The organism is Acidaminococcus sp. HCP3S3_G9_1, from assembly GCF_052122455.1.
GTDB lineage: Bacteria > Bacillota > Negativicutes > Acidaminococcales > Acidaminococcaceae > Acidaminococcus.
On the sequence record NZ_JBQKCH010000008.1, the window covers coordinates 57672 to 112315 of the forward strand.

General features: G+C 56.6%; 48 protein-coding genes, 4 tRNA genes, 1 pseudogene and 1 other annotated feature (1 of these 54 only partly in view). Of the genes and pseudogenes, 45 read left to right on the plus strand and 8 right to left on the minus strand.

The genetic code is table 11. The annotated features are described in order from the left end of the window. From hgdA to ACTQY1_RS06450, 3 genes are all read left to right on the plus strand, one after another. On the plus strand, positions 1-246 hold the 3' end of the coding sequence (hgdA, locus tag ACTQY1_RS06440) for a (R)-2-hydroxyglutaryl-CoA dehydratase subunit alpha (protein ID WP_279127953.1). The gene continues 1188 nt to the left of window position 1, outside the view; the window shows 246 of its 1434 coding nt (coding positions 1189-1434); its start codon lies off the left edge, out of view; the stop codon is at positions 244-246. A gap of 2 nt (positions 247-248) precedes the next feature. After that, positions 249-1388: a (R)-2-hydroxyglutaryl-CoA dehydratase subunit beta gene (hgdB, locus tag ACTQY1_RS06445; RefSeq protein ID WP_303225178.1), complete on the plus strand. Its 1140-nt coding sequence runs from the start codon at positions 249-251 to the stop codon at positions 1386-1388. A gap of 81 nt (positions 1389-1469) precedes the next feature. After that, positions 1470-2804: an acetyl-CoA hydrolase/transferase family protein gene (locus ACTQY1_RS06450; RefSeq protein WP_441368911.1), complete on the plus strand. Its 1335-nt coding sequence runs from the start codon at positions 1470-1472 to the stop codon at positions 2802-2804. Positions 2805-2853: 49 nt separating this feature from the next. On the opposite strand, the gene ACTQY1_RS06455 is transcribed toward ACTQY1_RS06450, so the two are convergent. After that, the gene (locus ACTQY1_RS06455) at positions 2854-3777 is read right to left on the minus strand and encodes a LysR family transcriptional regulator (protein ID WP_441368910.1); all 924 of its coding nucleotides are present in this window, start codon (positions 3775-3777) and stop codon (positions 2854-2856) included. 159 nt (positions 3778-3936) lie between these two features. Between ACTQY1_RS06455 and ACTQY1_RS06460 the strand changes: the two genes are divergently transcribed. The 11 genes from ACTQY1_RS06460 (at position 3937) to ACTQY1_RS06510 (ending at position 15678) form a co-directional block, all read left to right on the plus strand. Next, on the plus strand, positions 3937-5346 hold the full coding sequence (locus tag ACTQY1_RS06460) for a YfcC family protein (protein ID WP_154487846.1): 1410 nt from the start codon (positions 3937-3939) through the stop codon (positions 5344-5346). An 86-nt stretch (positions 5347-5432) separates the two neighbouring features. Continuing rightward, the gene (locus ACTQY1_RS06465; RefSeq protein ID WP_154487845.1) at positions 5433-6623 is read left to right on the plus strand and encodes a M20 family metallopeptidase; all 1191 of its coding nucleotides are present in this window, start codon (positions 5433-5435) and stop codon (positions 6621-6623) included. A gap of 369 nt (positions 6624-6992) precedes the next feature. Next, entirely contained in the window at positions 6993-9119 is a 2127-nt protein-coding gene (nrdD, locus tag ACTQY1_RS06470; protein ID WP_154487844.1) for an anaerobic ribonucleoside-triphosphate reductase, read from the plus strand. 12 nt (positions 9120-9131) lie between these two features. Then, a complete protein-coding gene (gene nrdG, locus ACTQY1_RS06475) occupies positions 9132-9665 on the plus strand; it encodes an anaerobic ribonucleoside-triphosphate reductase activating protein (protein ID WP_012939145.1) in 534 nt (177 codons plus the stop codon). Between the two features lie 704 nt (positions 9666-10369). Further along, positions 10370-10810: a hypothetical protein gene (locus tag ACTQY1_RS06480; protein WP_441368909.1), complete on the plus strand. Its 441-nt coding sequence runs from the start codon at positions 10370-10372 to the stop codon at positions 10808-10810. Positions 10811-10876: 66 nt separating this feature from the next. Further along, positions 10877-11494, plus strand: coding sequence for a hypothetical protein (locus tag ACTQY1_RS06485; protein WP_279127945.1), 618 nt, complete (start codon positions 10877-10879; stop codon positions 11492-11494). A 52-nt stretch (positions 11495-11546) separates the two neighbouring features. Further along, on the plus strand, positions 11547-11957 hold the full coding sequence (locus ACTQY1_RS06490; protein WP_441368908.1) for a hypothetical protein: 411 nt from the start codon (positions 11547-11549) through the stop codon (positions 11955-11957). A 732-nt stretch (positions 11958-12689) separates the two neighbouring features. Next, a complete protein-coding gene (locus ACTQY1_RS06495) occupies positions 12690-13898 on the plus strand; it encodes a M20 metallopeptidase family protein (RefSeq protein WP_441368907.1) in 1209 nt (402 codons plus the stop codon). 13 nt (positions 13899-13911) lie between these two features. Beyond that, on the plus strand, positions 13912-14505 hold the full coding sequence (locus ACTQY1_RS06500) for an SGNH/GDSL hydrolase family protein (protein WP_279127942.1): 594 nt from the start codon (positions 13912-13914) through the stop codon (positions 14503-14505). Beyond that, positions 14502-14888: an acyl-CoA thioesterase gene (locus tag ACTQY1_RS06505; protein ID WP_302157921.1), complete on the plus strand. Its 387-nt coding sequence runs from the start codon at positions 14502-14504 to the stop codon at positions 14886-14888. The genes ACTQY1_RS06500 and ACTQY1_RS06505 overlap by 4 nt, the downstream gene beginning before the upstream one ends. Positions 14889-14925: 37 nt before the next feature. Then, entirely contained in the window at positions 14926-15678 is a 753-nt protein-coding gene (locus ACTQY1_RS06510) for an EFR1 family ferrodoxin (protein ID WP_441368906.1), read from the plus strand. 43 nt (positions 15679-15721) lie between these two features. On the opposite strand, the gene ACTQY1_RS06515 is transcribed toward ACTQY1_RS06510, so the two are convergent. The 3 genes from ACTQY1_RS06515 to ACTQY1_RS06525 form a co-directional block, all read right to left on the minus strand. After that, positions 15722-17203, minus strand: coding sequence for a sodium-dependent transporter (locus ACTQY1_RS06515; protein ID WP_441368905.1), 1482 nt, complete (start codon positions 17201-17203; stop codon positions 15722-15724). A 112-nt stretch (positions 17204-17315) separates the two neighbouring features. Continuing rightward, positions 17316-18788 carry a sodium-dependent transporter gene (locus ACTQY1_RS06520; RefSeq protein WP_441368904.1) on the minus strand — a complete coding sequence of 491 codons (1473 nt, stop codon included), beginning with the start codon at positions 18786-18788 and terminating at the stop codon, positions 17316-17318. Between the two features lie 168 nt (positions 18789-18956). Beyond that, entirely contained in the window at positions 18957-19364 is a 408-nt protein-coding gene (locus tag ACTQY1_RS06525) for a hypothetical protein (protein ID WP_288310372.1), read from the minus strand. 435 nt (positions 19365-19799) lie between these two features. On the opposite strand from ACTQY1_RS06525, the gene ACTQY1_RS06530 reads away from it, so the two are divergent. Beyond that, positions 19800-20594, plus strand: coding sequence for an HAD family hydrolase (locus ACTQY1_RS06530; RefSeq protein WP_441368902.1), 795 nt, complete (start codon positions 19800-19802; stop codon positions 20592-20594). Position 20595: 1 nt separating this feature from the next. Next, positions 20596-21504 carry a hypothetical protein gene (locus ACTQY1_RS06535; RefSeq protein WP_302574159.1) on the plus strand — a complete coding sequence of 303 codons (909 nt, stop codon included), beginning with the start codon at positions 20596-20598 and terminating at the stop codon, positions 21502-21504. A gap of 44 nt (positions 21505-21548) precedes the next feature. Here the strand turns inward: ACTQY1_RS06535 and cysK are convergent, their stop codons facing one another. Together cysK and cysE are read right to left on the minus strand one after the other, a co-directional pair. Next, on the minus strand, positions 21549-22490 hold the full coding sequence (cysK, locus tag ACTQY1_RS06540; protein ID WP_302574161.1) for a cysteine synthase A: 942 nt from the start codon (positions 22488-22490) through the stop codon (positions 21549-21551). 210 nt (positions 22491-22700) lie between these two features. Beyond that, positions 22701-23399, minus strand: a complete 699-nt coding sequence (gene cysE, locus ACTQY1_RS06545) for a serine O-acetyltransferase (protein ID WP_154487835.1) — start codon at positions 23397-23399, stop codon at positions 22701-22703. A gap of 42 nt (positions 23400-23441) precedes the next feature. Next, positions 23442-23659: a binding site (T-box leader), on the minus strand. A gap of 137 nt (positions 23660-23796) precedes the next feature. Here cysE and ACTQY1_RS06550 point away from each other — a divergent pair. From ACTQY1_RS06550 to glyS, 21 genes and pseudogenes are all read left to right on the plus strand, one after another. Beyond that, on the plus strand, positions 23797-24522 hold the full coding sequence (locus tag ACTQY1_RS06550; protein WP_022487654.1) for a L,D-transpeptidase: 726 nt from the start codon (positions 23797-23799) through the stop codon (positions 24520-24522). A 272-nt stretch (positions 24523-24794) separates the two neighbouring features. Next, positions 24795-25238 carry a Fur family transcriptional regulator gene (locus tag ACTQY1_RS06555; protein WP_154487834.1) on the plus strand — a complete coding sequence of 148 codons (444 nt, stop codon included), beginning with the start codon at positions 24795-24797 and terminating at the stop codon, positions 25236-25238. A 136-nt stretch (positions 25239-25374) separates the two neighbouring features. Then, the gene (locus ACTQY1_RS06560) at positions 25375-26160 is read left to right on the plus strand and encodes an MBL fold metallo-hydrolase (protein WP_302574165.1); all 786 of its coding nucleotides are present in this window, start codon (positions 25375-25377) and stop codon (positions 26158-26160) included. 14 nt (positions 26161-26174) lie between these two features. After that, positions 26175-27305 (plus strand): S1C family serine protease, encoded by a 1131-nt coding sequence (locus ACTQY1_RS06565; RefSeq protein WP_195839606.1) that lies wholly within the window; start codon positions 26175-26177, stop codon positions 27303-27305. After that, positions 27302-27784 carry a 23S rRNA (pseudouridine(1915)-N(3))-methyltransferase RlmH gene (gene rlmH, locus ACTQY1_RS06570; protein WP_022487650.1) on the plus strand — a complete coding sequence of 161 codons (483 nt, stop codon included), beginning with the start codon at positions 27302-27304 and terminating at the stop codon, positions 27782-27784. The genes ACTQY1_RS06565 and rlmH overlap by 4 nt, the downstream gene beginning before the upstream one ends. Before the next feature lie 116 nt (positions 27785-27900). After that, complete coding sequence (locus ACTQY1_RS06575) at positions 27901-29025, plus strand: DUF362 domain-containing protein (protein ID WP_022487649.1); 1125 nt, start codon at positions 27901-27903, stop codon at positions 29023-29025. 98 nt (positions 29026-29123) lie between these two features. Further along, positions 29124-29870, plus strand: coding sequence for a metallophosphoesterase (locus ACTQY1_RS06580; RefSeq protein ID WP_441373926.1), 747 nt, complete (start codon positions 29124-29126; stop codon positions 29868-29870). 172 nt (positions 29871-30042) lie between these two features. After that, positions 30043-30116 (plus strand) — tRNA-Gln (locus ACTQY1_RS06585). Positions 30117-30229: 113 nt separating this feature from the next. Further along, positions 30230-30303: transfer RNA gene (locus ACTQY1_RS06590), tRNA-Gln, on the plus strand. A 12-nt stretch (positions 30304-30315) separates the two neighbouring features. Continuing rightward, positions 30316-30390 (plus strand) — tRNA-Glu (locus tag ACTQY1_RS06595). Positions 30391-30508: 118 nt separating this feature from the next. Next, positions 30509-31474 (plus strand): FecCD family ABC transporter permease, encoded by a 966-nt coding sequence (locus tag ACTQY1_RS06600; protein ID WP_441368901.1) that lies wholly within the window; start codon positions 30509-30511, stop codon positions 31472-31474. Between the two features lie 38 nt (positions 31475-31512). Further along, positions 31513-32079: a flavin reductase family protein gene (locus tag ACTQY1_RS06605; RefSeq protein ID WP_022487645.1), complete on the plus strand. Its 567-nt coding sequence runs from the start codon at positions 31513-31515 to the stop codon at positions 32077-32079. Between the two features lie 186 nt (positions 32080-32265). Next, the gene (ppsA, locus tag ACTQY1_RS06610; protein ID WP_022487644.1) at positions 32266-34656 is read left to right on the plus strand and encodes a phosphoenolpyruvate synthase; all 2391 of its coding nucleotides are present in this window, start codon (positions 32266-32268) and stop codon (positions 34654-34656) included. A gap of 89 nt (positions 34657-34745) precedes the next feature. Further along, complete coding sequence (locus tag ACTQY1_RS06615) at positions 34746-35411, plus strand: helix-turn-helix transcriptional regulator (RefSeq protein ID WP_154487829.1); 666 nt, start codon at positions 34746-34748, stop codon at positions 35409-35411. Then, a complete protein-coding gene (locus tag ACTQY1_RS06620; protein WP_347567405.1) occupies positions 35404-36225 on the plus strand; it encodes a pyruvate, water dikinase regulatory protein in 822 nt (273 codons plus the stop codon). Before ACTQY1_RS06615 ends, ACTQY1_RS06620 begins: the two co-directional genes overlap by 8 nt. Positions 36226-36323: 98 nt before the next feature. Then, positions 36324-38135, plus strand: coding sequence for a DNA primase (gene dnaG, locus ACTQY1_RS06625; RefSeq protein WP_022487641.1), 1812 nt, complete (start codon positions 36324-36326; stop codon positions 38133-38135). A 51-nt stretch (positions 38136-38186) separates the two neighbouring features. Further along, a pseudogene (locus tag ACTQY1_RS06630) lies at positions 38187-38711 on the plus strand (RNA polymerase sigma factor region1.1 domain-containing protein); the annotation flags it as partial. 54 nt (positions 38712-38765) lie between these two features. After that, a complete protein-coding gene (rpoD, locus tag ACTQY1_RS06635) occupies positions 38766-39962 on the plus strand; it encodes an RNA polymerase sigma factor RpoD (RefSeq protein WP_441368918.1) in 1197 nt (398 codons plus the stop codon). 39 nt (positions 39963-40001) lie between these two features. Continuing rightward, a tRNA-Ile gene (locus ACTQY1_RS06640) sits at positions 40002-40076 on the plus strand. A gap of 221 nt (positions 40077-40297) precedes the next feature. Next, the gene (glyQ, locus tag ACTQY1_RS06645) at positions 40298-41170 is read left to right on the plus strand and encodes a glycine--tRNA ligase subunit alpha (protein ID WP_022487639.1); all 873 of its coding nucleotides are present in this window, start codon (positions 40298-40300) and stop codon (positions 41168-41170) included. Between the two features lie 5 nt (positions 41171-41175). After that, a complete protein-coding gene (gene glyS / locus ACTQY1_RS06650; protein WP_441368899.1) occupies positions 41176-43236 on the plus strand; it encodes a glycine--tRNA ligase subunit beta in 2061 nt (686 codons plus the stop codon). Between the two features lie 186 nt (positions 43237-43422). Here the strand turns inward: glyS and ACTQY1_RS06655 are convergent, their stop codons facing one another. Continuing rightward, positions 43423-44304, minus strand: coding sequence for a LysR family transcriptional regulator (locus ACTQY1_RS06655; RefSeq protein WP_441368898.1), 882 nt, complete (start codon positions 44302-44304; stop codon positions 43423-43425). Between the two features lie 156 nt (positions 44305-44460). On the opposite strand from ACTQY1_RS06655, the gene ACTQY1_RS06660 reads away from it, so the two are divergent. After that, on the plus strand, positions 44461-45531 hold the full coding sequence (locus tag ACTQY1_RS06660) for a tartrate dehydrogenase (protein WP_022487636.1): 1071 nt from the start codon (positions 44461-44463) through the stop codon (positions 45529-45531). A 33-nt stretch (positions 45532-45564) separates the two neighbouring features. On the opposite strand, the gene ACTQY1_RS06665 is transcribed toward ACTQY1_RS06660, so the two are convergent. Continuing rightward, positions 45565-46704, minus strand: a complete 1140-nt coding sequence (locus tag ACTQY1_RS06665) for a trans-sulfuration enzyme family protein (RefSeq protein WP_022487635.1) — start codon at positions 46702-46704, stop codon at positions 45565-45567. Positions 46705-46937: 233 nt separating this feature from the next. Here ACTQY1_RS06665 and gatC point away from each other — a divergent pair, with 233 nt between their 5' ends. From gatC to ACTQY1_RS06700, 7 genes are all read left to right on the plus strand, one after another. After that, complete coding sequence (gene gatC, locus ACTQY1_RS06670) at positions 46938-47225, plus strand: Asp-tRNA(Asn)/Glu-tRNA(Gln) amidotransferase subunit GatC (protein ID WP_022487634.1); 288 nt, start codon at positions 46938-46940, stop codon at positions 47223-47225. 14 nt (positions 47226-47239) lie between these two features. Further along, the gene (gene gatA, locus ACTQY1_RS06675) at positions 47240-48706 is read left to right on the plus strand and encodes an Asp-tRNA(Asn)/Glu-tRNA(Gln) amidotransferase subunit GatA (protein WP_441368897.1); all 1467 of its coding nucleotides are present in this window, start codon (positions 47240-47242) and stop codon (positions 48704-48706) included. After that, positions 48706-50154: an Asp-tRNA(Asn)/Glu-tRNA(Gln) amidotransferase subunit GatB gene (gene gatB, locus ACTQY1_RS06680; protein ID WP_022487632.1), complete on the plus strand. Its 1449-nt coding sequence runs from the start codon at positions 48706-48708 to the stop codon at positions 50152-50154. Before gatA ends, gatB begins: the two co-directional genes overlap by 1 nt. Before the next feature lie 167 nt (positions 50155-50321). Then, positions 50322-51632, plus strand: a complete 1311-nt coding sequence (locus ACTQY1_RS06685; protein WP_022487631.1) for an SGNH/GDSL hydrolase family protein — start codon at positions 50322-50324, stop codon at positions 51630-51632. A gap of 45 nt (positions 51633-51677) precedes the next feature. Continuing rightward, on the plus strand, positions 51678-52565 hold the full coding sequence (locus tag ACTQY1_RS06690; RefSeq protein WP_370833077.1) for an epoxyqueuosine reductase: 888 nt from the start codon (positions 51678-51680) through the stop codon (positions 52563-52565). Positions 52566-52581: 16 nt separating this feature from the next. Then, positions 52582-53790, plus strand: a complete 1209-nt coding sequence (locus ACTQY1_RS06695; RefSeq protein ID WP_022487629.1) for an HD domain-containing protein — start codon at positions 52582-52584, stop codon at positions 53788-53790. A 188-nt stretch (positions 53791-53978) separates the two neighbouring features. Beyond that, a partial coding sequence (locus tag ACTQY1_RS06700; protein ID WP_441373927.1) for a Glu/Leu/Phe/Val family dehydrogenase occupies positions 53979-54644 on the plus strand: 666 nt, incomplete at its 3' end.

The following is a 54644-nucleotide window of genomic DNA, read 5'->3' on the forward strand; positions in this document are numbered from 1 at the left end:
CGTGAAGGCCTGATCCGGGACAACAAGGTTGACGGCGTACTGGTTCACTTCAACCGGTCCTGCAAACCTTGGAGCGGTTACATGCCTGAAATGCAGCGTCGTTTCACCAAAGACATGGGTATCCCCACTGCTGGATTCGACGGTGACCAGGCTGACCCGAGAAACTTCAACGCGGCTCAGTACGAGACCCGTGTTCAAGGCTTGGTCGAAGCCATGGAAGCAAATGATGAAAAGAAGGGGAAATAACAATGGCTATCAGTGCACTTATTGAAGAGTTCCAAAAAGTATCTGCCAGCCCGAAGACCATGCTGGCCAAATATAAAGCCCAGGGCAAGAAAGCCATTGGCGTCCTGCCTTACTATGTTCCGGAAGAACTGGTCTATGCTGCTGGTATGGTTCCCATGGGTGTATGGGGCTGCAACGGCAAACAGGAAATCCGTTCCAAGGAATACTGTGCTTCCTTCTACTGCACCATTGCCCAACAGTCTCTGGAAATGCTGCTGGACGGGACCCTGGACGGTCTGTCCGGGATCATCACTCCGGTTCTCTGCGATACCCTGCGTCCCATGAGCCAGAACTTCAAAGTGGCCATGAAGGACAAGATGCCTGTTATTTTCCTGGCTCATCCCCAGGTCCGTCAGACTGCGGCCGGCAAGCAGTTCACCTATGATGCCTACAACGAAGTAAAAGGCCATCTGGAAGAAATCTGCGGCCATGAAATCACCAATGATGCCATCCTGGATGCCATCAAAGTGTACAACAAGAGCCGTGCTGCCCGCCGTGAATTCTGTAAACTGGCCAACGCACATCCTGATCTGATTCCGGCTTCCGTACGTGCCGCCATCCTCCGTGCTGCTTACTTCATGCTGAAGGATGAATACACTGCAAAGCTGGAAGAACTGAACAAGGAACTGGCTGCTGCTCCTGCCGGCAAATTCGACGGCCACAAAGTGGTTGTTTCCGGCATCATCTACAACATGCCCGGCATCCTGAAAGCCATGGACGACAACAAACTGGCCGTGGCTGCCGATGACTGCGCTTATGAAAGCCGCAGCTTCGCCGTGGACGCTCCGGAAGATCTGGACAATGGCCTCCAGGCTCTGGCCGTCCAGTTCGCCAAACAGAAGAACGACGTTCTGCTGTACGATCCGGACTTTGCCAAGAACGCCCGTGCTGAACATGTGTGCCAGCTGGTGAAAGACAGCGGCGCTGAAGGCGTTGTGGTGTTCATGATGCAGTTCTGCGATCCGGAAGAAATGGAATATCCTGATTTGAAGAAGGCTCTGGATGCTCACCACATTCCTCATGTGAAGATTGGTGTGGACCAGATGACCCGTGACTTTGGTCAGGCTCAGACCGCTCTGGAAGCTTTCGCAGAAAGCCTGTAAGAGAATTCTAAAAGAGGCTGTTGCTTAGGCAACAGCCTCTTTTTTTGGTATAATGGAGAAAAAACAAAGGAGAATCCATCCATGAGCCTTTCAGAGGAATACAATCGCAAACGGAAAAACAGTGCAGGGGAAGTGCTGGAGGAACTCCGGGACGGGGACTATGTGCTGTCCGCCCAGGCCATGGCGGAGCCGGTGACTTTGCTGGAAGCCATGCCCCTCTTGAAAAAACGGGGCCGGAAAGGCATCACCTACAACTCCTGTATGCCCGTGGCGGATCTGCCCTGGTACCATGATCCCTCCATGGCCGGAACCCTGGACCATGTGTCCTGGTTCTTCAGTGCCCCCACCCGGAAGGCCCATGCGGAAGGGCTGTGCAGCTTCCTTCCCGCCGGATCCACCAGCCTGGTCCGGAAGACTCTCCAGAGAGTGGCTGCCCGGAACCGGCGGCCGGTACTCCTGGCTACGGCTTCTCCCATGGATGCCCACGGGTATTTTTCCCTGTCCCTGTCCGCCCTGTTCGAACGGGACATCATCGACCGGGGAGCGGTGGTGCTCCTGGAAGTGAGCCCCCATTTTCCACGGACCTGGGGGGATACCCTGCTGCCCATTTCCCAGGTCACAGCCTTTGTGGAAACGGACCGGAAGCCTCCCGTATCTCCGGTGCCCGGTCTGGGGGACCTGGACCGGAAGATTGCCGCCCAGGTGGCGGAACTGATCCCGGACGGATCCACCCTCCAGCTGGGGGTGGGGCACATTCCCAGCGCTGTGGCAGAAGAACTGAAGGTCCGGCATCATCTGGGAATCCATTCCGGGCTGTTCAGTGACAGCCTGATGGACCTGATCCGGTGCGGAGCCGTGGACAACAGCCGGAAAGGGTTCCAGGAGGGAGTTTCCCTCTGCGCCTTTGCCAACGGGTCCCAGAAGCTCTATGACTTTCTGGACGGGAATCCGGGGGTGATATTCCGCAGAGGGACCTTTGCCAACGAACCCAGGATCATCGCCCGGAATCGGAACATGGTGTCCCTGAACACCGGGCTGGAAATCGACCTTACCGGGCAGATTGCCGCAGAATCCATGGGGTTCGCCCAGTTTTCCGCCACCGGGGCCCAGACGGAAACCATCCAGGGGGCCCAGCTGTCTCCCGGAGGGAAATCCATCCTGGCTCTTCGGTCCGTGTATGCTGCCCGGAATACAAAGGGGGAAAAGGTGCTGAAATCCAAAATCGTCCCCTGTTTCCGTCCTGGAACTGTGGTGTCCACCTCCCGGAACGACATCGACTATGTGGTCACCGAGTATGGAGTGGCCTGGCTGCGGGGAGCCTCGGTAAAGGAACGGGTGAAAGAACTGGTCAGCGTGGCCCATCCTGCCTTCCGGGAAAAACTCCTGGCAGCGGCAAAGGAGAAGGGGCTGGTGTAAAGGAGCTGACCGTTGACGGGGGTGTTGCTTATGCAGGCAACACCCCCTTTTACAATATCTCCTCCACGGTCTTTTGGATCAGGTTCACAAAGGCCAGGAGGTTTTTGCTTTTGGCTTTTTCTTTTTTGTAGCAGATGGTGAGCCAGGGGTACCGGGCCGGGTCCCCGGTACGGAAATACCGGACCGGTTTGGAGGTGTGGAAGGCCTGGGTGTAGGATTCCATACAGAAAGCGATGCCCATTCCTCCGGCAGCCAGGCGGACGGCTGTTTCAATGTTTTCGATTTCCCTGGTACGGGGAATTTTTCCCAGATCTGCCAGCAGTTTGTCTTCCTGGAGCCGGATCTGCTGGCTGTGGCTTTGGAGGAGGAACGTTTCTTCTTTCAGCAGTTCTCCAGGCAGATAGGGGAAACGGCTGTCGGGCAGGGGACGGGCCTTTTGGCAGAGAGGATGGTCCGCCGGCAATACCACCAGGAATCCTTCCTGCCGGAGCCTGCGGCAGACAAAATCGGGATTTGGAGCATCCTGGAAGCAAAGGATCAGATCGAACTGGTCCCGGGCCAGATCCTGGATCAGTTCCTGATAGTGCCTGTGCTGGAGCCGGAGTTCCACCTGGGGATGGCTTTTGTGGAACTGAGTCATTAAAGTGGGCATCAGCAGGGCCGAAAAAATCAGATAGGTACCGATCCGCAGCCGGTCTTTTCGGTTTTCCTGGAGGGCCTGGAGCCTTCCTTCCAGCTCCCGGTCCAGGGCCAGCATCTCCCGGGCGGCTGCCAGCACCAGTTCTCCGGCTTCGGTGGGCACCACCTGCTTGCTTTGGCGGGTGAACAGCGTCTGATGGAGCCGTTCTTCCAGCTTTTTCACAGCAATGCTCAGGGTAGGCTGGGTAATGTACAGTTTACGGGCAGCCGTATGGTAGCTGCCGGTTTCAGCCAGGGTACAGAGATACTGCAGCTGGCGGAGATTCAGGACCATGGCCGGACTCCTTTCAGCAGAGGGGTTTGAAAAAACGATTGAAAAAATTTATCACTTAATAAAATACCACAATTTGAATTTTCGCACAATGCCCCGTACAATACAGGTATCAGAACAACAACAGACCGGGCATTGCCCGGGGAAAGGGAAGTGACTGGTATGGCCAATGGGAAAACGGTGAAGAAGATGAAGGTGCCTCACACCTTTATCATTATTTTTGCCCTGATTGTAGCTGCGGTGATCCTGACCTGGATCATTCCCGCAGGGATGTATGATTTTGTGAAGAATGCCAGCGGGAAAAAGGTGGTGGATCCGGCTACCTTCCACTATGTGAAAAGTTCCGGGGTCAATCCTCTGAAGATTCCCCTGTACATTATCCAGGCTTTCAGCAAAAGGATCGACCTGGTGATGGTGATCCTTATGGCCGGGTCCGCCTTCCATGTGGTGACCAAAACCGGTTCCCTTCAGGCCATCCTGGCCCTGGGAGCCCGGAAGTTCTCTGACCGGCTGGATGTGTTCATCCCGGTGCTCACCCTGATTTTCGGGCTGATCTGCACCACCCAGGGAGCCAACACCTTCATTCCTTTTGCGCCGGTCATGGTGATGCTGGCCATGGCCATGGGGCTGGATTCTCTCACCGGGGCGGCCATTATGCTCCTGGGCGGGGCCATCGGGTTTTCCACCGGCACCCTGAACATGTACACCACGGTGGTGGCCCAGAACATTGCGGAACTGCCCCCTTATTCCGGGCTGGGATACCGGGCCTTCTGCTTTGTGGTCTATTATATCGTCACCAATATTTTCCTGATCCGGTATGCCAAAAAGGTGAAGGCCCGTCCGGAACTGAGCCCCATGTACGATCTGGATCAGGAGGCAAAGGCTTCCGGAGATGCCATGGATCTGGAAAAGACCGGCATCCTGGACCGGAACAAAGTACTGCCCCTGGTGCTCCTTGTCATTACTTTTGTGGTGATCATTTACGGAGCCATTGCCCTGAAATGGGGTATGAGCGAAATGTCCGCCCTGTTCCTGGTGTACGCGGTGGTGGCGGACCTGGTCAGCGGCGCCAGTGCCAATGAAATGTGCAAAGATCTCATCGACGGCAGCAAACAGATGCTGGGAGCCGCCTACATCATCGGCATGGCCACTGCCATCAGCACCATTATGAATGACGGGAAGATTACCTACACCATCGTCCACAGTCTGTCCTCCCTGCTGGAAGGGCTGCCGGCGGTGGTAATCGCACCGGGGATGGTCCTGGCCAACACCGTCATCAACATTTTCCTCACCAGCGGCAGCGGCCAGGCGGTGGCAGTGATGCCCATCCTGACCCCTCTGGCGGATGTGCTGGGGGTGACCCGGCAGACCACGGTGCTGGCCTTCAACTTCGGGGACGGATTCTGCAACTATGTGCTGCCCACCTCCACCGCCCTCATGGGGACCCTGAGTGTTACCAATATCCCTTATGACCGGTGGATGCGGTTCATGTGGAAACTGTTCCTGATCTGGCTGATTGTAGGCTGTATCCTGGCCTCTATCGCCCAGTTCATCCATCTGGGACCTATGTGATACTTTGAGTGAAGAGTGAAGAGTGAAGAGTGCAGAGTGGGTGACCGGAGAGAAAATCGGTCAGGGACCTGCGGAAGGAGAAAAAGATGCTGGATGAAATGATTGCCCGGGCCAATAACTGGGTGGACGGACATGCAAAAGAACTGACGGACATGGCAGATGCCATTTTTGACCATCCGGAAATCGGACCTCATGAGGTGTTTGCCAGCAAACTGCTGACGGACTGGCTGGAAGCCCACGGTTTTGCCGTGACCCGGGGCATCGGGGGCCTGGAGACCGCCTTCCGGGCTGTGTGGAAAAACGGAGAAGGGGGACCCAATCTGGGGCTCCTGTGCGAATACGACGCCCTGCCGGGCATGGGCCATGGCTGCGGCCATCAGATGCAGGGACCGGCGATCCTGGGGGCGGCAGAGGCCATCCGGCAGGCAGCCGGGGACAATCCTTTTACCCTGACGGTGTACGGGACTCCCGGAGAAGAAAACATCAGCGGCAAATACATTATGATCCGGAACGGCTGTACCTTTGAAGAGCTGGATGTGGCCCTGATGATGCACGGGGGGCCGGCCACCCAGACGGACATCAAATGCCTGGCCAATGCAGAATATGACCTGACCTACCATGGAAAAGCCGCCCATGCGGCCCTGAAACCGGAAGCGGGCCGGAGCAGTCTGGATGCCATGTGCCTGGCCTTCCACGGCATGGAATGTCTCCGGGAGCATGTGACTGACGATGTGCGGCTCCATTACAACATTACCGACGGAGGCGGCACCGCCGCCAATGTGGTGCCCAGTCTCACCAAAGCCCAGGTGATGGTACGGGCCAATACTGTAAAAGCGGTGAAGGAACTGATGGTCCGGCTGGAAAAGATCTTCCAGGGGGCGGCTCTGATGACGGAAACGGAAGTGGAGGCCAAAGTGGGAAAAATCCTGGATAACAAGATCCCCAACCTTCAGCTCAACGACATTCTGATGAAGCATGCCCGGGCACTTCAGGCCCCCAACTGTCAGCCTCCCCGGCAGCGCACCGGATCCACGGATTTTGCCAATGTAATGCACCGGGTCCCCGGGTCCTGCATCCGGGTGGCCTTTGTGCCAGACGGCACCAGTTCCCATTCCCCGGAATTCATTGCTGCCGGGAAAAGTGAAGCCGCCCACAAGGCCGTGGCCTTTGGGGCCAAGATCCTGGCGGATACGGTTCTGGAACTGGTGGAGAATCCGGAAGAACTGGCCGCCATCCGGCAGGAATTCCAGGAACGGCTGGCTGCCGAAGACAAGTGACCGGAGAGTGTCACCTGGTTTCACTGTAAACTTGAAAATCTGTAACAGAGGACGGAGAAGCCCATTCCGTCCTCTTTTTCTTTGGGTGGGTCCTGGACTGTCCCGGTACGGAAAGAGCTTGGAGCGCGAAAAAACGTAACAGCCGTGCTTTCCAAGGAAACACACTATCTATAGTGTTCTTTTGGGGTATAAAACGATTTTTGCCACAAGATATAGTTGCTGAAACGGGAGTTTTGGTGTATCATATCTATCAGCGACAAGTGCGGAACTGGAAAAAGGATTTGTACAGTTGCAGTTTTTCATGTATAATAAGGATAGTTATTCTTAAATACGGTAAATTATCAACAAATATTCTAAGGGGGAGCGGCCATGAAGGTTATCAAACGGGACGGATCCACGGTTTCTTTTGACCGGAACAAGATCGTCACTGCCATATCCAAAGCCAACAAGGCAGTGGAAGAAAAAGAACGGCTGGGACAGGAAGACATCGAAGAGATAGCTTCCTTCGTAGAGCATAAAAATAAAAAGAGACTGCTGGTGGAAGACATCCAGGACATGGTGGAAAAACAGATCATGGTCCGGGGCCATTATGAACTGGCCAAGGCTTATATCATCTACCGGTATAACCGGGCCCTGGTCCGGAAGGCCAACACCACCGATGATTCCATCCTGAGCCTGATCAGCAACAAGAACAAGGACGTAATGGAGGAGAACTCCAACAAGAATGCAGTGATGGTATCCACCCAGCGTGACCTGATCGCCGGGGAAGTATCCCGTGACCTGACCCGCCGGGTAGTGCTGCCGGAGAAGATCTCCAAGGCCCATGACCTGGGGGAAATCCACTTCCATGATGCGGATTACTTCATCCAGCCCATGTTCAACTGCTGCCTGGTGAATCTGGGGGATATGCTGGACAACGGCACGGTGATGCACGGCAAACTGATCGAAAGCCCCAAGAGCTTCCAGGTGGCCTGCACCGTTATGACCCAGATCATCGCTTCCGTGGCGTCCGCCCAGTATGGCGGCCAGTCCGTGGACGTGTCCCACCTGGGCAAATATCTGCGCCGGAGCCGGGAAAAATTCCGCAAGCGCCTGATTGAAACTACCCATGGCCAGCTGCCGGAAGAAGAAATGGAAGCCATCCTGGACAGCCGGATGAAGGACGAACTGGCCAGCGGCGTCCAGACCATCCAGTACCAGATCAACACCCTGATGACCACCAATGGGCAGTCTCCCTTTGTGACGCTGTTCCTGCACCTGGACCCCAATGACGAATACATCGAAGAAAATGCCCAGATCATTGCGGAAATCCTCCGGCAGCGGCTGGAAGGCATCAAAAACGAAGTGGGCGTCTATGTGACCCCGGCCTTCCCCAAACTGGTCTATGTGCTGGATGAATTCAACTGCCTGAAAGGCGGCAAATATGACTACCTGACCAAACTGGCGGTCCAGTGCTCCATCAAACGGATGTATCCGGACTATATTTCCGCCAAGAAGATGCGGGAAATCTACCAGGGGAACGTGTTCTCCCCCATGGGCTGCCGGTCCTTCCTGTCTCCCTGGAAGGATGAAAAGGGCAACTACAAGTTCGAAGGCCGGTTCAACCAGGGGGTTGTGTCCCTGAACCTGCCCCAGATCGGGATCCTGGCCAAAGGGGACGAGGAAAAGTTCTGGAAGCTGCTGGATGAACGGCTGGAACTGTGCTACGATGCTCTGATGGTCCGGCACAATGCCCTGAAGGGGATACGCAGCGATGTAAGCCCCATCCACTGGCAGAACGGCGCCATTGCCCGTCTGAAGAAAGGGGAAACCATCGACAAGCTGCTGGAAGGGGGCTATTCCACCCTGAGCCTGGGGTACATCGGCCTGTACGAATGCACCAAGGCCATGAAAGGCTGCAGCCACACCACTCCTGAAGGGGAAGAATTCGCCATGCGGGTGATGAAGCGGCTGCGGAAAGCCTGCGACGACTGGAAGGCACAGACCGGCCTGGGCTTTGCCCTGTACGGCACGCCGGCAGAATCCCTGTGCTACCGGTTTGCCCGGATCGACAAGGAACGGTTCGGAACCATCAAGGATATTACCGACAAAGGATATTACACCAATTCCTACCATGTGGATGTGCGGGAACCTATCGACGCCTTCAGCAAATTCAAGTTCGAAGCCCAGTTCCAGCCTATTTCCTCCGGCGGCTGCATTTCCTATGTGGAAATTCCCAACATGAAGAAGAACCCCACCGCCATCGAGGATGTGGTCCGGTTCATCTACGACAACATCCAGTACGCGGAGTTCAACACCAAATCCGACTACTGCCAGGTGTGCGGCTTTGACGGGGAAATCCAGATCAACGACAATCTGGAATGGGAATGCCCCCAGTGCCACAACAAGGATCAGTCCAAGATGAACGTGACCCGGCGGACCTGCGGCTATCTGGGAGAAAACTTCTGGAACGTGGGGAAGACCAAAGAAATCAAATCCAGAGTGCTGCATCTGTAAGGGGGCTTTTCGTTGAATTACGCAACCATCAAAAAATGTGACGTGGCCAACGGCCCCGGGGTACGGGTTTCCCTGTACGTCAGCGGCTGCACCCACCACTGCAAAGGCTGTTTCAACCAGGAAACCTGGGATTTCGCCTTCGGCAAGCCCTTTACCCAGGCCCAGCTGCAGGAAATCCTGGAAGACCTGGAACCGGAGTACATCCGAGGGTTCTCCCTTCTGGGAGGGGAACCCTTCGAACCGGCCAACCAGGAAGTGCTGGTGGGGGTGCTGCGGCACATCCGGGAGCGGTATCCGAAAAAGACCATCTGGTGCTACAGCGGCTATCTTTTCGACCACGACATGCTGGCCGGAAAGCTGGGGGACCCGGCCATTACCCGGGAGATGCTGGGGTACCTGGATGTGCTGGTGGACGGGGAATTTGTGGAAAGCAAAAAGAACCTGAACCTGCGTTTCAAAGGCAGCGAAAACCAGCGGATCATCAACGTGCCCAAGTCTCTGGAAACCGGGACCATCGTCTTGTGGGACGGAGAGGAATATGCGTGAAAAGAGAGGGTGCTGCACATTTTGTGCAGCACCCTCTAGCTGTAGAGCCGCATAGCGGCTCAAGTCTGGAGTCTGAAGTCTGGAGCCGAAGGTGAAATTTGCAGGCAAATTTTTAAATGGAAACGCAGCTGGCGCTGCTAACCCACCACCCATGCTGCGCATGGATACCCCCGCCCTTGCAAAGGGCGGATAACAAGTGCGTGGGCTGGCACCTTTGTCCTGAAAAAGCAATGGACGTCAGCCCGAGCCTGGCTGAACTGGTCAGGAATATGATGATTGCAGTATACGTTGCTGCATTTCCGGCCGGAGGTTCCGTACCCTCTGCCCAGGTATTCGGTCCTTTCAGGACCTCATGCCTCCACCATCGGGCATGGGGGGAACCCCTACATCGTTGGGGTCAGAGATTCGTACATCTGTCGGTCCGTCGCATTTGTCGGCTCAACGTCAATCCCGTCCAGCCAATCGAACAAACAACCATCGACTCCAACGGAGTAGGGGCGAGCCACAGGCCCGCCCTCCCCGGCCTGCGATTTTTACGTTCAGAAGCATCTGCTTCGGCAGATGGTCTCCATTGACAGCTGACCGTTGACGGGCCTGTGGCGCATGCAATAGCCTCTTGGAACAATGCCGCTGCAATATTGTCAGAAAAATACTTTCAGGGTATACTGGGCAAAAGGAAGAGTAAAGGCAGAGGGGTGAAGTCTATGGGAAAAACGCTAGGCAGAGCAATCTGGAATATGGTCCTTGCTGCCTTCCTGCTCTGGCTGGCTGCAGCCGGAATCGGACGGCTGTTTTTTGCCGAGAGATTCCATCAGGATGCTAAAATGATGAAACAGGCGGTAATGGAACTGCCTGTCTGCAGCCAGTATGGTTCGGCACCTCCTTATCCGCTCCACACCAAAGGACTCCTCTCTCAAAAATTCGCAGTGACTTTGGTCATCCCTGCTACCCAGGAAGCAGCTCAGGATATGATTCAAAACAGTCTTTTGGAAAACGGCTGGGAAATGAAGAAGACCAATCAGCGGAATGGGGGAGTAAAAGGAACTAAGGGAGAATATGTGTTGACGGCGGAACCTGCAACAAATCCCAACCGCTGGATTGTCATCATAGGAAAAAACGACTTGGTAAGCAGGCTGAACTTATAAAAATGCACTATGATGAAGGTTTCAACGAGAGCTTGGTGACCTATCCTCAGGGAAGAGGTATGTTGTATGAAAAATTACATCTCGGTAATTTACCAATATTATCCCCGGAATTTACCATGGGGGACTTATGCGTATCAGCAATCTGCAGAATATAGGAAGTATAAAGAAACGGTCTGCCGTTTTCAGGAAAATTCTCCTCTGGACTTTTATGATGTCTTGAAAAAAGGTCTACCTCATTTTTCCATTTTGGATTGGTGTAATTTTGATCTTTATCCGGATCGGGAATACAAAATCCTGCTGGCCCCAGATCAGCCGTATTTGGATGATGATCAGGCCCTTTTCCAGAGGTTGGCCGGGACTGTTGATGAACTGATTGTATTTGTGAGTCCGTTGCTTCCCGTATTCTATCTGTTGGAACAGCATACCTGTCAAACCGCAGAATGGTATATTTTTACCAATCAGGCAACCAGCGACAAGACAGTAGAAGTCAAAAACGCAGTACGAAAGACATTTCATGCATTCGGATATCAGGAGATAACTTATCAGGAAGCCAGCCGGATTATTCCCGCCGTTTGTACAGAATTGAAAAATACGGGACAAGCCTCTGTATTTGACTGTCTATTTGAGGACGGGGTAACAATCTGTCCTGATTTTTATAAGAAAGTAAAGAGGCGAATCAAATAGAATAAATGTGGTCGTGAGATTACGGCTGGCATAAGGAGATAAACTGATCCATATGAAAAAAGCTGCGGGGATAGTCATAGGAGTCATTTCAATCTGGCTATTGGTTTCTTCTCTGTATTTTTATGACGGAAGCCGCTACGAAATCAGCAAATATGAAGGCAAATATTGGCTCCATGATGATGTGAGAGCATTTACCATTGAAAAGGACGGGCAATCGCTTCAATGGGACAGAAGATACATTTACAGTTATGGAAAAAGCGGATTTGTCATCATTGATAAAAAAGACAACATGCTGAGAGTCCTGTTTGACAGGAAAACGGACGAGTTTCAAAAAAATAGTATGACAACTCAGGAAAAAAGATTTCCAGAGTATCTTCAGATTATCAGTTTTTCCGATATGAATGAAAGGGAAAAGAATATTTATCATGCGCTGCAGAACACCTCTGGAACCTACAAATGGTAAAATATAAAAAGGGCGGCCTGGTCTTGTTAATAAAGGGGTGTTCCAACTGGCTGGCTTTGAAAAAGAAGGTCTGGAGGCGTGGAATCGAGTTCCAGTGTCAGGCTCTGGCTTAGGTACTGGAAGCCTACGATGCTAAACTGGTCAGGAATATGATGATTGCAGTATATGTTGTTGCATTTCCGGCCGGAGGTTCCGTACCCCTGCCAAGGGATTCGGTCCTTTCAGGACCTCATGCCCCCACCACCGGACATGGGGGAACCCCCTACCCGCTGACGCGGGTCCTTTCCCCCTTTTCCACAGGATTAGGATGTTCCTATTCGTCACATCCGTCGCGGGGGACACATCTGGAACGCTCCCACAGGGCGGACTTGGCCTCCGGCCTTGCTGGCACTTTGTACGGGTATACATCGATTCTCCGGGAGCCGGGTGGACACCCTTTGGGCGGCCGGGACGGGTTTGCCTGCGGCGACCTCCTACATCGTTGGGGTCAGAGGCTCGTACATCTGGCGAGCCGCCGGTTGTGCGGCCTCTACGGGCCCATACTCTTCACTCTGCACTCTTCACTTTCAGAAATGAATGAATAACTATACTGTGATGAAGGCTTTACCGAGAACTTGTTGACACATACCCGGCTAACAGTCCCCATTTCCAAATCTCCCCAAAAATGGTAGAATAACCCTGTTGATTGCAAAGTTTTTCTGATGTTTTCATTGGATTTTGGAGGGGATTTCCATGGATGTACTGCATATGACGGAAGATGCTTTGGAAGCGCAATGTATTGAATGGCGCCGGTGGTTCCACGAACACCCGGAAGTGAGCACGGAAGAAAAGAATACCTCGGAGAAGATTTTCAATATCCTGAAGGACCTGGGACTGGATCCGGTCCGGGGCCAGGGCCACTACGGGGTGGCGGCTACCATCACCGGAAACAACCCCGGGCCCATGGTGGCTCTCCGGGCGGATATGGACGCCCTTTCCGTCAAGGAAGATACAGGACTGCCCTATGCTTCGAAAAATCCCGGGGTAATGCATGCCTGCGGCCATGACATCCACATGACCACCCTGCTGGAAACGGTTCTTCGGCTGCTCCGGCGGAAGGACGAAATCCAGGGCAGCGTCCGGCTGCTGTTCCAGCCTTCGGAAGAGCTGGCTCCCACCGGCGGCGCCCGGTATATGATCAAAGACGGGTTCCTGAAGGACGTAAAGGCGGTATTCGGTCTCCATGTATGGCCCAACTTTGTCTGCGGCCAGATCGGGGTAAAGCCCGGGGCCATGATGGCCGGTTCCGACCGGATCAAGGTGGTGATCAAAGGCCGGACTTCCCATGCAGGCCATCCTCAGGAAGGCATCGATGCCATTATGGCGGCAGCGGACTTCCTCCAGCAGGTGAGCCACATTGTCAGCCGGCGGGTGAGCCCTCTGGCCACGGCCACCATCAACATCGGCACCATCCACGGGGGATCCCGGTACAATGTGGTGCCTGATGAAGTGACCCTGGAAGGGACCATCCGGACCCTGGACGAAACCAACCGGAAACGGATCCCGGAATTCATCCAGGGCATCCTGGACGGCCTGAAGGCCTCTGCAGGCGTGGACTGCGAATTCAACTATTACTATGGCTACCCGGTACTGGACAACTGGCCGGTTCCGGAAAAAGTGGTGGAGGATACGGCCCGGCAGGTGCTGGGGGAAAAAGGTCTGGCGTCCCATGTGGTGCCGGATCTGACGGCGGAAGACTTCGGCTTCTACATGCAGGATATCCCTGGCTGCTTCCTGTGGCTGGGCTGCGGCACCGAAGGGGAACCGGTCCACGGCCTCCACAACGCCAAACTCTGTCCCAACGAAAACGCCCTGGTGGTGGGCTCCAAGCTCATGAGCCAGGTGGTGATCAACGCCCTGGAGGCTCTGAACCAGGGTGTGGATTTCAGCAAAAAAGACTGAAGGAGAAATTTTCATGAAAATGGCTTTTATCGGTGACAGCCTGGTAAGCTGCACCAACGAAACCCTGGCCAACACCTGGTATGACATCGCTTCCAAAAAGATGGGCTTTGAGGTGGTGAACAACGCCGCCGGGGGCAAACTGACCCTGGTCATGTGGGGCATGTTCAAAATGGATGTGGTGGATGAAAAGGCCGACGGGGTGTTCCTGTGCTGCGGCATGAACGACATCCTGCTGGACGAACCCATGAGCTCCATTGAAGAAAACATGGCCGGTACCCTGGACAAGGCCCGGGATGCAGGGCTGCCCATTGTGATCCTGGGGATCCCGCCTTTGACGCGGATCGAAAGTACGGAAAAGGGTTGGCAGCTGCCCAGTGAATTTGAAAAGCACAATGCGGCCCTCCGGGAATACCGTCAATGGCTCCAGGAAGAAGCAGAACGCCGGAACCTGCCGGTGCTGGACTATGAACAGGTTCTCAGCGAAGCGGAAAAGAAAACCGGCCGGAGCATGTTCCAGGACGGCCTCCATCCCAACAAGGAAGGGTACCAGGCGGTAGCGGAAGCCTTTGAAAAAGTGCTGAAAGCCGCCCTCCAGGAGCAGGCATGAAGCTGGAACACAACCAGCCGGTGGTCATGACCCGGTCCGTGATGCTGTCCATGGCCAATTCCGCCGGACACCTTTTCGGTGGCACCCTTATGGGCTGGATGGACGAACTGAGCGGGATCACCGCCCACCGGTTCGCCTGGACCCGGGTGACCACAGCTGCTGTAAAAGGCATGAACTTTTACGTGCCCATCCCCTACGGTACGGTCCTTCAGCTGGAAGGCCGGGTAATCCGGGTGGGGAACACCTCCATGGAGGTGGAAGTGGTGGCCTGGCTGGAACCGGAACAGGAAGACCAGGAGCCCGTCCGGGCGGCGGATGCCCTGTTTGTGTACGTATCCCTGGACGAAAACCGGAAACCGAAAAAAATCCAGCGGTCTCTTTGAGACGCTGGATTTTCTGTATCAGGAAAGGAAGCAAACCATGATTTATTATTTTTCCACCACCGGCAATTCCCTGGCCCTGGCCCGGAAACTGGCCGCCGCCCTGGGGGACGGGATCTGTTCCGTCACCCGGACCAGGGAAAAGACACTGGAAGGGCCGGCCGTCGGCCTGGTGTTCCCGGTGTACTACGGGGATGTGCCTGCCAATGTGCAGGAGTTTGTCCGCAGCCACGCTTTCCCGGAAGGCGCCTGTGTGTATGCCCTGGCCACCTGCGGCAGTACCTGGGGCCGGACCTTCCGGACCCTTCAGCAGCTGCTGGGAGAAAAGGGCTGCCGGCTTGCCTGGAGCCGGGCAGTACCGCTTATCGCCAACAGCACCATCTGCATGAAGTCCCATATCGGGTATGACCTGAAAAAACTGGACAAGGAGGAGGCCCTGGTCCGGGAAGGGGCGGAAGCGGTGAAAAAACGGAAGGAAGACCATTCCCAGGAACAGGATTCCCTGATGGCCGGGCTTTTTGACACCTGGCTGGGACGGAAAATCGGGAACTGGTATCTGGCTGTGCAGGTGGCACCGGACCGGTGTGTCCGCTGCGGGGAATGTGTACGGCTGTGCCCTGTGGAAAACATCCATCTGGGGGAAAAAGCGGCGGTGATGGGGGACCATTGTCTCCACTGCCTGGCCTGCCTCCATGGCTGTCCCCATCAGGCCATCACCGCCCGGGGCCGGGTGGTATTGAAAGAAGACCAGTACCGGCATCCGGGAGTGACGGTGCAGGAGTTGGAACGGTAAACAGAGGGGGTGCTGCACGTTGCGTGCAGCACCCCCGTTTTTCTTATTCTTTTTTTGTTCCGCGTCCCTTTACGCAATACCCGATCCACCCCAAAAACACCAGGGCGATGACCATCCACTGGGCCAGGGCGGTGGGGCCCTGTTTGGCGAACAGGTCGTCGTAGCCTTTCAGGTAGATGGCCAGGATCACCAGGGGCAGGCCGTAGGTGTAATACAGTTTCCATTGGTCAGCCAGGTTCCGTCCGGCACCCTGGTTCACTTCCTCCAGGAAGTGGGTCCAGCCCCAGCCGTTTTTCCGAGTGCAGAACAGCACAAAGGTCAGACCGCCCAGAGGCAGCAGGTTGTTGGAGACGATGAAATCTTCCAGATCCAGGACACCGGTGCCCGGCCCCAGAGGCTGGAAATCGCTCCACAGGTTGAAGCCCAGCACGCAGGGAATGCTCCCCAGGGCAATGAGGGCAAATACGAACCAGGCGGCTTTGGGCCGGTCCCAACCCAGCAGTTCCCGGAAGCAGGCAATGATGCTTTCCATGACCGCAATCACCGTGGACAGGGCTGCAAAGGACAGGAACACAAAGAACAGGCTGCCCCAGATCCGGCCTCCCGGCATCAGAGTGAACAGGTTGGGGATGGTGAGGAAGATCAGGGAAGGGCCGGCATCCGGCTGGATCCCATAGGCGAAGCAGGCGGGGATGATGATGAAGCCGCTCATGAGAGCCACAAAGGTGTCCAGAGCGGTGATGGTCAGGGCTTCTCCCGGCAGGCTCCGCTTTTTGTCCATATAGGAAGCAAAGATCATCATGGCTCCGTTGCCGGCGCTGAGGGTGAAAAAGGCCTGGCTCATGGCGGCATAGATCACATTTCCCCAGCCCAGTTTTTCCAGAGAAGCGAAATTGGGTACCAGGTAGAATTCAATGCCCTTTTCCGCTCCCGGCAGGAACAGGGAATGGACCGCCAGGATGATCATCAGCAGCAGCAGGGCGCTCATCATCACTTTGGTAATCCGCTCGATGCCTTTTTCCAGTCCCATATAGCACACCAGGAACCCCAGGAGGCAGGACAGGAAGGTCCAGAAGCCCATGGAAAGAGGCTGGGCCAGCATCTCTTGGAAGGTGGTCTGGATGAAGGCCGGAGACTGGCCCACAAAGGTTCCTTTCAGATGGAGCCAGCAGTAGTTCAGCATCCACCCGGTAACCGTGGTGTAGTACAGCATCAGCAGGATGACTCCGGCAATGCCAATGTATTTCAATCGGGGCCAGCGGCTGCCGGCGGGAGCCAGCCTGTCGAAGCAGCGGGCTACGCTCTGGCGGCTGCTGCGGCCCAGGGCGAACTCACACAGGAGCACTGGGATCCCCAGGATCAGCAGGAAAATCAGGTACAGAAGGATGAAGGCGGCCCCTCCGTACTGGCCGCACAGATAGGGGAATTTCCACACATTGCCGATGCCGATGGCGCAGCCGGCGCTGACCAGGATGAAGCCCAGACGGGATTGGAAGGAATCACGGGTGCTTTGCTGTTCTGACATAAGACTACCTCACTTCTATGCTACGAATGATTAATATGTTACAATTTTACAATAAATGTCTGGGGAATGCAAAAAAAAAATAAGGGCTGCTGCCTGTGCAACAGCCCATTTTTCATGCTTTCTTTCTTGACGCTGTGTAGAATATGAATCCCAAAAACAGTGCTGCCAGGACCAGCCACTTGGCCAGGACTTCCGGGCCCTGTTTGCTGAACATGTCGTAATACCCTTTCAGATAGATGGTGATGATCAAAAGGGGCAGCACATACAGAAGGTAATTCCGGAGGGACGACGGCAGGTTCCGGCCTTCTCCGTCATTGGCTTCCGCCAGGAAATGGGTCCAGCCCCAGCCGTTCTTTTTGGTGCAGAACAGCACAAAGGCCAGGCTGCCCAGAGGCAGCAGGTTGTTGGAGACGATGAAATCTTCCAGGTCCAGGATGGAAGACCCGGGGCCCAGGGGCTGGAATCCGCTCCACAGATTGAAGCCCAGGACACAGGGGATGCTCAGGAGCACAATGGCCAGCCCATTGACGGCCACGCTTTTTTTTCGGCTCCAGCCGTACAGGTTCATGCCAAAGGCGATGATGTTCTCAAATACGGCAATCACCGTGGACAGGGCTGCAAAGGACAGGAACACAAAGAACAGCATGCCCCAGAACCGGCCGCCCGGCATCTGGACGAACAGATTGGGAATGGTCAGGAAAATCAGGGAAGGACCGGCGTCCGGCTGGATCCCGAAGGCGAAGCAGGCGGGGATGATGATGAATCCGGCCATGAGAGCCACAAAGGTATCCAGCGCTGTAATGGTGGAGGCCTCGCCGAACAGGCTCCGGCCGTGGGGCAGGTAGGCTCCGAATATCAGCATGGCTCCGATGCCGATGGACAGGGTAAAGAAGGCCTGGCTCATGGCGGCGTAGATCACATTCCCCCAGCCCAGCTGGGCCAGGGTGTCAAAATTGGGTACCAGGTAGAACCGGATCCCTTTTTCCGCTCCTTCCAGGAACAGGGAGTGGCCGGCCAGGACGATCATCAGCAGCAGCAGGGCGCTCATCATCCATTTGGTGATCCGCTCCACCCCGTTCTGGATTCCCAGGTAGCAGACACCGAAGCCCATGGCACAGGTGAGCACCATCCAGAACAGCAGGTTGGACGGATCCTTGAGCATGGTTCCGAAGGTGGCGGTGATGAACTGGGGCGAGGCTCCCACAAAGGTGCCGGTAATGTGGAGCCAGCAGTAGTACAGCATCCAGCCGGTAACCGTGGTGTAGTACATCATCAGCATGTAGCAGCCCACGATGCTGATGGCCTTGAACCGGTGCCAGCAGGTGCCGGGAGGTTCCAGCGCTTCGAAGCTTTTGGCGGCGCTGCAGCGGCTGCCCCGGCCGATGGCGAATTCGCAGACCATCACCGGGATCCCCATAATGAGCAGGAACACCAGATAGATCAGGATAAAGGCGGCGCCTCCGAACTGGCCGCACAGGTAGGGGAACTTCCACACATTCCCGATGCCGATGGCACAGCCGGCGCTCACCAGGATGAATCCCAGCCGGGAGCTGAAGGATTCTGTAGATACACCTTTCTCAGACAAAAAAACACCTCATTTCAAAATGTGACAATTCAGTGATTTATATTGTATTATAGTCTGGAAGAAGTTGCAACCTTATTGTTTTACTCAGAGCCAGCGAAGCTGGCATCCATCGGCCATTGACCGTTGACAGCTGACAGCGGCGGCCCTGTGGACGCCGCTTATCGCCGCTTATCTCGCCTTCGGCTGGATCATGGGCGGAGTCTGGGCCTTGACCTTGGGACCGGTGGGCACGGGGCCCTGAGGCTGGGCAGGCTGGGGCAGAGGAGCGGCGGTTTGTTTGTTCATGGCCGGGGTCTGTTTCTGTCCGGCCTGGGGGAGAGATTTTTTCGGCCCTGCCGTCTTGGAACCGGTTTTCTGCTGGTCCATGATCCGGTTCCGCTCCTGGGCCGCTTTTTCCTCTGCCCGCTGGGTGGACAGGCTGCGCCAGAAAAAAAGACCGGCAGCCAGTACGGCAATCAGGATGATGGACAGGAGACGCTGGGGGGAGAAACGGTGTCTTTCCCTTGAAGAAGAGGCTGCCTCCGGCTGCTTTCCCTCCGGAAAGCCCGTCAGCCATTTCATGATTCTGCGAAGCATGGCAAAAATCCTTTCTTATAGAAAAAAGTACCGCCCGACTGAGCAGTCTGGCCGGCAGAATCTATTGTACATTTCCTGGGGGGAAAAAACAATGGAAAAGGTTGGAGTCGGGAGTCAGAAATCCTAGGAAAGAATCCGTCTGGCGGAAGGATCCTCGTAAAGAATGACACGGCAATCTTGTCAGAGAAATCCCCTTACGGTATACTGGTATCCAGCAATGAACATGCAACGCAGTATCGTTTTCCAGAAAAGGAATCAAAAATATTTTATCTGAGTTTTGCCACAGACGTTGTAGGGGCTCGCCGCAGGCAAGCCCTTCCCGGCCTGCGGTTTTTATGTTTAAAACCATCTGCCTTGGAGATGGTCTCCTTTGGCGTGAGACTGTGTTATAATAGGAAATCATTACAAAGCTATCACTGACAAAGGAAGGAATCCATGGCTAAAAAATATTTTTTCTTTGATATCGATCGGACCCTGGGGCTGGGAATCACCGGGCAGGTGCCGGAAGACACCCAGTACTGTGTGGATGAACTCCAGCGGCAGGGGCATTTTGTGGCCCTGGCCACAGGACGGCTCCAGTGCGATGCGGCGGCTTTTGCGGCCAAACACGGCATCCGTTCCATGGTGGCCGACGGGGGCAACAGCCTTACGGTGGACGGGAAGATCCTGGAGATGGAAGGGCTGCCCCTGGCATCGGCCAAGGCCCTGCTCCGGGAACTGACGGAACGGAACCAGCCCTGGTCCGTGGTGCTGGACAACACCCTGGACCGGTACACTCCCTATCCGGATTATCCCCGGGAGGATCCGGGAAACTACATGAACACCAAAGTCCAGCCGGTGGACATCGACGGCCTGGAACAGGTGTACAAAATCATGTATGTCCGGGAACAGCCGGGTACGGAACCGGCGGACCGGCGGCAGCTGCCCCATCTGCCCTTCATCGACAACACCTGGCTGGTGGAACCGGTGGACAAGGGGGCCGGCATCGAAAAGCTCATGGGCCTTATGGGAGCGGATCCCAAAGATGCGGTGGTGTTCGGAGACGGACTCAATGACATCACCATGTTCCGGAAGCCTTTTTTCGGGGTGGCCATGGGGAACGCCCGGCCGGTGATCAAGGACCGGGCGGACTACATCACCGACGACAACGACAAGGGAGGCATCCTCAATGCCTGCCGGAAGTTCGGGTGGATAAAAGATGAGTGCAGAGGAAAGAGAGGAGAGGAGTAAGATGAAGATTTGGAAAATCGTGACAGGGGTGCTGGTGTTCAGCCAGATTTCTCTGGGGATGGCCCTGGCGGCGGCCCCGTCCCTTGATAAAATCGTCAAACCTTCCAAGGGCTATGTGTGGCGTCTGGATGCGGCCAACAAACTCCGGCTGCCCCGGTCCTGGCGGGTGGATGATGCCAACCGGATGAGCGGCAGCGGCCAGCCTTCCATCCTGAATCTGGCGGCGCTGACCCAGGAACTGCAGAAACAGGGCATCCAGCCAAAACAGGTGATCCTGGTGGACCTGCGCCAGGAGGACCATGGATACCTGAACGGCACGGCGGTAAGCTGGTACGGGGACAACAACTGGGCCAATGTGGGAAAATCCGATGCCGCCATCCGGAAGGAGGAAGTCCGGCGGCTGGAAAAGGAAGAAAACCGGGAAACACCCTACTACCATCTGGATAAAAAGAAAAAGCCCCATTACAAGGGAACGGAAAAAGTCCAGGCGGCCCTGACGGAACAGCAGGCAGCGGCTCTGTTCGGCTTGGGCTATGCCCGGTTTGCCAGTACGGACCATACCTGGCCGGAACCGGCGGAAGTGGACGCCTTCCTCCAGTGGCAGAAAAACCTGCCGGCGGATGCCTGGCTCCATTTCCACTGCCAGGCCGGGAAAGGCCGGACCACCGCCTACATGATCATGCGGGATATCTGGCTCAACGGGCAGCAGGACAGTCTGGAAACCATCTGCGCCCGGCAGCATGCCCTGGGGGGACAGGATGTGCTCCACATGACCCATAAGGAAGGGTGGCGCCAGACCATCGACGACCAGAAAATCTACCGGCTGAAGCAGTTCTATACATATGTAAAAGAACTCCAACAGGGAAAAATCACCCAAAGCTGGACGGATTATCTGAAAGAGAATCCGTGAAAAAAGGAGTGCTGCACATTGAGTGCAGCACTCCTTTTTCGGTCTCAGTCTTCCTTCTTCAGGAACCCGGGAGTGGTCAGGTACCGGTCTCCGTTGTCCGGCAGCAGCACCACCAGGGTCTTGCCTTTGTTTTCCGGCCGTTTGGCTACTTCTACGGCAGCATACAGGGCAGCCCCGCCGGAAATCCCGATCAGGAACCCTTCATGATGGATGAAGTCCCGTGCGGTTTCGTAGGCCTGGTCCGTGGAAGCCGTGAGGATTTCATCGTAGATCTTGGTGTTCAGGGTCTTGGGCAGGAAGTTGGTGCCGATGCCCTGGATCTTGTGGGGACCGGGTTTGCCCTGGCTCAGCAGGGGAGAATCCGCCGGTTCCACAGCCACCACTTTTACGGACGGTTTCTTTTCCTTCAAATATTCCCCAACACCGGTCAGGGTACCGCCGGTACCTACACCGGCTACGAAAATATCCACAGCACCGTCGGTGTCATCATAGATTTCCGGGCCCGTAGTGGCTTTGTGGGCCGCCGGGTTGGCCGGGTTGTCGAACTGTTCCGGGATGAAGCTGCCGGGAATGGAGGCGGCCAGTTCCTTGGCTTTTTCCACAGAGCCTGCAATGCCTTTCTTGGCTTCGGTCAGCACCACTTCAGCACCATAGGCGGCAATCATGTTCCGTCGTTCAATGGACATGGTTTCCGGCATTACCATAATGGCCCGGTAGCCTTTCATGGCAGCCACAGCCGCCAGGCCGATGCCCGTGTTGCCGCTGGTGGGCTCAATGATCACACCGCCCTTTTTCAGCACCCCCCGTTTTTCCGCATCTTCAATCATGGCCTTGGCAATCCGGTCCTTGGCGGAGCCAGCCGGGTTGAAGCTTTCCAGCTTCACCAGCAGCCGGGCCTGGAGGTTCTTGTCCGCTCCGAACTTCACCGGTTCCAGCAGAGGGGTATGGCCGATCAGATCCAGTACGCTTGTATAGATTTTAGACATAATCATCTCTCCTTTATCACTGACAGAAATGGAATTTTCAACATTCAATGCATTTGAACTGCGTTCCCGGGAACGTCAACATCGGGGTCCCAGGGGCTTGTTCCACCAGTTTTGCTGCAAGGGGAAAACCTCCTTTTTCCAAGGAAAATACTAGGATATCTCTGCCGAAAAAAAGTGCCAGAGCACTTTTTTCGGAAGTTGACAACACAATCAGCGGAAGTTCACAACCTGCTTCAGGACCGGACCTTCCTGCTGGGCCTTCAGATCACTGACCTGCCGCTTCAGCAGGGCCACCTGTTTTTCCAGGGCGGCGATCTGGTCCTCAATGGGATCCGGCAGCCGGTTGTGGTTCAGGTCCACGTCCCGCTCAGAATGGGCGGGAGCCACCCGGACCCCCTTCCGGGCCACCACATGGCCGGGGATGCCCACCACCGTGGCATAGGGAGGGACTTCCTTCAGCACCACGCTGCCGGCACCGATCTTGGCGCCTTCTCCCACGGTGAAGGAACCCAGCACCTTGGCTCCGCAGGCCACCACCACATAATCTCCGATGGTGGGATGCCGTTTGCCCTTTTCCTTGCCGGTGCCTCCCAGGGTCACCCCCTGGTACAGGGAAACATTGTTTCCAATAATGGTGGTTTCCCCGATGACGATGCCGGATCCATGGTCAATGAACAGCCCTTCCCCGATCTGGGCCCCGGGATGGATCTCGATGCCGGTGGCCAGCCGGGCCAGGGTGGAAATGAAACGGGCGGTGACGAACCAGGATCTTTTATAGAAGAAATGGGAAAGCCGGTAGGCCCAGATGGCGTGGAGTCCCGAGTAACAGAGCACGACTTCCAGGGTGTTCTTCACCGCCGGATCCCGTTGTTTGATGACTCGGATGTCGTTGCGCATGGATGCAAACATAGCTTTCTCCTCCCCTTTGGATACAAAAAAAGACCGCCTCTTCCCAGAGGCGATCTCTCGCGGTTCCACTCTGATTGCAGCCAGACTTCGGCTGCCTCTCATACCGGTAACGGCGGCTGCCCGGAAGGCCCTACTTACGTTCAGGTCTTCAGCTCCCAAAGGCATTCCATCTTCTGAAGCTTCGGCGCAAACTTTCAGCCGGTGATTCGCGCTCTCTGTGCCACTTTTTGAAGTGTACTTGTTTTGGTCATTGCCATTGTGTTTTTCACGTTGACTGTATAGTAAACTTTTTCGATACACTTGTCAAGAGAATTTTAAAAAATTTTAAAAGGGAGGGGTTGCAGGGAGAAAGGGGGGATGGTATCATAAGGCTTGCATAAAGAAAGAGGGATGTTTTATGGACGGAAGGAAAAAGAGGACGGAAGGGTCCCGGAACCATAGAGGAAAGACCGTAATGCTGGGGGTATCCGCCCTGGTGTTCCTGGGGGTGCTGCTCACCGGCTGCTTTGCCCTGGGGTACAAGGGCGTGGGAGCTCCCGGGCCTACGGTGCCGGTCAAAAAGACGGAAACGGTGAAAAAAGAACAGCCGGCCCTGCCGGAAAAGAAGGAGACACCGGTGGAAAGCCTCCAGAAGAAACAGGAGGAACCCAAAGCGGCGGAACCCCAGCCGGCGGCGGAGCAGCCTCTGGTGCCCGGGAAAAAGTACACGGTGCTGGTGGACAAAAGCGACCACAAACTGTACCTGAAGGACGGGGATACGGTAGTCCGGACCTGGGGCTGTGCCATTGGCAAAGGAGGCCTGGGCCAGAAGGAACGCCGGGGAGACAACATGACCCCTGTAGGGACCTTCCGGGTTGATGAAATCGACGACGCTTCCGGCTGGACCCATGATTTCGGAGACGGCAACGGAGAGATCCAGGGAGCTTACGGACCCTGGTTCCTGAGCCTGGATACGGAAGACCTGAGCCAGGGGAACTGGGACGGCATCGGGATCCACGGTACCCATGATCCAGCTTCCATCGGCACCGACGCTTCCGAAGGCTGCGTCCGGCTGGACAACGGCAACCTCCGGGAACTGGAAAAAGTGGCCTATGTGGGGATGCCGGTAACCATCCAGGACTGATATTCATGGCCCATTCATGGAAATAGGGTATGCTGGGAACCCTTGAAGGAAAAAGTTCTATTGACTCGGAATGGATTTTACCTTTTCTGCCGACACAAAGAATAAAATAAAAAGTATAAAGAAAAGTAATAATAACTATTGAAAACCTTTAAGCCCTTATTTTACATGGTGTAAATCAACAAAAAACTGTTGACGAAAAAGATACAAAAAGTTATACTAATTGTAGTAATCATTATCCAAAAGTGCAAGACGCAAAATAGCAAAATAAAGGAATGGAGGTGTTGATTACGCTTACTGCTGCTGAACTGGCCAAACTGCTCCGGGACAACGGATGCAAGGTGACCCCTCAGAGACTGGCTGTTTATGACATGCTGGCCCATACAACGGAACATCCTACAGCGGAAATGATCTACAACAAGGTGAAGGAAAAATACCCCACCATGAGTTTTGCCACGGTGTACAAATCCGTGGAGATTTTCAGCAAGCTGCACATCATCCAGGTGCTGAACACCGGGGAAGACAGCTTCCGCTACGATGCCAATGTGATGGAACATCCCCACATCCGCTGCATGAAATGCGGCAAAGTCTGTGATGTGCCCCATCTGGACGCCAAAGCCATCGAAGATAAGGTGGCCAAGGAAACAGGCTTTACGGTACAGGGCCATCAGTTCTACTTCTACGGGCTGTGCGCAGACTGTCAGAGCCAGAAAAACTGAACCTGAAGAAAAAATGCCGGACTCGGAGAGTTCGGTGTTTTTTTACATTTCTTTCCCGGTTTTTGCTATAATAATAAGTATAATAGCGGGGTGGGAACATCTGCCCCGACATTTTTGTATGGAACGGTGTTATCCCATGACCTTAACCAATTTTGAAGTGGACGTGCTGGCCAGCGGCAGCAAGGGGAATTCCACCCTGATCCGTGCCGGTCAGACGGCCATCCTGATCGATGCGGGGATTTCCTGCCGGCGGATCGTCCAGGGCCTGAAGCGCTGCGGACTGGAACCGGAAGATCTCAGCGGGGTGTTCCTGACCCATGAACACAGGGACCATGTGGCCGGACTGGATGTATTCGCCCGGCACTACAGCTCCGTTCCGGTGTTTGCCAACGAGCGGACCTGGGCCCAGCTGCCTGTCCGGCGCCAGCTGCCCCGGCCTCAGGTACGGGTGATTCCCCGGAGCTGTACCATGGGGAACCTGCGGATCGAACCGTTCCGGATCCCTCACGATGCAGCGGATCCGGTAGGATATGCCATCTTCAACGGAGATGAGAAATGCACCTACCTGACGGACTGCGGGGTGATTACCCAGGCCGTGGAGCAGGCGGCGGAAGGGGCTTCCGTCATGGTCCTGGAAGCCAACCATGATGAGTCCATGCTCCGGAACGGGCCTTATCCGGTGGCCCTCCAGAACCGGATCCTGGGCCGGGAAGGCCACCTGTCCAACCGGACGGCAGGGCAGTTCCTTACTTCCCTGGAAGACCCTCCTTCGGAAGTGATCCTGGCCCATCTCAGTGAAAAGAACAATACGCCGGATGTTGCCTACCGGACCGTACGGGAAGTCCTGGAGGACTGTCCCCGGACCCGGGAAATCCAGCTGTATGTGGCACAGCAGCAGGAAATGGTCAGCAATGTCCGCTGAAAAGGAGTAAAACCATGAAACATACCATTACCAAGAAAACCCTGAGCACCCTGGTGGCTCTTTCTTTAAGCGCCAGCTTCCTCACCGCCGGCTGCGGCCTGGCCAGCAACAAGACGGCTGCCAAAACGGAAAACAAGCCGGCCCTGACCCAGGAACAGCAGACCAAAAAGGCGGAAGCCAATATGAGCGCCGCCCGGAACACCCCCATTGTCCAGGCCGCCAAGAAGGTGGGCCCGGCTGTAGTGGGTATCACCAACAAGGCCCTGGTACGGGATTACTTCAACCGGACCCAGCTGGTGGAACAGGGCAGCGGTTCCGGGGTGATCTACAGCAAGGACGGGCTCATCGCCACCAACAACCATGTGGTGGCCGGGGCCCAGGAAATCGTGGTGAGCCTGCCTGACGGAAAGACCTATAACGGAAAAGTGCTGGGCACCGACCCCAATACGGATCTGGCGGTAGTGAAAATCGATGCAGATGAGGAACTGCCGGTGGCGGAATTCGGGGATTCTGATTCTCTGATGGTGGGGGAACCGGCCATTGCCATCGGGAACCCCCTGGGCATGGAATTCCGGGGCAGTGTCACCGCCGGGGTGATCAGCGCCCTGAACCGGTCCCTGGACATGGGTGAACGGCGGTTCCGGCTGATCCAGACCGATGCGGCCATCAACCCGGGGAATTCCGGCGGGGCCCTGGTGAACGCGGACGGTCAGGTGATCGGCATCAACAGCGCCAAGATCGCCGCTTCCGGGGTGGAAGGCATCGGTTTTGCCATTCCCATCAACGAAGCCAAGCCCATCCTGAAGGAACTGGCGGAAAAAGGACGGGTGGTCCGGCCTTATCTGGGGGTCAGCCTGCTGGATCAGACCCTGGCCAAACGGCTGGGCATCGATCTGGACCTGAGAGGAGGGCTGTTCGTCGTAAAGATGTTTCAAGACGGTCCTGCATACCGTGGAGGCATTCGTCCAAACGATATTATCGTTAAGTTCAACGGTACTAAAGTGGCTTCTGTAGCCGATCTCCGGGATGCCCTGGGCAAATGCCAGGTGGGACAGCAGGTGCCGGTGACCATTCTCCGGGGAGATGAAGAAGTGAACAAGACCGTCACTCTTACGGAAATGCCCCAGCAGAGCAGCCAGCAATGATCAGGATCACCCTGGCCTGCGCAGGCAAACTGAAGGAAAAGTACCTCCGGGAGGCGGAACAGGAATTCACCAAGCGGCTGGGCGCTTACTGCCAGCTGGAAACCCGGTGCATCAACGAAGAGAAGATGCCCGATGATCCGTCCCCGGCGGTGAAGGAACAGGTGCTGGCCCGGGAAACGGACCGGATCCTGAAGCTGATCCCGGAACACAGTTTCGTCATCCTGCTGGATCTTACGGGGAAGGAAATCTCTTCCCCCCAGCTGGCGGAAAAAATGGAACAGTGGATGGTGGAGGGGGTGAGCCATCTGACCTTTGTGATCGGAGGTCCGTTTGGCTACACCGACGCCCTGCGGAAACGGGCGGATTTCCGGTGGAGCTTCTCACCGCTGACCTTCACCCATCAGATGATCCGGATCCTGCTTTTGGAGCAGATCTACCGGGCCTTCAAGATCATGCGGAAAGAAAAATACCATCACTGAAAAAGACCGGACTGGAACCTGCAGGTTGTGCGGAATCCGAGAGGGACCAGCCCGGCTTTTTGGAAAACAGCGGATAGCGGGAGTGCTCCCGGTTATCCAGCAAGGGGAGTGGAAACATGGAAAAGGCAAAAGTGTATTTTACGGATTTCCGGTGTCCGGTGGGCACCAGTGCACTGGAGAAGCTCCAGCGGCTGTGCAGGGCAGCCCATATGGGAGACATTGACTTCCAGGGGAAATTCACCGCCATCAAGATGCATTTCGGGGAACTGGGGAACCTGGCCACCATCCGGCCCCAGTATGTAAAGGCGGTGGCGGACCTGGTGAAGGAATGGGGCGGCAAACCCTTCCTCACCGACTGCAACACCCTGTATCCCGGCAGCCGGAAAAATGCCCTGGACCATCTGGACTGTGCCGCCATCAACGGGTACAACACCATTACCACCGGCTGTCAGGTGATCATCGGGGATGGCCTCCGGGGCACGGATGAAGTGGAAGTGCCGGTTCCCGGCGGGGAATACATCCAAAAAGCCAAAATCGGCCGGGCCATTATGGATGCGGATGTATTCATCAGCCTGGCCCATTTCAAGGGCCATGAAGCCACCGGCTTCGGCGGTGCGGTAAAGAACGTGGGCATGGGCTGCGGCAGCCGGGCCGGGAAAATGGAACAGCATTCCTCCGGCAAGCCCAAGGTGGATGAAGAACTGTGCCGGGGCTGCGGCCGGTGTGCCAAAGAATGCGGCAGCGATGCCATTTCCTATATCAATCACAAGGCTCACATCGATGAGGAAAAATGTGCCGGATGCGGCCGCTGCATCGGGGCCTGCGGGTTCGACGCCATCCAGAGCGTCCAGTGGGATGCCAATGAGCTGCTGGACCGGAAAATGGCGGAATATGCCCTGGCCGTGGTCCATGGCCGTCCCTGCTTCTATATCAACATGGTGATGGATATTTCTCCCAACTGTGACTGCCACGGGGAAAACGACGCACCCATCCTGCCCAATATCGGCATGTTTGCGTCCTTTGACCCCATTGCCCTGGATCAGGCCTGTGCCGATGCCTGTCAGAAGGCCCAGCCCCTGCCCAACAGCCAGCTGGCGGACCACCTGGCCCAGAAAGACTGGGAATGTCACCACGACCACTTCCTGGACAGCAATCCCCGGGTGGACTGGGCCACCACCCTGGAACACGGAGAAAAGATCGGGCTGGGGACCAGAGCGTATGAACTGGTTGCGCTGAAATGATCAGAGAGGGTACTGCGGCCATAGGCGGTACCCTCTTTTTATCCATCTGGAACCCTCCGGACAAATAGGGTACAATAGGGGAAAAGGAGGTGGATCAGATGGCACTGTATGCCTTGGGAGATCTCCATCTGGCCTTTCAGCGGCCGGAGAAATCCATGGATGCCATGGGGCCCGTCTGGGTCCGCCACGAGGAAAAAATCTGGAAGAACTGCCAGGAACTGGTGCAGCCGGGGGATACCCTGGTGCTGGTAGGGGATCATTCCTGGGGACGGAAGCTGTACCAGTGCCGGGAGGACCTGGACTTCATCGCCAATCTGCCGGGACGGAAGATCCTGATCCGGGGGAACCATGACATGTTCTGGGAAGCCCAGAAAACCGACGCCCTGAACCAGGAGTATGCCGGAAAACTCTTCTTCCTCCAGAACAATTTCGCAGCCTATCGGGACTATGCCCTGGTGGGGACCAAAGGATTCACCTTTGAGGGACCCTTTCTGATCAACCGGTTTACCGGAGAAGTGCTCAGCTGGGATCAGGAGGCGGAAAAACACGCTCAAAAACTGGTCCGCCGGGAAGCCATCCGTCTGGAGGATTCCTTTCGGAAAGCCCAGGGCGCGGGGTATCGGAAGTTCCTGGTGTTCCTCCACTATCCTCCCACCAATATCCTGGAAGAGGAGAGCATCTTTACCCGGATGGCGGAGAAATACGGAGCGGAACAGGTGATCTATGCCCACTGTCACGGAAAAGCCCAGTTCCAGGACAGTATCCTGGGGCTCCATAAAGGCATCCGGTACCGGCTGGTCTCCGGAGACTACCTGGATTTCCGGCCGGAAAAGATTTTGGATTGAAAGTTTTTCACATGAAAAATAAAAAACAGGGGGAAAGCAGGAGTTTTTAGTTTCCATGTTAAAAACTTTTGCTTTCCCCAATTTTTTTAGAAAAAAGTAAAAAATCCCTTGCATTTTTTTGCCCTCCGTCGTATACTAAGAAAGTACTCTTTGAGAGAGCAAAGAGAGTTACTCCGGGATGGTGTAATGGTAGCACAGGAGATTCTGGATCTTCTAGTCTGGGTTCGAGCCCTAGTCCCGGAGCCATTTTTTTTATCCAGAAACCGGCCACTGCGAAAGCGGTGGTTTTTCTTTTGGCATTTTGGGAAAAATCCTTGCAATTTCTTTCGGGTATGCTATAATAATTGAGTAAGCTTTCTTCCGGGATGGTGTAATGGTAGCACAGGAGATTCTGGATCTTCTAGTCTGGGTTCGAGCCCTAGTCCCGGAGCCATTTTTTTATCTTGGCGCCATGGTCAAGCGGCTAAGACGTCGCCCTCTCAAGGCGAAATCACGAGTTCGATTCTCGTTGGCGCTACCAGGTCAATACGTGGGAATCCCCTATGGGCCATGCACTCGTGAGGATGGAACTGCATTATATAAAAGACAGACGCTCCCTTTGGGGAACGTCTTTTTTGTTTGTGAGAAAGGAGAAAGACATGAAAGGAAAAGCCTGGGCCAGGCTGCTGGGACTGCTGCTGGTTCCGGTGTGCCTCCTGTCCCTGTTCAGCGGCCAGGTGCCCGTGTCTCCCCTGGGGCTGTTCCAAGGAGGATGGAGCCCTTTGGAAGTAAATGTGCTGTGGAATCTCCGGCTGCCCCGGCTGCTGCTGGGGCTGGGTACGGGAGCGGCTCTGGGGGCTTCCGGCACGGTCCTCCAGGGCATCTTCGGGAATCCCCTGGCGGATCCGGGGATCCTGGGGGTCACCGGCGGGGCTTCCCTGGGGGCGGTGGTGATGCTGCTCACCGGGCTGCCCCAGAAAAGCTACTGGTTCCTGCCCCTGGGGGCCTTTGCCGGGGCGGCCCTGGCCTCCTTTCTGGTGGGGCTCCTGGGCAGCCGGAGCCATGACCGGGTGAAGCTGCTCCTGTCCGGGGTGGCGGTGAGCCTGCTCTGCGGGGCCCTGACCGCCGGCCTTCTCAGCTTTGCCCCGGACGCCGTTATGCGCCAGTACTTTTTCTGGACCCTGGGGAACCTGGGAGTGGGCACCTGGCTCCAGGTGAAGCTGCTGCTGCCGGTGCTGGCAGGGGTGCTGGCCGTCCTGTGCCTTTGGGGCCGGCAGCTGAATGTGCTGAGCCTGGGCGAGGAACAGGCCCTGTCCCTGGGAATGGATGCCCCCTTCTGGCGGAAACTGCTGCTGGGGTGGCTGGCCCTTCTGATGGGACTTGGGGTATGCGCCGGAGGGAACATCGGTTTTGTGGGGCTCCTGGTGCCTCACTGCCTCCGGCTGCTGGCCGGACCGGACCATCGGACCCTGCTGCCGCTCAGCGCCCTGGGCGGGGGTCTGTTCCTGGTGTTCTGCGACAGCCTGGGCCGGCTGCTCCTGCCGGGGGGAGAGATCCGGGTGGGGATCATTACAGCTCTGTTCGGGGCCCCCTACTTCCTCTGGCTGCTGTGCCGGAAAAAGTGACAGTTATGGTATAATGGAACCAAAGGAGTGTGATATCCATGCGGAAAGATTTTGGCGCAAAGCCCCTGACCTATCCTCAGCCGGTGTACATGATCGGGACCTATGATGAACAGGGTGTGCCGGATGTGATGAATGCGGCCTGGGGCGGCATCAGCAATGATACGGAGATTTCCTTCTGCCTGGCCCGGACCCACAAAACCGTGGCCAACCTGAAGAAAACAGGAGCCTTCACCGTGAGCATGGCCACGGAAGACCAGCTGGCGGCCTGCGATTACCTGGGACTGGTTTCCGGGAACAAGGTACCGGACAAAGTGGCCCGGGCCGGATTCCATGTGGAGAAATCCAGCCGGGTGAATGCCCCCATCATTGCGGAACTGCCCATGGTACTGGAATGCCGGGTAAAGAGCTATGATGAGGAAAACGAGCGGCTGGTAGGCGAGATCCTCAACGTAAGCGCTGACGAAAGCATCCTCACCGACGGGAAAATCGACCCGGCCAAACTCCGTCCCCTGGTGCTGGATCCGGTGAACCACACCTATCTGGTGGCGGAGCGCGCAGTGGGCAAGGCTTTCGCCCACACGGAAGCGCCGGGAGAAACAAAATAACATTTCAAAGCCAGCGGTGCTGGCTTCCTTGGGCCGTTGACTGTTGACGGCTGACCGCTGACCGGGGTCTGCTGCATTGGCAGCAGGCCTCCTATTTTTTCTCTTGATTATGCCGCATCATAGTGATATAGTATACACTATATCGAGGATATAACCGCCAATAGCGTAGAGTAAAGGAGCGATATTATGGATAAATCCAAAGCATACCTGTTGTGGTTCGAACAGCTGGAACGGAAAGATGTGGACATTGTAGGGGGCAAATCTTCGTCTCTGGGGGAAATGACCTCCAAGACTGATGTGCCGGTTCCCTACGGATTTGCCACAACCGCCTACGCCTACCGGTACTTCATCAAAGCAACCGGCCTGGAAGAAAAAATGCGCAGCCTGCTGGCCAGCCTCACCGATGTGGAGGACAATGAACAGCTGAGCACCGTGTGCGGTCAGCTCCGGGCCGCCATCATGGAACAGGAAATGCCCCAGGATCTCCAGGATGCCATCCGGGAAGCCTACGGGGAACTGGCGGCCAAGGTGGGGGAAGCCCAGCCCTATGTGGCCGTTCGCTCCAGTGCCACTGCAGAAGACTTGCCCGACGCCAGTTTCGCCGGCCAGCAGGATACCTATCTGAACGTCCAGGGAGCCGACAGCGTCATCGCCAAGGTGAAGGAATGTTACGCTTCCTGCTTTACGGACCGGGCGGTGTACTACCGGGAAAAACAGGGTTATGACCATCTGTCTCTGGCCCTTTCTGCCGTAATCCAGATGATGGTGTTCTCCAAGGCCGCCGGGGTCATGTTCACGGTGAACGTGGCCAACGGGGACGACAAAAACATCATGATCGAAGGAGCCTGGGGCCTGGGCGAATATGTGGTAGGGGGCATCGTCACCCCGGATACCTACATCGTATCCAAGGATGACATGAAGATCCTGTCCGCTACCGTCAACGAACAGGATGTGATGCTGGTCCGGAAGAAGGGCGGGGATACGGAAGAAGTGCCGGTGCCGGAAGCCGACCGGAAACGCCAGACCCTGACCAACCAGCAGATCCTGGAACTGGCCGGATACGCCAAGAAAATCGAAGCCCATTACGGCTGCTACATGGATATGGAATGGGGCATCGACGAACGGGACGGGAAGATCTGGATCCTCCAGGCCCGTCCGGAAACCGTATGGTCCCGGAGAAACAAGGAAAAGAAGGCGGCGGAAAAAATGGAAGAACAGGATACCAAGAGCGCCAAGGTACTGGTGAAAGGCCTGCCGGCCAGCCCGGGCATGGGCTACGGCAAAGTCCATGTAATCAAGGACCCCTCCGATATCGATGAATTCAAGGACGGGGAGATCCTGGTCACGGAAATGACCGCGCCGGACTGGGTGCCGGCCATGAAGAAGGCCCAGGCCATTGTCACCGACAGCGGCGGCATGACCTGTCATGCTTCCATCGTTTCCCGGGAACTGGGCATCCCCTGCATCGTGGGCACCAAGAGCCGGGGCACCGCAGCCACCAGCCTGCTCCACACCGGAGATGAGATTACCGTGGACGCCTCCAACGGGGTGGTGTTCGCCGGCAACCTCCAGGTGAAGAAAGCGGCAGCTGCCGCAGCACCCCAGACCCAGATCGTGGCCCAGGAAACCTTCCCGGTCACCGGCACCAAGATTTACATGAACCTGGGTGACCCGGCCCTGGCGGAAAAATACAGCAGCCTGCCCTGTGACGGCATCGGCCTCATGCGGGAAGAATTCATCTGGACCACCTACATCCATGAACATCCCCTGTATCTGATCCAGTCCGGCCATCCGGAAAAAGTGGTGGATGCCCTGGCTGACGGGTTCCGGAAAGTCTGCGCCGCCATGGCACCCCGGCCGGTGACTCTCCGGTTCAGTGATTTCAAATCCAGCGAATACCGGGATCTGAAAGGCGGGGAAGCCTTCGAACCCCACGAACCCAGCGCTCTTCTGGGCTGGAGAGGAGCCTCCCGGTACTATGATCCCAAATACACCGCCGCCTTCCGGCTGGAAATCGCCGCAGTCCGGAAAGTCCGGGAAGAATACGGGCTGAAGAACCTGAACGTGATGATCCCCTTCTGCCGCACCGTGGACGAAGCCCGGAAAGTGGTGGAAATCATGGCGGAAGAAGGACTCCACAGAGGGCCGGACTTCAAGGTATGGCTCATGGCGGAGATCCCGGCCAACATCATCCTGGCGGATCAGTTCAACCAGTTCGTGGACGGCTATTCCATCGGGTCCAACGACCTGACCATGCTGACCCTGGGCTGCGACCGGGACAACGATGTGATCTCCCACCTGTTCGATGAACGGAATCTGGCGGTGAAACGGGCCATCCGCCATCTCATCGATGTGGCCCACCGGGATGGGAAGACCGTGTCCCTGTGCGGCCAGGCTGCCAGCGTCTATCCGGAATTCGCCGCCTTCCTGGTCCAGAGCGGCATCGACAGTATGTCCGTAAACCCGGATGCGGTGAAATTCACCAAAAAGATGGTGGCCCAGGTGGAACAGCGGCTGATCCTGGACAAACTCACCGGACGGGGCCGGAACCTCCACGAGGAAGAACTGGCCTGGTAATAAAAAGAGGGGTGTGAATTCTTTCACACCCTCTTCTTGCACCCTGTTGCTTTTTCTTCTATAATGAGACTGAATCCAAGGGAAAGGAGATGAGTCCCATTCCTCTCAGTGCTAGACAGCGGAAAATTGCGGAAATCGTACGGCAGGAGGGCCCGGTGGCCGGGGAAACCATTGCCCGGGAACTGGGGCTCAGCCGGGCGGCCCTCCGGTCCGACTTGGCCATCCTGACCATGAGCGGCATCCTGGATGCCCGGCCCCGGGTGGGGTACTACTACACTGGCAAGAACACCCTGGGGCTCCTCCAGGAGGAACTGTCTTCCGTTACCGTGGAAGACATCAAATCCGTTCCCATTGTGGTGAGCAGCGAAAAAAGTGCCTATGATGCCGCCATCACCATGTTCCTGGAAGACGTGGGCACCGTATTCGTGGTAGAAGGGCCGGAAGGACTGCTCCACGGGGTGGTGTCCCGGAAGGACCTGCTGAAGGCGGCCCTCAACCCCGGGTCCGACCTGCACCAGCTGCCGGTGGCCATGGTGATGACACCGCTGAGCAAAATCGTCACGGCCAAGCCGGAGGAACCGGCGGCTTCGGCAGCCCGGCGGCTTATGGACCACGAAATCGACTGCCTGCCGGTGGTCCGGCCTCTGGATGAGGATCCCCGGCGGCTGAAAGTCCTGGGACGGGTGACCAAGACCAACTTTACCCGGCTCCTGGTGGAGCTGGCGGAAGGAAAGGGAGGGAATTATCATAGCTAAAGCACCGATCATCTATGCCATCTCTGACTCCATCGGAGAAACTTCGGAATCCGTGGTGAAAGCCACCACCAGCCAGTTTGTCCAGGAGAAATTCGATATCATCCGGGTGCCCTACGTAAAGAGCGTGGAGCAGATCGACAAGATCCTCACGGAAGCCAAGGAACAGAATGCCATTGTGTGCTACACCATCGTGTCCCCGGAAATGCGGAAGGCAGTGGCCCAGAAGGCCATTGAACTGGATGTGGAAGTGGTGGACATCCTGGGTCCTGTGCTGAAGGCCATCGAGAAGACCTCCGGGCTCCTGCCCAAGAACCAGCCCGGCCTGATCCATGCCCTGGACCATGAATACTTCAAACGGGTGGCGGCGGTGGAATTTGCCATCAAGTACGATGACGGGAAGAACCCCTGGGGACTGGCCAAGGCGGACCTGGTGATCATCGGGGTGTCCCGGACTTCCAAGACCCCTCTTTCCATGTACCTGGCCAACAAGCAGCTGAAGGTGGCCAACGTGCCTCTGGTGCCGGAGATCCCGCCTCCTGAGGAACTGTTCAAGGTGCCTTCCAGCCGGATCATCGGTCTTTTGATCGACCCCTACAAGCTCAACGAGATCCGCTGTGCCCGGCTCAAGGCCATGGGGCTCACTGACGGGGCCAACTATGCGGACATCCACCGGATCCAGGAGGAACTGGAATACGCCCGGGCCATTATGCAGCAGCTCCACTGCATGATCATCAACGTGTCCAACCGGGCCATTGAGGAAACCGCCAGCCTGATCCTGGAATATCTCCGGAAACGTTTTGACTACGAATCCTGAAAAGGGATTTTGTCAAGAGGAAATTTCTGTATTAGCAGGAATTTCCTCTTTTTTGTCGAATACATACAGTACTGCAGGAGTGAAGAAGGAAGGATCCCATGGATGAACTGAAAGAAAAAATGACCAATTTCAAAGAGCAGGTGCGGCAGGCCGCGGATATCCTGGCCATCGTTTCCGAAACGGTGAACCTGAAGCGCCGTGGCACCCAGTACTGGGGCTGCTGTCCCTTCCATGGGGAAAAGACTCCTTCCTTCAAGGTGGATCCGGCCCGGGGGCTGTTCCACTGCTTCGGCTGCGGGGCCGGGGGAGATGTGTTCTCCTATGTGATGAAGCGGGACAATCTGACCTTCCCGGAAGCCCTGAAGCAGCTGGCGGAGAAGTACGGGATCCCGGTGCCGGAACGGGCCAAATCCGCCCGGGAAATCGCCCGGGAAAAGGAAACGAAAGAAGTGCTGGCCGCCAACGACCTGGCTTCCCGGTTCTTCCACTCCTGTCTGGTGAACACCCGGTACGGGGAGCGGGGGATCCAGTACCTGGCCGGCCGGGGCATCGGGAAGGACATTATCGAGTCCTTCGGCCTGGGGCTGGCCCCGCCGGATTTCCAGACTCTTTCCACCGCCCTGGAAAAACGGGGGGTGACGGAAGCCGTGCTGCTGAAGGCGGGGCTGGTCAGTCCCAGGCAGCGGGGCACCGGAGTCTACGATAAATTCCGGGCCCGGGTAATGATTCCCATCCGGGATCCCCGGGGCCGGGTGGTAGGCTTTACCGGCCGGATCCTGGACAAGGACGCCTCCCCGGCCAAGTACATGAACACCCCGGAAACCCCCTGGTTCCACAAGGGAAATCTGCTGTTCGGCCTGGATCGGGCTTCCGGCCCCATCCGGAAACGGCAGCAGGCCCTGATCGTGGAAGGACACATGGACGCCATCAGCCTCCATGCCGCCGGCATCGACTGGGCGGTGGCCTCCATGGGTACGGCTTTTACGGACCATCAGGCGGCCCTGTTGAAGCGGCTCACCCCGGAAGTGGTCTTCTGTTTCGACAGCGACCGGGCCGGACGGGCGGCGGCCATGCGGGCCATTCCCCTGGCCCTCCAGGCCGGGCTCAAATGCCGGGTGATGCATGTGACCGACGGGAAGGATCCGGACGAATTCATCCGAAAGGAAGGCAGGGAAGCCTTCGAGGAACTGCTGAAGAATGCTAAACCGGGCATGGACTACCAGATGGATACGGTGCTGGGAGAATGTGATCTGGAGACCCTGGGAGGCAAAGTGGAAGCTGTGGCCAAAGTGCTGCCCCTGTTCCGGGACTGCCAGAGCGACGTGGAAGTGGGGGAACGGATACGGGATCTGTCCCGGCGGCTGGCCATTGACGAAGGGCTGATCCAGAGCGAATACCGGAAGCTGACCCAGGGTCAGTTCGGGGGCCGGAGCTACAATCCGGAATGGCTCACCCAGCGGCAGGTGAAGGTGACCAGCCCTACGGAACAGGCGGAACGGCTGGTGCTCCGGGCTTTCCTGGAAGGAATCCCGCCCCGTCCGGGCCAGGAGGGCATCGCCCATCTGGAATCCTTCACCACCCCGGCCCGGCAGGCCATTTTCACCACCTTCCTCCGGATGGTCCAGGAAGGGACCTACCGGGATCCCCGGGACCTGTTCCCCCATCTGGAAGAAGAGGGAGCGGCAGAACTGACGGGGATCCTGAGCCTCAATGTGGAAAAGGGCACCCTGCCCTCCATCCTGGAGGACTGCCTCCGGCGGCTGCAGATTGCAGCCCTGGACCGGGAATATGAAAAACACAGCCAACTGGCGGAAAAATATGAAAAAGAGGGAAATGAAAAATTTTTGCAGGAATTAGAAGAATGTCGGCGAATAAAATTGGAGATAGGAAAATTGACAAAACCGGTATGAAGCCGGGAAATGCAGATTTTTCTCATTTGAAAGAAAGGAGGGAACGCCCCAATGACTGAAAAAGAAAAGAAAGAATTGGAGCCGCAGCTGACTGCCACGGCAGCAGAGAAAGGACAGAGTGAGGCCCAGCCCACGGCAGTGGGGAAAGCCAAGGCTGCTCCCAGAAAGAAGAAGGCGGCAAAAACCACGGGAAAGGCGGGTTCAGGAACGAAAACCAGAAGCAAGGCAGGCAAGAAAGACAAACCCAAAACCGCGGCGGAATACCTGGCGGAATTCGAAGCGCTGGCCAAAAAGAATCACGGCGTTCTCACCTACAAGGAAATCCAGGACCGGCTGCAGAACGAAGACACCGTCTCTGTAGATGAGATGGATGCCATCTATTCCAAACTGGCTGAAAAGAACATTGAAGTGGTGGATGACGGAGCCGAAGATGAGGAACCGGAAACCATCGATGAAGACGAACTGAAAGTGGACGAATCGGAACTGGCCAACCTGTCCGTTCCGGAAGGGGTCATTGTGGATGACCCGGTCCGCATGTATCTGAAGGAAATCGGCCGGGTGCCTCTTTTGGCCGGGGATGATGAAATCAAACTGGCCAAACGGGCCGACAAAGGCAACCAGGCCAAAGTCATCCTGAAAGGGGACAAGCCGGACGGGGAATTCCCGCCGGTGAACAAACGGCTGTCCATCGGCAAGCTGCTGGACGAGGCCAATGAACTGCTCACCAGAGAAGGCATCTGGGTGGACAACCGGAGCGTTTCCCTGACCTACCGGAAGGCCCAGCTTCTGTCCAATACGAATCACATCCTGGATACGGAAGACTACCAGAACCTGGTGAAGGCTTTCACCATGGACGAAAAGAAGCGGCTGAACCGGCTGCTCCAGGAAAACAAATACAAGGTGGCCCATACGGTGAAGTCCGTCCACCCGGACGATCCGGCGGAAGAAGCCGAGGAAAGCACCCTGGGGACTCTCCAGGAACTGTTTGCCGTGATCGACGACAAAGCCCTCCACCAGAAAGTGGATGAGGAAACCAAGAGCAAGATCGAAGAAGCCAAAAAACGCTTCAGCCGTCTCCTCCACCGGATGGAATTCTGCGGGGACAACGCCAAGAAATGCCTGTCCGAAGCCAACCTCCGGCTGGTGGTCAGCATTGCCAAACGGTATGTGGGCCGTGGGATGCTGTTCCTGGATCTGATCCAGGAAGGGAACCTGGGGCTGATCAAGGCTGTGGAAAAGTTCGATTACAACAAGGGATTCAAGTTCAGTACCTACGCCACCTGGTGGATCCGGCAGGCCATTACCCGTGCCATTGCCGACCAGGCCCGGACCATCCGGATCCCGGTGCACATGGTGGAAACCATCAACAAGCTGGTCCGGGTATCCCGGCAGCTGCTGCAGGAACTGGGACGGGAACCGACCCCGGAAGAAATCGCCAAGGAAATGGACGTGCCTGTGGAACGGGTCCGGGAGATCCAGAAAATCGCCCAGGAACCGGTTTCCCTGGAAACCCCTATCGGGGAAGAAGAAGACTCTCACTTGGGAGACTTCATCGAAGACCAGGAGGCTCCGTCTCCGGCGGATGCCGCCTCCTACACCCTGCTCCAGGAACAGCTGGGCAAGGTGCTCCAGGAACACCTGAGCGCCCGGGAACGGAGAGTGCTGGAACTGCGGTTTGGCCTTATGGACGGCCGTACCCGTACCCTGGAAGAAGTGGGCCAGTATTTCGGGGTCACCCGGGAACGGATCCGGCAGATTGAAGCCAAGGCCCTGCGGAAACTCCGGAGCCCCAAACGGAGCAAACCCCTGAAGGAATTCCTGGAATAATTGACAGAATTTCCTTTTCTGGTTTATAATTTTAGCATTGGGCCTATAGCTCAGCGGTAGAGCCCCCGGCTCATAACCGGTTGGTCCAAGGTTCGAATCCTTGTGGGCCCACCAACTGAAAAATCCAGGCGGAACTTGACAAGTTCCGCCTGATTTGTTATAGTTCCTCTGTAATACGCAATGAGGGGGTTGGCATCCCTGAGCGTTCGCTTCACAAGAGAGGCCGCTTTCGGGCGGCAAACAGGGTGGAACCGCGGAACAACCTCCCGTCCCTGTAATGTAGAGTATCCTGTCTATATTACAGAGACGGGAGTTTTTGTATAGGAGGAGAGAAAATGGATTTTCAGACCATCATTTTGAACCTGCAGAAGTACTGGGCCAACCAGGGCTGCATCATGGCTCAGCCTTATGACGTGGAAAAGGGCGCCGGGACCATGAACCCGTCCACCTTCCTGCGGGTACTGGGGCCGGAACCCTGGAACGTGTGCTATGTGGAACCTTCCCGCCGTCCTGCTGACGGCCGGTACGGGGACAACCCCAACCGTCTGTATCAGCATCACCAGTTCCAGGTGATCATGCAGCCGTCCCCCAGCAACATCCAAGAACTGTACTTGGAAAGCCTGCGGGAACTGGGCATCCATCCGGAAGAACATGATATCCGGTTCGTGGAAGACAACTGGGAATCTCCCACCCTGGGGGCCTGGGGTATGGGCTGGGAAGTTTGGCTGGACGGGATGGAAATCACCCAGTTCACCTATTTCCAGCAGGTGGGTTCCATCGACATCAAACCGGTGGCTGTGGAAATCACGTATGGCCTGGAACGGCTGGCCATGTACATCCAGGGGGTGGAAAACGTCTACGACCTCCAGTGGGTGGGGGATGTGACCTACGGGGATGTGTTCCACACCAACGAAGTGGAACAGTCCCGGTACAGCTTTGACATCGCCGACATCGACCTGCTGTTCGACCTGTTCGACAAGTACGAAAAGGAAGCCAAACGGGTCATCCTCACCGGCAACATCCGTCCGGCTTATGACTATGTGCTGAAATGCTCCCACACCTTCAATCTGCTGGATGCCCGGGGCGCCATCAGCGTCAGCGAACGGACCAACTACATTTCCCGGGTGCGGGCACTGGCTCGGCTGTGTGCGGCGGCCTATGTGGAACAACGGGAAAAACTGGGATTCCCCATGCTGAAGAGAGGGTAATGGATATGGCAAATTTATTATATGAAATCGGAACGGAAGAAATGCCGGCCCAATACATGCCCGGCATCCTGAAGGAATACAAGGAACTGGCCGGGAAGAAACTGGCCGAAGCCCGGATCCCCTTCAGCACGGTGAAAGTGTACGGGACTCCCCGCCGGATGGCTTTCCTGGCGGAAGGGGTAGCGGAAAAACAGGAAGACTCCAATGTGGAAAGCAAGGGGCCGTCCCTGAAGATTGCCTTTGACAAGGAAGGGAACCCCACCCGTGCCGCCCAGGGATTTGCCCGGGGCCAGGGTGTGGATGTAAAGGAACTGGTCCAGAAGGACGGCTATGTGTATGCCGTGAAGCATCTGGAAGGCAAAAAGACCATCGACCTGCTGCCGGCCATCCTGGATGACATCCTCCATTCTCTGAACTTCCCCAAAACCATGCGGTGGGCTGACTATGATTTCGGGTTCGTCCGTCCTTTCCGCTGGATGGTGGCTCTCCTGGATGACCAGGTGATCCCGGTGGAAGCCAACGATGTAAAGAGCGGCAGAGAAGCCCGGGGCCACCGGTTCCTGAGCAACCATCTGATCACCATCCCGGACGCTGCTTCCTACGAAAAGACCATGGAAGACAACTTCGTCATGGTGGACGTGGACAAACGCCGGGAAACCATCCGGAAACAGATCGAAGACCTGGCTGTGGCCGAAGGAGGCAAAGCCGCCATTTCTCCGGACCTGCTGGAAGAAGTCACCTTCCTGGTGGAATATCCCACGGCACTGTGCGGCCATATCGATGACAAGTACCTGCGTCTGCCGGACTGCGCCATCATCACCCCCATGCGGGATCATCAGCGGTACTTCCCCATGTTCGACAAGGATGGGAAACTGATGCCAAAATTCATCACCGTCCGCAACGGGGGCAAGGAACATCTGGACATCGTGACCCACGGGAATGAACGGGTGCTCCGGGCCCGTCTGGACGATGCAGTGTTCTTCTTCGACAACGACCGGAAGAAATCCCTGGCCCAGCACCGGGAAGGACTCCACGAAGTGGCCTTCCAGCACGGCCTGGGGAATATGTATGACAAGACGGAACGGCTCCAGAAGCTGTGCGACGTATTGGTGAAAGCCACCGGCCTGGAAGCGGATGCCAAGGCCGTGGAACGGGCTGCCCTCCTGTCCAAGGCGGATCTGGTCACCGGCATGGTAACAGAATTCACCGAACTCCAGGGCACCATGGGCAAGGAATATGCTCTCCTGGACAAGGAAGGGGAGAAAGTGGCCCAGGCCATCGGGGAACAGTACATGCCCCGGTTTGCCGGCGATGAACTGCCCCAGAGCAACGAAGGCCGGATTCTGGCTGTGGCGGACAAACTGGACAACATTGTGGCCACCTTCAGCCGGGGCATGGCGCCCACCGGGTCCCAGGATCCCTACGCCCTGCGCCGTCAGGCTCTGGGCATCCTGAACATCGTGGCCGACGGCGGAGTCCACTTCCCGCTCCGGGCCGTACTGGCGGAAACCCTGAAGAACCTGCCGGTGGAAGTGGAAAACGAAGCCAAGCTGCTGGATGAAGTGGCCGACTTCTTCGCCCAGCGGGCCAAGAACATGCTGCTGGACAAAGGGGTCCGGTATGACGTGGTGGATGCCGTCCTGGCCGCTCCGGGACTGGACGACCTGGCAGACATCTTCGTCCGGGCCGATGCCCTGGCTGCTTATCTGGAAACGGATAAAGCCGCCGACAGCATCCAGGCCTTCACCCGGGTGGAAAACATCAGCAAGAACAATGTGGTGGAAGCCCCTGTGGATGCCGCCCTCTTCCAGGATGCCGCAGAAAAGGCCCTCTTCGAAGCTGTGGAAAAAGTGGCTGCTGCCACCGCTCCTCTGGCTGCCGACCGGAAGTACGCCGACCTGCTGGCTGCCAACGATGAACTGGCCGCACCCGTCAACGCCTTCTTCGACGCGGTGATGGTCATGGACAAGGACGAAAAAGTAAAGAACAACCGTCTGGCCCTGCTGAACCAGGTGAAGAAGCAGGTAAACCAGGTGGCAGATCTGAGCCAGCTGGTAATGAAATAAAGAACTGTCAGCTGTCCACGGTCAGCGGCCGTAGGAAAGGACCCGTTCCCCTGCCGGGAAACGGGTCCTTTTTTTGATTACCTATTAAATAAATCAGCCAAAATTATAATATAGTTGATTTACAATGTAAATCAAAAAGCTCACTGTGGACTGCTGACTAGAGACTGCAGACAGGTCCTGCTGTCCCTACCGGGGCCACCTATTTTCCACAAACTCCAAAAACCGCTTCAGGGCGGGGAACTGGTCCGGATCCCGGTTCCAGACGAAATTCACGTGGCCGGTGGCAATCTGGTTCACGGGGATGGCCACCAGGTTCTTTTCGTCCTGGGCAAATTCTTCAGAAAGAAAACCCAGGGCGGCCTGGTGGCGGATGTATTCCAGGATGGTGAATACCTGGGAGGTCTGGTGGAGAATCCGGGGGTGGACCTGGCAGGCGGCGAACAGCCGACGCAGGTACCGGGTCTGGCCGAACTGGTCGGTGAACAGGACCAGCGGTTCATCCTCCAGGTCCTGCAGGTCCACGGAAGTCCGCCGGGCCAGAGGATGGTCCCTGTGGACGAACAGCATGAGCCGGCTGTCCTTCAAGACCCGGCAGTGGTAGGGGGCTTCCGGCAGATGGTTGGTGACGCACAGGGCCAGATCGATTTCCTGCTGGTCCAGCAGGGAATACAGGGTGGGACCGGTGGCTTCGGTGGTGATGATCCGCAGCTGGGGCCAGGCTTCCTGGAGAGCCCGGTGGAGACCGGGGAAAATGGTGTTGCCGCACATGGGAACCAGGCCGATCCGCAGCAGGGCTTCTCCGGAGCCCAGGGACCGGGCGGTGGCCTCAAGCTGTTCATACTGGTCCTGGAATTTTCGGGCCTGTTCCAGGAATACCCGGCCGGCAGGGGTCAGGGCCAGGGAATTGTGATGCCGTTCCCACAGGGCGGCCCCGCACTGGACTTCCAGTTCCCGGATGGCTTTGCTGAGTCCGGGCTGGGTGAGGTGGAGCTCTTCGGCGGCCTTGGTGAAGTTCATGTACCGGCAGGCGGTGATGAAGTAGCGGATCTGTTCCGGGGTGATGGACATGATTGCCTCCTGATTCTTTGGGATTTGCCAAACTTTTCGTTGGTCAGACTGAATGACGGAAAGTTCACAAAATAATACTTTTGTATTATAGTAATAGCATGAAAAGGGCGGGTCCGTCCATGGCTTTTTGGATTCTGGAAGAAAGAAGGAACAGCAATGGAAAAGAAAATCTACAAAATCGCAGTGATCGGCGGCGACGGCATCGGGCCGGAAGTGCTGGCGGAAGGCATCAAGGTATTGAAACGGACAGCGGAACTGGACGGTTCCTTTGGCTTTGACTTCACCTGTTTCCCCTGGGGCTGCCAGTACTACCTGGAACACGGGGAAATGATGCCGGAAGACGGGATCGAACAATTGTCCCATTTTGACGCCATCTATTTGGGGGCTGTGGGTTATCCCGGGGTGCCGGACCATATTTCTCTCCGGGGACTTCTGATCAAGATCCGGAAGAGCTTCGATGAGTATGTGAACCTGCGGCCGGTGAAACTGCTGAAAGGGGCTCCCTGCCCTCTGGCGGGAGTGAAACGGGAAGACATCGACATGGTGTTCGTCCGGGAAAACAGCGAAGGGGAATATGCCGGGGCCGGTGCCTGGCTGTACAAGGACACGCCCCGGGAAGTGGTGATCCAGGACAGCGTGTTCTCCCGGTTCGGCACGGAACGGATCATCCGGTACGCCTATGACCTGGCCCGGAAGGAACACAGATCCCTCACCAGCATTTCCAAAGGGAATGCCCTGAACTATTCCATGGTGTTCTGGGACCAGATCTTTGCGGAAGTGGGGAAGGACTATCCCGATGTGGAAACCCATTCCTACCTGGTGGATGCGGCCAGCATGTTCATGGTGAAGGATCCCAAACGGTACGGGATCATTGTGTGCTCCAACCTGTTCGGGGACATCCTGACGGACCTGGGAGCCGCCATTTCCGGCGGCATGGGCCTGGCCGCCGGTGCCAACCTGAACCCGGAACGGAAATATCCTTCCATGTTCGAACCCATCCACGGCAGTGCTCCGGATATTGCCGGCCAGGGCAAGGCGAACCCTCTGGCCTCCATATGGTCCGCCAGCCAGATGCTGGACTTCTTCGGCCACAAGGACTGGGGCCGGAAGCTGATTGACATCATCGAGACCATGATGGTGGAAAAGAAAGTCCTGACTCCGGACATGGGCGGCACCGCCACCACCCAGGAAGTGGGAGATGAAGCTGTACGGCTGTTGGAAAAATAACAAAAGAGCTGCCGCGTCGCGGCAGCTCTTTTGTTATTTACATTGCTCGAAGGCCTGGGCCAGGTCGTCCCGCAGGTCTTCTTTGTCTTCCAGGCCTACGGAGAACCGGAGCAGGGTGTGGGTGATGCCCTTTTCTTCCGCTTCTTCCGGGGTCAGGTCCGCATGGGTCTGGGTAATGGGATAGGTGAGCAGGCTTTCGGTGCCTCCCAGGCTTTCCGCGAACTGAATCAGATGGATCTTTTCCAGGATGGTCTTGGCGGCTTCCGGGGATTTCACATAGAAGGAAATCATCCCTCCGAATCCGTTGGCCTGTTTCTTCTGGATTTCATAGCCCGGGTGGTCCGGCAGGCCGGGATACAGCACCTTTTCCACCAGGGGCTGTTCCCGCAGCCACTGGGCCAGGTACAGGGCATTTTCCTGGTGCTGTTTCATCCGCACCGGCAGGGTCTTCAGGCTCCGGAGCAGGAGCCAGGCATCGAAGACGCTGAGCACGGCCCCGGTGGTCTTGTAGATGGTACGGAGCCGGGCGGCCACCTCCGCTTCCCGGCTGACGGCAAACCCTGCCAGGGAGTCATTGTGGCCGGCCAGGTACTTGGTGCCGCTGTGGACCACAATATCCGCTCCCAGGGTCAGAGGCCGCTGGAAATAGGGGGACAGGAAGGTATTGTCCACAATCACCAGGATCCCGTGTTTGTGGGCCAGTTCGCTGATGGCTTCCAGGTCCGTGATTTCCATGGTGGGGTTGGTGGGAGTTTCCAGATAGATGGCTTTGGTGGCGGGGGTGATGGCCTCTTCCACGGCCTTCAGATCACTGGTGTGGACGGCGGTGAAGGTCAGGCCCAGGGGCTCATAGGTGGTCCGGAACAGCCGGAAGGACCCGCCGTACAGGTCGAAACCGGTGATCAGGTGGTCTCCCGGGGCAAAAAGCCGCATCACCGCATCAATGGCTGCCATGCCGGAGGAAAAGCACAGGGCATCGGTGCCCCCTTCCAGGGTGGACAGGACTTTTTCCAGTCTGGCGTGGGTGGGGTTGGATTCCCGGGTATAGGCCCAGCCGGTGGATTTCCCCAGGCCGGGATGGGCAAAAGTGGATGTGAGATACAGAGCCGGAGAGACGGCGCCGGTGGCATCGTTGGGGCCGCCTCCGTGGATACAGGCAGTGGTGAATTTCATGATTTTTTTCCTCCTTGCAGGGCACAGGGTGCCAATAATGCATACTATTTATATAGGAATACATTACCTGTTCCCGGAAATTTTGTCAAGGGGCCGGAACGGGCATGGAGACAGGGAAAGACGGGCAAAATGGTTTTCTAAATGATGGGACTGTGATATAATCTTTTAGTAAAACTGGTTCCGGCGGGCCCTGACTGCCCTGCTGGAATAGATTTTCGATAGGCGGTGAAAAAATGAGCGTTACAGTCAATGATGTAAAGCATATCGCAAATCTGTGCCGGTTAAATGTTCCGGACGATGAAATGGACAAGTTTGTTGAGCAGTTCAACCAGATTTTGAATTATGCTGAAATCTTAAAGAAAGTGGATACCAAGGGAATCGAACCTTCTCCCTATGTGCTTCCCATCAGCAATGTGCTGCGGGAAGACGTTCCTGTTGAGAGCCTGTCCCACGAGGACGCCATGAAGAATGCTCCGGAGGAATATGAAGGCGGCTTCAAAGTTCCCCGGGTTATCGAATAAGAGGAGGCAGAACAGTGGCTTTATACAGTGAAACTGCACATGAGCTCCATGACAAGCTGGTGAAGAAAGAAATCAGCTCCGTGGAACTGACCAAAGCGGTCTATGACCGGATCGACGAAGTGGAAGACCAGGTCAAGGCCTATATTACCTTGGACAAGGAAAATGCCCTGGCCCAGGCAGCCAAAGTGGACAAGATGATCGCCGACGGCGAGACCATCAAACCCCTGGCCGGGATCCCCGGCGCCATCAAGGACAACATCAGCGTAAAGGGTGTCCGGATGACCTGCGCCTCCAAGATCCTGGAAAACTTCGTGCCGGTATACGATGCCCACGTCATCGAAAACCTGCGGAAGGACGAAACCATTTTCCTGGGCAAGACCAACATGGATGAATTCGCCATGGGGTCCACCACGGAAACCTCCCATTTCCAGATCACTCACAACCCCTGGGATCTGTCCCGGGTGCCCGGCGGTTCTTCCGGCGGCAGCGCTGCCAGCATTGCAGCCGGGGAAGCCATTTGGTCCCTGGGCTCTGATACCGGCGGTTCCATCCGGCAGCCGGCTTTCTTCAACGGCTGCGTAGGGCTGAAACCCACCTACGGCCGGGTTTCCCGGTACGGCTGTGTGGCTTTCGCCTCCTCCCTGGACCAGGTGGGGCCCATTGCCCGTGACGTCACCGACGCCGCCCTGGTGCTGAACACCATCAGCGGCCTGGATGCCCATGATTCCACCTCCTATGATGCACCGGTCCCTGACTACACCAAGGCTCTGCGCCAGGATGTGAAGGACCTGACCATCGGCCTGCCCAAGGAATACTTCGGGGAAGGCACGGACCCCAAAGTGGCTGCCCAGATCAAGCTGGCTGCCAAGAAGTTCGAAGAACTGGGTGCCCATGTGATCGAAGTGTCCCTGCCTCATACGGAATATGCCGTAATCACCTATTACATCATCGCTCCGGCAGAAGCCTCCGCCAACCTGGGCCGTTTCGACGGTGTCCGGTACGGCTTCCGGGAAATGGCTGCGGAAAGCGCTCCGGAAATGATGCGCAAGACCCGTACGGAAGGCTTCGGCAAGGAAGTCCGCCGCCGGATCATGCTGGGGACCTACGTGCTCAGCTCCGGGTACTATGATGCCTATTACAACAAGGCCATGCAGGTCCGGACCCTGATCCGTCAGGACTTTGCCAACGCCTTCGAAAAATGCGATCTGCTGCTGACTCCCACCTCCCCGGTGGTGGCTTATCCTCTGGATGCCAAGATGGATCCTCTGACCGTCTACATGCTGGACGTAACCACCATTCCGGTGAACATGGCCGGCCTGCCCGGCATTTCCATCCCCTGCGGCTTTGTGGACAACATGCCGGTAGGGGCCCAGCTCATCGGCAAGGCTCTGGGCGAAGAGACCCTGCTGCGGGTAGCTTATACCTTTGAACAGGCTACGGATTTCCATAAAGCCGTGGCACCTCTGGGAGGTCGGAAATAATGACAGAATATACTACCGTAATCGGTCTGGAAGTCCATGCGGAACTGAAAACCAAGACCAAGGCTTTCTGCTCCTGCTCCACGGAATTCGGCGGTGCCCCCAACACCCATGTATGCCCGGTTTGTCTGGGCATGCCCGGGGCTCTGCCTGTGATCAACAAGCAGATGGTGGAATTTGCCCTGCGCTTTGCTCTGGCTGTGAACTGCGAGATCCAGCGCTACAGCAAATTCGACCGGAAAAACTACTACTATCCGGATCTGGCCAAAGCCTACCAGATTTCCCAGTTCTATCAGCCCATTGCCCTGAACGGGCACCTGGACGTGAACGTGGACGGGGAAACCAAACGGATCGGCATCACCCGGATCCATATGGAAGAAGACGCCGGGAAACTGGTCCATTCCGGTGCTTCCATCAGCACCTCTGATTTCTCTGCAGTGGACTACAACCGGGCCGGGGTGCCTCTGATCGAAATCGTGTCCGAACCGGACATGCGGTCTGCGGCGGAAGCCCGTGCCTACATGGAAAAACTCCGGGCCTACCTCCAGTACACCGGGGTCTGCGACGGCAAGATGCAGGAAGGCTCCATGCGCTGCGATGCCAACATTTCCATTATGCCCGTAGGGGCCAAGGAATTCGGCACCCGGGCGGAAATCAAGAACCTGAACTCCTTCAAGGCCCTGGAAAGAGCCATTGAATACGAAGTGGAACGGCAGAAGGAAATTCTGGAAGACGGGGGCCATGTGGTCCAGGAAACCCGTACCTGGGACGATGCCCAGGGGATGACCTTCTCCATGCGGTCCAAGGAAGAAGCCCACGATTACCGGTATTTCCCGGAACCGGACCTGGCTCCCATCATCATCGAAAAAGAATGGGTGGAAAAGGCCAAGAGCGAACTGCCGGAACTGCCGGATGCCCGGAAAGCCCGTCTCATGAACGAAAAAGGGCTGGATGACTATTCTGCAGAACTGATCGTGGCTGACAAGAAGATGGCTGAGTACTTCGATGCAGCCGCCAAGGAAACCGACGACGCCAAAGGCGTGGCCAACTGGATCCTGGGGGATGTGTCCGCGTACCTGAACAGCAACAACTGCGGCATCGGGGAATTCCCCGTGTCCCCGGCTCATCTGGGACAGATGGTGGCCCTGATCAAAAAGGGCGTGCTGTCCAGCAAACTGGCCAAGAAGGTCTTTGCAGAAATGCTGAAAAAGGACGAAGCTCCTGCCGATCTGGTGAAGAAGCTGGGCCTGGAACAGGTCAGCGACGAAGGAGCCATCCAGGCCATGGTGGATGAGGCCATTGCTGCCAATCCCCAGTCTGTAGCCGACTACAAGGCCGGCAAGGACAAGGCCATCGGCTTCCTGGTAGGCCAGGTCATGAAGAAATCCCGGGGCAAAGCCAACCCGGGCATGGTAAACAAACTGATCATCAAGACCATTAAGGGTGAATGACAGAGGCGCCGTTGCGGAAGCAACAGTACCGTCAACGGTCAGCTGACAAAAAGAGCTGGTGCTTAGGCACCGGCTCTTTTTTTACCACAAATTTCACACCTTTGATCTTCCTTTTTCATGGGGAACTGTTATGATTAGGAATACAATAACAACAGGGAGGGAGAAAGATGCTGCAGCATACGGAAAGACGCCGGTGGCGCTGGCTGCTGGTGGGGGCGCTGCTGCCGGGACTGTTCCTGGGGCAGCTGGACAATGCCGTCCAGCACCGGATGCCCCGGTACATCCAGCGCTATATGACAGGAGGGCCCCGGCTGGGGTTCCTCCAGTGGCCCCAGGATCTCCAGGCCGTCCGGTACGAGCTGGAGATCTTCTCCCAGATCCCTGAGGAACTGGATCCGGAACATTCGGTAGAAGAAGTCCTGTACCGGGATGCTGAAATCTACACCAACCGGATCCTGCTGGATGAAGAGAAGCTGCCGGATCTGGATGGAGAGCTGCCTCTTTTCTGGCGGGTCCGGGCCTACAACCTGGACGGGAATCCCCTGGGAGGCTATTCCCAGCCGGCAGAGCTCCAGAACACCCTGGAACGGAACCTGCGTGATGCACCGGTGCCCCGTCCCATGAAGAGGGACCAGCCCGGTTCCCGGATCCTGTATCCGGTGTATTCCTATACAAGTCTTCCGGGGGCCAGCCAGTACGAAGTGGAAGTGCTGGACCAGCTGCCGGAAAAAATGGGGGGCATCCTGCCTTCCCGGCACCGGGTCTATGCAGAAACTACGGAACTGACGGACCTGTACGACAAGGAACCCCGGATCGGCACTTATTACTGGCGGGTCCGGGGGATGGACGGCAAGGGCCGGCCGGTGGGGGAATGGAGCCTGCCGGAAAAAGTGGAACTGGAACCAACGGATCGGGTCCAGGTGGGCATCTTCGGAGACAGCATTTCCCATGGAGGGGGCCGGCTGTCCTTCAGCCCCTCGGACCTGGAATACAGCTATGCCCATTACATCTCTGTGCCTACAGTGAACCTGTCGGAAAGCGGGGACACCAGTGAAATGATGGTGGAACGGTTTGAACGGGATGTGCTGCCTTTCCATCTGAAGACCCTTCTGATCATGGGAGGCAGCAACAGCCTCCGGAATGGGACGGAACCGGAAGAGGTGATCGCCGATCTCCGGAAGATCCAGGCTATGTGTCGGGAAAACGGCATCACCCCGGTGCTCCTGACCCTGGCACCCATCAACCCGGGAAACATCGAAAAGGCTTTTGACGAGCCTACGGACAGCCACTGGCAGGAAGCTTTCCGGAAGGTGAACGCGTACATCCGCACCCAGCCCCACATCGATGTGGCGGCGCCTTTTGAAGCCATGGGTCCGGAGCTGCCTACGGAAATGGCCCTGGACGGTCTCCATGGAGACGTGCCCATGAAACGGATCATGGGCCAGGTGATCAGTGACCAGGTAAGGGAGTTTTTGTAAGGGTATGATATAATGACCCTGTAAACCAGAAAAAGGGGGCGGACCATGGATAAAAAGGCATTGAAGGCATTCTGCCGGGAACTGGGCCTGACGGAAGTGGGCGTGGCTCCCAGCCATCTGCCGGTGCCCGATCCTTTTCCGGAGGTGTGTCCCCTGGCGGCGGGGAAGGGACTGGAACGGTATGATCTTACCACTCTGCTCCCGGGCTGCCGGGGAGCCGTGGTGATCCTTTTTCCCTACCGGTTGGAACCGTCATCCGGCAGCAATCTGTCCTGTTACTGCCAGATCCCGGATTACCATCCGGTGGTCCGGGAGTATCTGGAGAAAATCGCCGGCTGGATGGAAGGCCAGGCCCCTGGCAGCCGGCAGCTGGCCATTGTGGATACCTCCCCTCTGGCGGAACGGGACCTGGCGGTCCAGGCCGGACTGGGATTTCTGGGGGACAACGGCTGCCTCATTAACGACACCTGGGGTTCCTGGTGCTTCATCGGGGCAGTGCTCACCACCCAGCCTCTGGAGCCGGACCGGCCTCTGGAACGGAGCTGCCGCCACTGCGGGGCCTGTGCCCGGGTCTGTCCCGGACAGTGTTTCCAGGGAGGGACCTACACCTACCGGACCTGCAAATCCTACCTGACCCAGAAAAAAGGAGAACTGACCGAATCAGAACAGGCTGTCCTCCGGGAAACGCCCCTGATCTTCGGCTGTGATGAATGCCAGCGGGTCTGCCCCCACAACCAGCAGGTGCCGGAAACCCCTCTGACAGAATTCCGCCGGGACCGTCTGCTCCGGCTGGACCGGCAGGATCTGGAAAACCTGACCAACCGGCAGTTCCGGGAACGGTACGGATCCTATGCCTTTGCCTGGCGGGGGAAAAAGCTCCTGCTCCGGAACCTGGAACTGGTGGAACAAAAGGAACAACAGGAAAGTCAGTGAACACAGGAGGTGTCCTATGGCAAATATCCAGACCATCCCGCTGCCCCGGGATCTGATCCAGTTTGTCTTTGAAGCGGCCTACATCCAGCGGTGGAACGATCATATCCGGCCCCAGGGCTTTACGGAACTGGACAAACAGGCTCACAAGATGATGATCCTCTATGTGCTGGCCCGGTATGAGGAACAGGACCATGGAGCCAGCCTGGACTGGCAGGTGCTGGTGGAAGGGGGCATCTTCGAATTCCTCCACCGGGTGGTGCTCACGGACATCAAGCCCCCGGTGTTCCACGAGCTGATGGAAAAAAGCGGCGCCCGGCTGAACCAGTGGGTGTACAAGGAACTGGTACGGCGGGTGCCGTCTCTGGCCGGCAGTCTCTTTATGGCCAAGATGGAGGCCTATCTGGACGGAGACAGCCATCCTTTGGAGAAACAGCTGATCCGGGCCGCCCACTACCTGGCCACGGAATGGGAGTTCCGGATCATCTACCGGATGAACCAGGGGATTTTCGGAGTGGAGGAAATCAGGGAGCGGATCGCCGACAACATCGAAGACCATTACAACCTGGCAGGGGTCCAGAAAATCGCCATGAACGGGAAGACCCGGAAGTTCGTGGATCTTATCGGCAAGCTCCGGTTCCAGAAGCGCTGGTCCCAGTCTCCCCGGGTGCCGGAAACTTCCGTCATGGGCCACGTGCTGGTGGTGGCCATCATGGGGTACTTCTGCGCCCTGTCCATGGGGGCCTGCAAGGGACGGCTGGTGAACGATTTCCTGGGCGGCCTGTGGCATGACCTGCCGGAAGTGCTCACCCGGGACATTATTTCTCCCATCAAAAGGTCCATCGAAGGCCTGGACGAACTGATCAAGGACATCGAACAGCGGCAGATGGAAGAAATCCTGCTGCCCCTCCTGCCGGCCGCCTGGCATGAGGATATCCTGAATTTCACCGTCCATGAATTCGATAACAGGATCCGGGAAAAGGGAAAGGTCCGGCTGCTGGCGGGGGATATCCCGGAAGCATACAACCGGGATGAGTACAGCCCGGTGGACGGCCGGGTGCTCAAGGGCTGCGACCATCTGGCGGCCTTTATGGAAGCCTGGCTCAGCATCCAGTGCGGCATCACCTCCTCCCATCTGGCAGGGGTGGTGGAAGAACTTCCCCGGGCCTACCAGGGAAAAATCATCGGCGGCGTCGATTTCGGGAAGATCTATGAGCAGTTCCGGTGAAATGTGTGCTGCACGTTATGTGCAGCACACATTTCTTATATATGCAATAAGAATACGATGAATTGCAGGAATTTTTCCTCAAAATAAATTTGTATACAAAATACAAAAAACGATTCCATATTTTCTGAAAGGTGCTATAATAAGCACTGTAAGGGTTCACTAGATACTATTTTTAGGAGGCGTTACAAATGAGTTTGTTTGAAATGGCAAAGATTCCTATGGAAAAGGCTAGTAAGCTGATCAATCTGGATCCCAACGCTGAGGCAGTCATCTCCCAGCCTGAACGGACCCTGGAAGTCAGCATCCCTGTAAAGATGGATGATGGCCACGTGGAAGTATTCACCGGCTACCGTTCTCAGAACAGCACCGTGCTTGGGCCTGCCAAAGGCGGCGTACGGTACCATCAGAACGTATCCATGGATGAAGTAAAGACCCTGGGCTTCTGGATGACCACCAAATGCGCCATCGCTGGTCTGCCTTACGGCGGCGGCAAAGGCGGCATCATTGTGGATCCCCGGAAAGTATCCAAGACTGAACTGGAAAAGATCACCCGTGGGTATATCGACAAGATTGCTCCGGTAATCGGCGAAAAGAAAGATATCCCGGCTCCTGACGTGAACACCAACGCCCAGATCATGGCCTGGATGTGCGATGAATTCTCCAAGATCAACTGCCAGTTCGCTCCTGGTTTCATCACCGGGAAAGCCATCTGCATGGGCGGTTCTCAGGGCCGTACCTCTGCGACGGGCCGTGGCGTAATCACCGCTACTCTGGAACTGCTGAAGAGAGAAGGAGTTAAACCGGAAGACGCTACTCTGGCTATCCAGGGCTTCGGCAACGTAGGTTCCTGGACC

What these genes read in the sequence shown, in the direction of transcription:
- hgdB (WP_303225178.1), top strand. Translation starts at nt 249, where the DNA reads ATGGCTATCAGTGCACTTATTGAAGAGTTCCAAAAAGTATCTGCCAGC.
- ACTQY1_RS06525 (WP_288310372.1), bottom strand. Translation starts at nt 19,364, where the DNA reads ATGCTTCGCAGAATCATGAAATGGCTGACGGGCTTTCCGGAGGGAAAG.
- gatC (WP_022487634.1), top strand. Translation starts at nt 46,938, where the DNA reads ATGAGCGTTACAGTCAATGATGTAAAGCATATCGCAAATCTGTGCCGG.
- ACTQY1_RS06605 (WP_022487645.1), top strand. Translation starts at nt 31,513, where the DNA reads ATGCGGAAAGATTTTGGCGCAAAGCCCCTGACCTATCCTCAGCCGGTG.
- ACTQY1_RS06460 (WP_154487846.1), top strand. Translation starts at nt 3,937, where the DNA reads ATGGCCAATGGGAAAACGGTGAAGAAGATGAAGGTGCCTCACACCTTT.
- cysE (WP_154487835.1), bottom strand. Translation starts at nt 23,399, where the DNA reads ATGTTTGCATCCATGCGCAACGACATCCGAGTCATCAAACAACGGGAT.
- ACTQY1_RS06480 (WP_441368909.1), top strand. Translation starts at nt 10,370, where the DNA reads ATGGGAAAAACGCTAGGCAGAGCAATCTGGAATATGGTCCTTGCTGCC.
- rlmH (WP_022487650.1), top strand. Translation starts at nt 27,302, where the DNA reads ATGATCAGGATCACCCTGGCCTGCGCAGGCAAACTGAAGGAAAAGTAC.
- ACTQY1_RS06665 (WP_022487635.1), bottom strand. Translation starts at nt 46,704, where the DNA reads ATGAAATTCACCACTGCCTGTATCCACGGAGGCGGCCCCAACGATGCC.
- ACTQY1_RS06505 (WP_302157921.1), top strand. Translation starts at nt 14,502, where the DNA reads ATGAAGCTGGAACACAACCAGCCGGTGGTCATGACCCGGTCCGTGATG.
- ACTQY1_RS06550 (WP_022487654.1), top strand. Translation starts at nt 23,797, where the DNA reads ATGGACGGAAGGAAAAAGAGGACGGAAGGGTCCCGGAACCATAGAGGA.
- cysK (WP_302574161.1), bottom strand. Translation starts at nt 22,490, where the DNA reads ATGTCTAAAATCTATACAAGCGTACTGGATCTGATCGGCCATACCCCT.
- ACTQY1_RS06535 (WP_302574159.1), top strand. Translation starts at nt 20,596, where the DNA reads ATGAAGATTTGGAAAATCGTGACAGGGGTGCTGGTGTTCAGCCAGATT.
- ACTQY1_RS06565 (WP_195839606.1), top strand. Translation starts at nt 26,175, where the DNA reads ATGAAACATACCATTACCAAGAAAACCCTGAGCACCCTGGTGGCTCTT.
- ACTQY1_RS06455 (WP_441368910.1), bottom strand. Translation starts at nt 3,777, where the DNA reads ATGGTCCTGAATCTCCGCCAGCTGCAGTATCTCTGTACCCTGGCTGAA.
- ACTQY1_RS06510 (WP_441368906.1), top strand. Translation starts at nt 14,926, where the DNA reads ATGATTTATTATTTTTCCACCACCGGCAATTCCCTGGCCCTGGCCCGG.
- ACTQY1_RS06560 (WP_302574165.1), top strand. Translation starts at nt 25,375, where the DNA reads ATGACCTTAACCAATTTTGAAGTGGACGTGCTGGCCAGCGGCAGCAAG.
- ACTQY1_RS06690 (WP_370833077.1), top strand. Translation starts at nt 51,678, where the DNA reads ATGGATAAAAAGGCATTGAAGGCATTCTGCCGGGAACTGGGCCTGACG.
- ACTQY1_RS06660 (WP_022487636.1), top strand. Translation starts at nt 44,461, where the DNA reads ATGGAAAAGAAAATCTACAAAATCGCAGTGATCGGCGGCGACGGCATC.
- ACTQY1_RS06450 (WP_441368911.1), top strand. Translation starts at nt 1,470, where the DNA reads ATGAGCCTTTCAGAGGAATACAATCGCAAACGGAAAAACAGTGCAGGG.
- nrdD (WP_154487844.1), top strand. Translation starts at nt 6,993, where the DNA reads ATGAAGGTTATCAAACGGGACGGATCCACGGTTTCTTTTGACCGGAAC.
- ppsA (WP_022487644.1), top strand. Translation starts at nt 32,266, where the DNA reads ATGGATAAATCCAAAGCATACCTGTTGTGGTTCGAACAGCTGGAACGG.
- ACTQY1_RS06580 (WP_441373926.1), top strand. Translation starts at nt 29,124, where the DNA reads ATGGCACTGTATGCCTTGGGAGATCTCCATCTGGCCTTTCAGCGGCCG.
- ACTQY1_RS06685 (WP_022487631.1), top strand. Translation starts at nt 50,322, where the DNA reads ATGCTGCAGCATACGGAAAGACGCCGGTGGCGCTGGCTGCTGGTGGGG.
- glyS (WP_441368899.1), top strand. Translation starts at nt 41,176, where the DNA reads ATGGCAAATTTATTATATGAAATCGGAACGGAAGAAATGCCGGCCCAA.
- ACTQY1_RS06465 (WP_154487845.1), top strand. Translation starts at nt 5,433, where the DNA reads ATGCTGGATGAAATGATTGCCCGGGCCAATAACTGGGTGGACGGACAT.
- ACTQY1_RS06695 (WP_022487629.1), top strand. Translation starts at nt 52,582, where the DNA reads ATGGCAAATATCCAGACCATCCCGCTGCCCCGGGATCTGATCCAGTTT.
- ACTQY1_RS06485 (WP_279127945.1), top strand. Translation starts at nt 10,877, where the DNA reads ATGAAAAATTACATCTCGGTAATTTACCAATATTATCCCCGGAATTTA.
- ACTQY1_RS06530 (WP_441368902.1), top strand. Translation starts at nt 19,800, where the DNA reads ATGGCTAAAAAATATTTTTTCTTTGATATCGATCGGACCCTGGGGCTG.
- dnaG (WP_022487641.1), top strand. Translation starts at nt 36,324, where the DNA reads ATGGATGAACTGAAAGAAAAAATGACCAATTTCAAAGAGCAGGTGCGG.
- ACTQY1_RS06600 (WP_441368901.1), top strand. Translation starts at nt 30,509, where the DNA reads ATGAAAGGAAAAGCCTGGGCCAGGCTGCTGGGACTGCTGCTGGTTCCG.
- ACTQY1_RS06615 (WP_154487829.1), top strand. Translation starts at nt 34,746, where the DNA reads ATGAGTCCCATTCCTCTCAGTGCTAGACAGCGGAAAATTGCGGAAATC.
- ACTQY1_RS06500 (WP_279127942.1), top strand. Translation starts at nt 13,912, where the DNA reads ATGAAAATGGCTTTTATCGGTGACAGCCTGGTAAGCTGCACCAACGAA.
- ACTQY1_RS06490 (WP_441368908.1), top strand. Translation starts at nt 11,547, where the DNA reads ATGAAAAAAGCTGCGGGGATAGTCATAGGAGTCATTTCAATCTGGCTA.
- ACTQY1_RS06555 (WP_154487834.1), top strand. Translation starts at nt 24,795, where the DNA reads ATGGAGGTGTTGATTACGCTTACTGCTGCTGAACTGGCCAAACTGCTC.
- ACTQY1_RS06575 (WP_022487649.1), top strand. Translation starts at nt 27,901, where the DNA reads ATGGAAAAGGCAAAAGTGTATTTTACGGATTTCCGGTGTCCGGTGGGC.
- gatB (WP_022487632.1), top strand. Translation starts at nt 48,706, where the DNA reads ATGACAGAATATACTACCGTAATCGGTCTGGAAGTCCATGCGGAACTG.
- ACTQY1_RS06655 (WP_441368898.1), bottom strand. Translation starts at nt 44,304, where the DNA reads ATGTCCATCACCCCGGAACAGATCCGCTACTTCATCACCGCCTGCCGG.
- ACTQY1_RS06495 (WP_441368907.1), top strand. Translation starts at nt 12,690, where the DNA reads ATGGATGTACTGCATATGACGGAAGATGCTTTGGAAGCGCAATGTATT.
- glyQ (WP_022487639.1), top strand. Translation starts at nt 40,298, where the DNA reads ATGGATTTTCAGACCATCATTTTGAACCTGCAGAAGTACTGGGCCAAC.
- ACTQY1_RS06515 (WP_441368905.1), bottom strand. Translation starts at nt 17,203, where the DNA reads ATGTCAGAACAGCAAAGCACCCGTGATTCCTTCCAATCCCGTCTGGGC.